We start from the raw sequence: 57,671 nt of genomic DNA, 5'->3' as shown, positions 1-57,671 counted from the left end.
TTGACTTTAGTATTAGTAGCAGCTGCTTCATTAGTAGCTTGCGACAATAGCAAAAAAGAAGAAGCTCAGAAAAACGTAGACGCATTTTCAAATTATGTAGATTCAGTAACAGTTGTTTCAACTGAGAATTTAAATGAAAATTGGGAAAATGTTGAGCAAACTTATACAGAAAAAAAATTACAAGCGCAAAGCTATGTAGAGACAGTAGGAGACAAAGGCGAAATGAAAGATAAATTAGATAAGGCAGATGCTAAGTATGCTGAATTCAAAGCGAAATTCCTAATTGATGCTGAAGGTTTAGCCGCTGCAAATAACAAAATGGTTTTTAGAAACAAATTTTTCAAAGGTCAAGAAATTGGCGATGATATGAGCTTTGCTTGGGTAAATAAAGATAATATATTGTCTGTTTATGATACGTTTATAACGACTGCTATTGATAATAAAGATAGTTATTCTCGTGAAGATTGGGATGAAATCAAAATGATGTATGAAGCTTTAGATAGCAGAAAAAACACAGTGGAAAACGAAGGTTTGTCTAGTGCAGATAATATGAAAATCGCAAGTTTAAAAGTTAAATTTGCGCCAACATATACTATCAATAGAACTGGTGCAAAATCAGAGGAAAATGCTGAAGCAAAAAAATAAAATTTAGTTAGTTAGTTAGTTAGTTAATTTTATAATTGTCAATATTCTTAGGAATGTTGACAATTATTTATTGGTGCAATAACTTAAAATATGCAAAAGCTTTTACCAATCGACTGCCATACCACGAGAACATTTCGCCATCTACAAAAATTATTTTTGATTGCAACGTAAATCTCTTTATTTCAGATCCGTGTTCTTCATTAAATGGAAAGGGTTCGGAAGATAAAAGCACAAAATCAGGATTGCCTTCTGCAATAATTTTTTCCAGATCTACTGCAGGATAACGTCCTTCTTTACATTCGTAGATGTTATGAAAATGATTTAATTTTAGAAGCTCGTTGATGAAGGTGCCATTTCCAGCAACCATATAGGGATTAGCCCAAATAAAATACGCAACTTTTTTTATCGCTTTACCTATAATAAAAGCCTCAAAATCTTGCTGAGCATTTTCAATTTTTAAAATCCATTGTTGAGCTTCAGACCGTCTATTGAATAATTCGCCAAAATCATATATCATCTTTAAATTATCTTCGACAGTAAGAATATCGGTGACCCAAACTGGACAAATAGCACTTAATTGTTCCACAATTTCCTTTGTATTTTCCTCTTTGTTACAAATAATTAAATCTGGATTCAAAGCTAGAATTACGTCAAATTTTATATTTTTTGTACCACCAACAATTGCTTTGCTAGTTCTAAGATGAACCGGATGAATGCAGAATTTGGTAATTCCTACAAGATAATCATCCAAACCCAAATGATATAATAATTCGGTTTGGGAAGGAACCAAAGAAACGATTCGTTTGGGTAACGTTGTAAACTTATGCTTGGTTCCTATTTGATCTATCATTTTTAACAACATTGTGGAGAAGATTTCGCTCTAAATCTGCTCTAAAACCCCTATGTTACCTATCTTTTTCATACTACTTTTTTAATAGTACCCCGAACTCTGTGCCATTAGTTTTATTCAGTTTTAGCGTCTTTTTATTCCAATGTAAATGTACAAAAAAGAGAATAGAAACGCTACAAACTTGTGCAATAAATAAACATTAGTCTCGAAAAACTTTAACAACATGCTCCATAATTAAACTCGTATAGGAACAAACCTCTGCTATGCTTACAAAGCTATTGCTAGACTTTCTAAACGTTTTTCTTATCTAATTTATTATTCTTTTGCTGTACCGATAACTTTTACTAGTAATGCGTTAAATTTCTTACGGATAGACACAAACTCTTTTAGTTATTTGACTCATATACTTTATCCTTTCTTTTGATTTGACTTTAAATTGGCTTTGAGTTAGTTTAAAATTACTTACTTAGAAATTGTCATTAATATCGCTTGGAATTCTTTTTGTGAGATATTTTAGGACATTTGAATTATATTATTGGCTTTTTTATCAGTAAGTGTAAGCATTGTGGCTGCTCCATACGCTTTGCCTGCTGTCGTTGTTGCAGTTGTTGGTTATGCAGCTGTTGGCAGTGCTATTTTATCCGCAGTAAGGCAAATTACCGTTGAAGATTTCGACTTAAAACAAACAGCAACAGATGAAAAATGTAAAGCAAGTTCAACTAAGTCTGTTGGACGGAGTGGATAATGTGTTATCGTTGAAAACTTAAAGAACTGGCGAAGTAGCCTTAAGTTAAGTAACCCATTTAACCTCAACTGATGTCTTAAAAACAATTGTTTTGGCCTTTATTGAAGCAGTTATCAGCTTTGGAGTACCCCTGTTATTAAAGCAATTTACTTCCAAAGAAAAATAAAGTTGGTTCTAATTGGTAACCTTTTCCGAGTGTAAAAACCTAGTATATTTTTAGACCAGACTTTTTTTGGGTATTTCGCTTATTTGTTGCTAAACCCATGCACAATGGCTCGGCGCAAATCATTAATGAGATTCAAATTCTCATAAAATTGCTTTTCTTTGGCATCCAGAAGTTTCAACGCCGCCAAGTGTTTCAGGTGCGCTTCGTGGTTTCTCCATCATCACTTTAGCTTTGGCACTAAAATACAGTTTGAAATTTTTAATTCGTAAAAACGGAACTACGAATCTCCTTGAAAATTATGGGCGTTATTAAAGGATATCAAATTTTTGTAGGACGGATGAAAAATCCAAAGAACAATACAAATGTTTTCTATCCGGATTAGAAATTTGATGCTCTTTATTGGTTTTGATTTTTGGGAATGCTTAAATTAGTAGTCAGCCGTACTTGACAGATCGCAGTAATTGTACTATGAAAATTAAAAGCATTGACAAAAAAAAAATCAGCTACTTTCTACTTAAAAAATAGGAAGTTGTAGATTTTATATATTTTGAACGTTTTGCAGATTGCGAAAGTGGCGGCTTTTCAGCGCTAAAGTTACTAAAATTAATAAACTTTCAACAAGCCTGAAAGTTGATGAAAAAGCACTAAACCTGTCATTTTTGCAAACTGCTGTTACCAATAGTTGCTTATGCTTTCAACATAATTCCATAATGCGGATCATTTTTTCTCTGCAAAAATAGTTGAGATATTTTATCTTGAAAATGAATTTCAAATAAGCCAATTATTAAAGCGTTAAAATTCTGCGTGTCGACCGCTGTTATCTCTATTAAATCACGTTTAGACTTCCACAAATAATTTTATTTTCTAGCGTTTGAATAAACCACTTCTAAAGTTTGATTGTCTTTAAATTCAAAGGATACAGCTTCAGCATAATTTGTAAATGTAACTGTAACAATACCACCATTTTTTTCGGCATATTCAAATTGCTTTAATTCCCATTTATGTATTATTTTATTTTGTGAATTTTTCGCAGTTGAAATTTGTCCAAAACAATTAGAAACTGTCAGTAGTAAAGTTATAATTAATGTTTTCATAAATTTCTAGATTAAATTGTTTTTGGTTGTTGAATTTTCCGATTTCGTGAGGTAATTACTGCTGACGTTTCGCAGCTACAAGAAGTTGCGTTCTTCATTCACAGTCAATTACAAATATAGACAAAACTTTATTTCAGTAATAAGAATTCTGATAAATCCCAAGCCTAGCAATTTCTTGTGAGAAAGCAAAGTCTGTACTTGCATCAAACCCTACTTTCAAAACTAAAGTGCAAAATTTGGGTAGCCCAACAAATCTAGCTTTATCTCATGAAAAAGCAGTTCTTACTTTTGCAAATGAAGCAAATCCCACTGAAATCCAAGGAAATGCAAATAATCCATCTGTAGGAATCCCATTAAATCCTGTTAATAAACACATTTCAATAGCACACAATCATCCCGATATTCCGCCGGGAACTTTATCCGTTTTTTCAATTGATGACTTATTTGCAGTTGCAGTTTTGTTAGATAAAAATAAAAATGATGTTTCTCAATTTGTAGCTTTTTTACCAACTAAGAAGGGAACCCGTTATGCGTTTACTATAGATGCTAAAGATAAGTTAGTAGATTTTTTCTTTTACAAAATCAAGAAGAGTTTGGCAAATGTAAATCCTAATGACTATAATAAATATTATACTTCTAAAGATAAATTTAAATTAAATAATGACAAATATTTTAATCTTGATAAACCTACTAGAAAAATAAAAGAAGCAGATACCAATAATGAAAATGTTCTGAAAGAATTTCCTTAATTTTATTGCAGAAACAGATTTAGGAATTACACTTTTAGAATCGACAGATAATTTTGAAAGTTTTAAAACAGTTATAAAAAACGGAAATAACACACCGGCAAGACAAAATTGTCCATAATTTAAAAAATAAAAACATTATGAGAATCATAAATTTTAAAAATACGCTAACAATACTACTATTTTTTACAACAGTAGTATCCTTTTCTCAAACGCAACCTTTTATAGGCACTTGGGAATATCAGACTGGAAATTCTATCTTTAGAGTAATCATTACGCCAAACACATCAGGTCATGTGGAGTCAGCTCCTTTAATGGGAAGATACTTTAAAGTAAACATCAATAACGGAGTAGAAACTATGGAATATTCTTCTGATCTTGCTCCATTAGGAAGTTTTCTTTGGGAACCAGGGTTTTATGCTAATATTCGTGAAGGACATCCTAGTTTAATATCCGGAAGTCTAATTGACCTTACCTATCCAGATCCCTCAAAATCAAAATGGGGAGGTTTTAGTATCACCATTAATACAATTTCCTGTTTAACGTGTCCTTTGACGGCAAACTGGAAAGTTGTACGTCCTTCTGGTTTGAGGTTAGATAACGAACCGCTAGATTATAATATTCCAACTAGTATTGTACTTACAAAGCAATAAAACTGTGTATAAAAACCGCTTGCAACAACGGTTTAAATCAATAGCGGCTTTCGGGTAAATCTGAAAGTCGTTTTTGTATTTGCAATGTTTGGTGCACAATCTAAAGTTTGTTTGTCTTTACCCGCTACTTCATTAAGCCGTTAAACGTTTTGTATTAACTTATCGTAAAATGATTTTTTTTTATTTTCTTCTTCTTGTCAAAAAACATCACTTTTTATTCTAATCGCAATTTGGTTATTGTATTTTTGTTGTTTGTTTTTAAACTTTCCAAAATATATTCTGGCTTCCATAATCTTATAGATTTGCGGCGCAATCAATAATTTTAATTTCAATATTGCAGAAAGCCGCTACCAAAGGAACTTCTCCGCTACTCTAATTTTTTTTTATTTTCATCAAGGGATACACCATTAAAATCGTAAAGCTACACTTGCGGTTTATAATTTCCATTTAATTATTTTCGGAAAAAATTTGTATCAGCTTTAAATGAATTAGCATTGTCAATTTGAAATTGTTTTTGTGGATCAACTAAATTATTTTCTTTTTTTTGTGGATCAACTAAATTCTTTTCTTTTTTTTGATAAAAAAAATTCATCATCTTCCTTTTCAGGCGCTAATTTAGCTATGGATTGAAGGAATTGTTTTATTTATATTTCATAGCTGTAACTATATATCTTTCAAAATTATTGAAAAAAAATGTTAATAAAATTAATGTTAAACTTTTAATTAACTTATTTATATGGCTAACAATTTACTAGAATTTAATAATTTCGATATTTAAAATTATTTCACAACAATATCGTATTTAAATCTTAATAACTAATATTCAATCCAAAACCTAATCCCATATCACTATCATAATGGGTCGTAATTTCCATATTTTTTCCAACAATATATTTTAAACCTGCCATATATTCTTTGTCTGTGTTGACCATAAAAGCCATTCGTAAACGTTTTGAAACTGGAATATCTTCTCGCATTAATTGAAATCTTACGTTTCCATCCTGGTAAACCTCAGCTTGTGCAATTACTAACAATGGTAAAGTATAGTTAAACCCCAAACTCACTTGTATACGTTTATCTTTAGTGCTTTTTTGTCCGAAAATATTTTTCTCTACTTCATTGTGACCAAATTTTCTATAACGAGCATCAAGACCAATAAATGGCATAAACCATTGATTTCTACCTATATATCTTCCAATATGAGTTTCAGATTCGTAACCATGCGCATCATTATAACCTAAACGCCATTCCGTTCCAAAACTCCATCTTGCATTTTGGAACATCGCTTGTCCGTCATTACCATTTGTAGCAAAATCATTTTCTGCCATAAAATGAACTTCGTTGCTTTCTGCTTGCAATTTTTTATACGCACGTTCTTTATTTGGTAAATATGGGTTTGGTGCCGAATTTTCATAACTAAACACACGATTCATTCCAGCCATCATGTGATATAATATATGACAATGAAAAAACCAATCGCCATCCGCATTCGCTTCAAATTCAATTATGTCCTTTTCCATTGGCATAATGTCCAAAACATTTTTTAGAGGTGCTAAATCTCCTTGTCCATTTAGTACTCTAAAATCGTGACCGTGCAAATGCATGGGATGACGCATCATCGAATTATTGTACAAGGTAATCCGAACAATTTCTCCTTTTTTGATTAAAATCTTATCGGTTTCAGCCATTACTTTGTTATCCATACTCCAAACGTAGCGGTTCATGTTTCCGGTTAATTCAAACCGCATTTCTCTAATTGGTGCTTCTTTTGGAAGTGTTGTTTTAGTTGGCGATTTTAGCATTCCATAATTTAAAGTTACAATATCAGAAGCCATCGAATGGTTTGAATGATCCATTTTGGTATCCATTTCCATTGCTTTTTTTTCAGAGCTACCACTTATTTCGGGATACATAACGGTATTCATATCCATTTTTTGGAGACTCATATCCATACCCATATCATTCATAGTTCCATCCATATTCATCATATCATTCATCATCTTCATCCCTTCAAAATATTTTAATTTTGGTAAAGGACTTGCTACTTGTTTAATTCCTTTTCCGATATAAACCGAGGTTGAATTCGTTCGATCTTCAGGAGTTACTAAAAATTCATATGAAGTATTTTCAGCCGGAATAGTGACGATAACATCATACGTTTCTGAAACTCCTATAATTAATCGGTCTACTGCAATAGGTTCTACATCATTACCATCATTGGCAACCACTGTAATTTTCCCGCCAGCATAATTTAACCAAAAATAGGAAGAAGCTCCACCGTTTGAAATTCGCAATCGCACTTTATCGCCCGATTTAAATTGCGAAAGTTGGCTTTCATTTTGACCATTGATTAAAAACTTATCATAATAGACATCACTCACATCCATAGCCAACATCCGTTTCCATTCGTTAGTTAATTTCGTTTTGAAATGACCTTTTTTTATCGCTTCGGCATAACTTTGAGTCGTTCCTTTTTTTATAGCAAACCAATCGGAAGCATTGTGCAACATCCGATGTACATTTTTGGGTTTGTAATCCGTCCATTCACTTAACATAACTGGAACTTGCGGTAAATCATCAATTCCTTTTCGAAACATTGGATCATCTGCTTTTTTCTTTAGAATTAAAGAACCATACATTCCAATTTGTTCTTGCAGACCGCTATGACTGTGATACCAATGGGTTCCCGATTGAATAATAGGAAAATTATAAACAAATTCCGCACCTGGTGCTATGGGCATTTGTGTGAGATGAGGCACTCCATCTTCTTTATTTGGAAGGTATAACCCGTGCCAATGCAAAGAAGTAGATTCCTTCAAATGATTATAAACGTGTATTTCAGCAATATCACCTTCCGTAAAAGTTAAAGTCGGCATCGGAATTTGTCCGTTTACAGCAATGGCTCTTTTCTCCTTTCCTGAAAAATTTACTAAAGTATCACGCACGTGTAAATCATAACGCACCACTTTTTGAGCATAAGTAATTGAGGTTAAGAGCACACCAACAAATAATATAATTTTATTTCTCATTTTCTTAAATTTTTAAGGATCTTAGTCGCAATGCATTTGCAATAACGGATACGGAACTAAAACTCATCGCTAACGCAGCAATCATAGGTGATAATAATATACCTAAAAATGGAAATAACACACCTGCTGCAACCGGAATACCAATTGTATTATATATGAAAGCGAAAAACAGATTTTGTTTTATATTTTTCATTACTGCGTGACTCAGATTTTTTGCTTTTACGATACCGAGTATGTCACCTTTTACTAATGTTATTTTGGCACTTTCGATGGCAACATCTGTTCCTGTTCCCATAGCAATCCCGATATTGGCTTGAGCTAAAGCAGGCGCATCGTTTATACCATCACCAGCCATAGCTACAATTTTTCCTTTCTGCTGCAACTGTTTGATGTATTCTAATTTATCTTGCGGTAAACAACTCGCTTTAAAATCGGTTAAATTTAATTTTGAAGCTACTGCTTGAGCCGTATTTTCATTATCACCAGTGACCATAATTACTTCAACACCTTGTCGTTTTAATTCTTCAATTGCTTCAAAACTGGAAGATTTAATTGCATCAGTAATTGTAAGATATCCTACTACTTTTTTATTAATGGCGATGTAAGAAACTGTTTTTCCAAGTTTTTGTTCATTTGTTACTCGTTTTATAATTTCGGAAAAGTCTGCAACTTCTTCTTGTTCCATTAGTTTTTGGTTTCCAAGACTAATTTTGTCGTTATTTATAAATCCGACAACTCCTTTTCCAGTTATGGATTCAAAGTTTTCGACTTTTTGAAGTATCGCATTTTTAGCTTTTGCAAAATTTACAATCGCAGTAGCCAAAGGATGTTCACTACTCTGATTGATGGATGCTATATTTCCTAAAACTTCTAATTCAATTCCATCTTGAACAACTATTTTTTCAACCGAAGGTTTTCCTTCTGTAATTGTCCCTGTTTTATCAGTAATTAAAACATCAATTTTATCCATTTTTTCAATGGCTTCGGCATTTTTTATTAAAACGCCATTTTGTGCACCTTTCCCCACGCCTACCATAACCGACATTGGAGTTGCCAAACCTAAAGCACAAGGACAAGCAATAATTAATACCGCAATTGCATTTACAAAACCATAAACCAATTTAGGTTCTGGGCCAAACTGCCACCAAATAATAAATGTGATAACAGAAATTACAACCACAACTGGAACAAAATATTTAGCTACTTTATCTACTACATTTTGGATTGGCGCTCGCGAACGACTTGCATCGCTTACCATTTGCACAATTTGAGCTAACAAGGTCTCTGAGCCGACTTTTTCTGCAACCATTAAAAATGATTTTGTACCGTTTATAGTACCAGAACTTACTGCATCATCTTTATTTTTATCGACTGGAATGGGCTCGCCGGTAATCATCGATTCATCTATTGTACTGCTGCCTTCGGTGATCGTTCCATCTACAGGAATTTTTTCGCCAGGTTTAACACGAACAATATCTCCTTTTTTTAAATTATGAATGGAAATTATTTTTTCTTCTCCATCAACAACTAAAGTGGCTTCTGTAGGAGCTAATTTTAATAACTCTTTAATTGCACCACTTGTTCTGCTATGTGCTTTAGCTTCTAACAATTGTCCTAGTAAAACTAATGTTAAAACAACAGCAGCAGCTTCAAAATATAAATGAACAGTTCCACTTGAGATTTTAAATTCTGGCGGAAAAATGGCTGGAAATAGCATCCCAAAAATACTAAACAGAAAAGCAACTCCTGTTCCAATTCCTATTAATGTGAACATATTCAAATTCCAAGAAATTATGGATTTAAAAGCTCGTTCGAAAAACATCCAACAAGCATAAAACACGACCGGAATGGTTAAAATGAATTGCACCCAATTCCACTTTTGTAATTCCATTACCGAATACAAAGGATTATTTGGAATCATATCCGACATAGCAATGATAAAAATAGGCAACGTAAAAACAGTAGCAATTTTCATTTTATACCACAATTTTTGATAGGTTTTATCTTCTTCGGATTCGGTGGGCTCCATTGGCACTAAATCCATTCCACAAATGGGACAACTTCCGGGTTTATCCTGAATAATTTCAGGATGCATTGGACAAGTATATTGAACCGTTTGAACTAAAGAGGGTTGTTTGACCAAATCCATTCCACAAACCGGACAATCGCCAAATTTGTCATAGACTTTATCGCCCTCGCAATGCATTGGACAATAATAAGTTCCTGCTTCGTGTTTGTTATTAACAGGTTGCTTTTTTTCGTTACTTCCAGCACAACAACTTGCTTTACTTTCTATTTTTGAACTGGAATTTGGTAGAGAAATTTGGTAAGTACTTTCTTTTCCGCCTAAGGCTTTTTGAAAAGTTTCTAATTCAACGTGTTTATCCATCGTAATAACAGCTTCATTTGTCTCTTTTGAAACAACGACTACAGTGATATTTTCTACACTTAACAAACTTTCTTTTACCTTGGCCTCACAACCAGAGCAAGTCATTCCGGTAACCATATAAGTATGTGTCATATTGTTTTTGTTTTTAGTAAATACATTAGTTTTTGATTCCGTTATTTCTTCAAATCAAAAAAAGTATAATATAAATTTACATATACGCCATTTGGAGCCGAACGCGCCATAGAACTCATCAATTCGTGTCGGTAACTCAAATCTAATCGAGCTTGACTGTTAAAAATAAATTGAATAACAGGAGCTACATCCATATAGGATCTACCATTTTCATTAATTGTTTGTCCTACAAATTCAAGCAGTAAATTAATATTTGTTTGCTTGAAACTTGTATATTTTTTTGGATACATCAATTGGCCAAATGATAACGTATAATTTGTTGCATTATCTCCAAAATTATCAGGAAATACATAATCGGATTTGTTATCAAAAGCTTTTTCAAAACTAATTGTTGAACTAATTGCTAATTTCTTAATTAATGTTGTAGCTACAATTCCCGTTTCAAAACCGGAATTATTCCCCAAAATTTCAATTTCTTCTTGCTGAATTTCGGAATTATTGAAACTATATCGTCCGAAAACAGCCAATCGGAAATGACTGTTTAAATCGTCTGACGAGTAAAATCGGTATTTCGAATACAAACTTGCTCCTTCTGTTACGACATCGTTATCTCGGTTACTTATAAAAGCTGAAGCTCTAAACATTAAATTTCGATTTAACCCATAAGTCACTTCAGGCATCATCTGATAGTTATTGCCTGTTTTAAATTTTTCTTTTGATAGGGACTGCAATACATTAACACTTAATGAATTTGCTGGAACATTACTTGCTGGGTCAGTCATCAAAAATAATTCTTGACTAATTCCTTTATTAAAAAGAAATAGTACGACTATTACTAAGACTTTCCGCATTAGTTTAAAACTTTAATATGAAAATCAGCTTCATTATTACTTGCGTAAGTTGCACTGCTTTTATACGTTTTTGCTAATTTTTTAAATTCTTTATCTACTACATATCCTTTATCTAAAACTTGAATTTTAACTTCAGCTGGAATATTATCCGTTTCCTTCACTAGAATGTATGGACTTTTTGCAACAGTTTTTGAATCAACAGTTAGAATTAAAGAACCTATAAAAAATCCTGCTTTTTCCACACTTTCTTTAAACGTAAAAGGAGTCAAAGAATTTCCTTCTTTGAGAGTCACTGTAAAAGTATTCGTATTCAAATCAGTTTCAACATTAGCAACCGCTTCAAGCGATTTTAATTGTTTGTTAATTGCATTGGAACACATGGAACAAGTTAAGCCAGTGGCTCTTATATCGGCTTTTGAAATTTGAGCGTTTACAATTGTTGAAGATAAGATTGTTAGAACTGTTACTACTATTTGGATTTTATTTAGATATTTCATTTTTGTTATTGTATTAAATTAAGTATTTCTTCGTCTGTCGGATTTTTCTTTATCAAAATTCCATTTGGGTCAAAAAGATATTTTGATGGTAATTCCTCTACACCAAATAAAAGCGCAACTTCAGCATCAAAACCATTGCCATTAGGATCAATGAATTGTGCGAAATTGATTTTATCTTTTTCAATCGCTTTTAACCATTTTGATTTATCGTTATCTATTGAAATTCCAACAATTTCAAATTTTGTTGGATCTAATTCTGCGTGAAGTTTTACCAATTTTCTATTTCCTAAACGGCAAGGTCCACACCAAGAAGCCCAAAAATCAATTAGTACATACTTTCCTTTAAACTGATTTAAATTATTAGTTACGTCTACTTTGTTTTTTAACGGAATATTAGGTAAAGCGTCTCCGACATTGATTTGTCCAATTGCGTTTAAGCTAAAAATTAATAGCATAATTGACACAATTTTTAGTCTGATATTCATAGCTTCTAAGTTTTTATTTAATAGTTTCAACCGTTTTTCCACAACTCATCATCATTGAGCCGTAATATGGATTTTTGATTTCACTATCTTTACTTAACCAATTTGCACCTTTTCCATCATTCGCCATAGGGCAAAATTGGTAGTAAACTGGTGAAGCTGTTTTTGAAACTTTCAACAGTTCATAGACATTTTTAGACAATCTATCTAAAAATATTCTTTGTTTATTGGCATCTTTATTCTTAGAAATACTTTCAGAGTCTTTCTTTAAATCTGCAAGTACTTTCATCCAAACGTTATGAACGTCGATTGGCAAAGCATCCATTTTAACCTCATTAATAGTAGTTAACAATGTTATTGCTTTTGCTGAAGCAGTAGCGCCATCAGTTTTTACTAAGGCATCTTTCACTTCAAAATAAGACTCAAAAACGGGTGCGAGTGGATTGTTTGTTTGAACTGCATCTGAATTCATAGTGTGATTTTTATGCTCACTAGTGCCATCCATTATCATTTCTGATTTCACGGCAACTTTTGCTTCTCTATCATATTGACAACATCCGTGAAGGCCATCATATACAGCGTCCGGTGCTAAAAAAGAATCACTATCATAACCTGCTAAAGCAATGCGTTTTAGTATTTCATCTTGATTTGTTTTTTTGGAATCATAAGTTAATGTTGCCATTTTAGTGTCTTGATTCCAATCTACCGAAGCGATCTTTTTTAAATTTCCGGCTTTTTCGATTGTTTTTTCACACATACCACAGTTTCCATATATTTTAGCAGTAGTTGTTTTTGAATTTTTTATTTGTGAATGCCCTACTATAAATGATAATAACATCGTAATTACCATCATATTTGTTGCAATTGATTTTTTCATTTTATACGAATATTGTATTCAAAAAATTTGCTTTTTTTGAATGATTTTTAAAAATTATTTTTGATTGTTAAACAATTAGAAAAGCATTTCTTTTGCATACAAATACAAAAGTCTTAATTCATTAATTGTTTTAGAAGTATAGCATTTTGCTATTAAATTGACATAAGTATGGATGTCAAAAGTAGTTTTAGCCTATTTTTGGAATAAGCCAAATGGAAGAATGACCTTCTGTAATAGAAGGAGCATTGTAATAAAAGTTAACTTTTGTTACAGTTGAAAATTTGAAAAAATTATCAAATTGAAAATGGACAAAAATGGATGCAGCACTCGTTGTACAAGTTGACGAACATGTACATTTTGAGTGCCCACAACTTCCTTCACATCCTGATTCTTCAGAATCTTGAGTAGTATTACAGCAACTTTTTGTTTTAGTTTTAGAAGTATTTACTTCTTTGTTGCAAGATTTTTTACTACTACCACACGCAAAAGTATTGTTCGGAATAAAAAATATTCCAAAAAACAAAAAAAATATGACGTATGATTTTTTCACTTATTTCTTTATAACACTACAAAGTTAATTAATTCAATTTAGAATATATAAAGAAAATGTTAAAAATGCCTTTGCACAAAATTATATTGTCATTTGAATTAAGCAAGGAATGAAATAGATACTATTTTGACAATTAGTGTTTAAATCCAAAATTAATGTAACTAACTTATCAATTGGAAATTTAAAAAATTCATTTATTTCGTAAAGAGAAGCAAATTGAAAACCATATTACTCTTATTTTGATTAATGGATATCCAAAGTAAAAAGTGCTATTTATAGAATTTTACTATAGCTATGTATTGTTTAACTTATTTTATTAACTACTCTTTAAAAATATTCATATCCTCGTTATAAATAGGACTTTCTATGTTTAAAAAGTTTAAGACACTATGGAAAACATGATTTTGAGTCAAATTATTATTTGTTTTCAATTTTTTTGAACTATTCTCCGATAGCCAGACTATAAAAGGAATCTCATATTGTTCTTTAGGAGCAATACTTATAGGTATTCCATGCATATACAGATTTTTTTCTCCTAAAGATTCCCCATGATCAGACACGAAAAGCATTGTGCTTTTAAACTCTTTTAATTGTTTTAAATCATCAATTATCCTTGACAAAATATAATCAGTGTAAACAATAGTATTGTCATAAGCGTTTATCAGCTCTGTTTGAGTGCAATTTCCTAATTCAACACTGTGACATACGGGTTTAAATTTTTCAAATTGCGATGGATATTTTTTGCTATATGTAGGACCATGACTAGTACTTGTATGCAATACAATCAATATTTTATTTTTTTTACTGACTAAAATTTGTTCTTTTAATCCAGTTAAAAGAACTTCGTCATAATTGCACCCTTCCCCTTTGCAATTTGGCTGAAGATAATCTCTGTTTTGGAAATTTTTTATATGTAGTGGAGGTTCTCCCCAATTAGTTGTTCTCCAAACTACTTCAACATCATTTCTGTATAAGTAATTGGGTAATATTTCATATAAATCATCTGAATTTATATGCTCTAAAATACTTTTTACTCCAGCTGTTGTATATGTTGCATCTGAAGTAGCCTCAAAATGAAATACATTAGGTATTTTAGAAAGTAGCGGATTTGTGTTTTTATTATATCCATACAAAGAAAAATTTTGACTTCTTGCAGATTCTCCAATAACTAAAACTACAACCGATTTCTCATTATCTTTAATTGTAGCATTTGGTAATAAGATTTCTTTTTCATTTTTCTTATGCTCATGAATATAAAAAAGCGAAGTATTTACAGCATAAGACCAAGGCATTGCAAGACCACCTAAAGTTTTGGAATTTTTATCAATCCAAAGCCAATTACTTGCATTTACAAATACTAAAAGTAAAACAAACAATAAAGTAAGTGAAGATATGATTGAAAACTTCTTTATTGTTACCTTAATTATTTTTAATTTAATTAAATAAATGCTTGGAATTATACCCAGTAGCACTATATAGAGTACTAATTTTATTGAAAAAAAACTACTAGATTCATCATAATTGGTATTGAATACATTAGCGATCATACTTTCATCAATTATGACTCCATAAGTATTTACAAAATAAACAGCAATGGCATTAATGATAAAGAATATGACCAGTAAAAATTTACCAACATAGCGCGATAGAAAAAAATGAGAAAAAAAACAAAAGCATTTAGGATTAGCATTAAAATAATTAAACTTATTACAATTGTTAAACCGTTTAAACTTTTATAATCCAGATTGTTAAAAACAAATTTAAAAAAAGGATAATGAAAGAATAGAAAATTAAGCAAACTCATTAATAAAACGAAATGAGTAATTTTTATATTATTTTTAAATGAATTTATAAATGAATTTATAAAGTGATGCAAATAAACAAATTAGCACATCCATATCCAAAATCTAACATCAAAAGTCAAGATATTTAAAAGTTGAACAGCCTATAAATACTGGTTGTTCGGACTTATTCGGGGTGCCTATTTTAAAAAAAATGATGTACCCCGAATTGTGCCCCTTTATCTTGTTGAAAATTGAATAAAATGCTAGTGTAGGGAAAATAAAAACCCTTTAAAATCAATGTTTTAAAGGGTTTTGGATTCATTTGAAAGCTCTATTGTGGAGAAGATGGGGCTCGAACCCACGACCTCTTGACTGCCAGTCAAGCACTCTAGCCAACTGAGCTACATCCCCAAAATTTTTACGAATATACAAGTTTAAATTGAGATTACTAAATTTATAATTTCGTTTTTTAAACGCTATTAATTCTTTATCAAAACAGAGTTTACAGGATAGAAAGATTCTTTTGATTCGACAAAAAATTGAAGTAATTTTACAAACCTAAATAAAAATTATGCATTCAGATTATATTACAGATCAAAATTTCTCAGACACTATTTATGCTGAAAACGACGTAAAGTACAAGGAATACGAAAATTGCACCTTTACAAATTGTGATTTTAGAGCTTGTTCTTTTATAGCGGTTACATTTATTGATTGTAATTTCTTCGATTGTAATTTTAAAGGTACAAAAATTAATCACGTTTCTTTACGTGATGTTTGGTTCACAAAATGTGATTTTACTGCGGTGAACTTTGCAATGACCGATCAAATTTTGTACGAATTTCATTTTAAAGATACTTTGCTTGATTATGCTCAGTTTTACAGTTTGAAACTTAAAAAAATGCAGTTTATTAATTGCAGTATGGTTGCCGTAGATTTTATGGAAAGCGATTTAACTGAAGCTTTATTAGATAATTGCAATTTAAGACACGCCGTTTTCATTGGTACAACAGCCAATAAAACCGATTTCACAACAAGTTATGATTTCACAATTGACCCCGAAAAAAACAAATTAAAAAAGGCTATTTTTTCTTCCGAAAATTTAGCAGGCTTACTACAAAAATATGATTTGGTAATTCGATAATTTTTAGTGCATAATTATTAATTCAAAGTCAATTATCCTATAGCAACTAAAGCCATAACTTTGATTTATTAATGATTTTCGTTGTGAAAATATTATTAAAATGAATTCGTTTCTTGCTTTTCATATTAGAAAATGTTTCGTAAATTGCAATGATAAGTAGCCCCAATAATGTTGCTTATCCTAACAAAATCATTATGGAACAAACTAAATATTCAAAGATTTATCGAATAATGCATTGGGCAATAGCGATAACATTCTTACTTCTGTTGATTACAATTTTTTTGCGATTAACTTGGTTGAACAAACACAATGTTGCGGCAATTATACAAGACTACATGAGCAATAACAATTTGACTTTAACGGAAGATCAAAGTATAATCTTAGCTAAAAAAATTAGAAAACCAATGTGGGATTGGCACATCTACTTGGGTTATGTATTGACAGGTTTGTTCACCATTCGTTTCTTACTTCCTGCTTTTGGTCAGATGAAAATTCAAAATCCATTAGACAAAAATGCAACTACAAAAATTAAATTCCAGAAATGGACTTACATTATTTTCTACGTTTGTGTAGTGATTTCACTTGTTACTGGATTAATTATAGTACTAGGTCCAAAGGAATATAAAAGTACAATGGAAGGAATTCACGAATTTGGAACTTATTATTTAGTAGCTTTTATTGCACTTCATATTGGAGGTGTTTTAATATCCGAATTAACTAATGATAAAGGAGTGATTTCAAGAATTATCAATGGTTCCGAACGTAAAGAACAATAATTTAAAAGAAATAAAAATGACAGAATTAGTTCAATTAGTACCTAACAATTCATTACTTACAAAAACGCCTGAAGAAGGAAGACAATTAGCGGTTAAAATGGCAAGATTAATTATCAAAGTAACACAACCAGATGCTGCAATGCGTGAAAAAATGCGTCCAACTTACGCTGAAGATCCAGCAATGCTTATCGCGATAGGACAAACTGTAGCTACGGAATTTGCAACGATTGCTGCAGCTAACAATTATTGGAAATAAGAAAAACTCTTTACAATACAGAAATAACCTTAATTGAAAATTCGATTAAGGTTAGTTTATTTAGCTTTAGGTGTTATTGATAGTCGCGTAATTTGAGGAAAATGATCACTTTGAAAAAAGGTATTGATCGACTTAAATTGCTTCACTTTTATGTTATTTTCCACAAAGATATAATCGATTCTAGCCGGATAATATTTGAAATTATAAGATTTTCCAAAACTCGTTCCAGCTTCTTCAAAAGCATCTTTCATATCGCCTTTAATCGTTCGGTAAACGTATGAAAAAGCACTATTATTCAAATCACCACAGATAATTTTGGCATAATTACAAGATTCATAATGCGCTTTAATTAATTCGGCTTGGTGTTGTTGTATCGTAAAAGCACCACTAATCCTTTTAAAAATAAACTTGGAATTTTCTTCATTAATTTGTTCGTGAATATCCGTGCTAATTTTGATGGATTGCAAGTGCATACTGTAAATTCGTAAGGTATCTTTTCCCTTTACAATATCTGCAAAAATGACGTTATTACTTGAATTTGGAAATTCAATTTCACCTTTGTCAATAATCTTATAATTAGAATAAATAGCCTGACCGTATTTATTTTTCCCACCGTATAACTTGGTATAATTGTATTTAAATTGAGCCGTTTCGACTTCATTATTTGGCGAAAATTCTTGAATACACAAAATATCCGGATTTTTGTCGGAAATCAACTTTGAAATTTGTTCGGCTACATCATCCTTTGGCAACCATTTATACAAATTAAACAAGCGAACGTTGTAACTCATCAAAGTAAAATCGGTTTCTTCTTTTGGCAAATTAGTTTCTGTAAACTTATAAAAACGATTGATGAAGGTAATTCCAACCAATAAAACAATACCTGAAAGCAACATGTAGCGTTTAAACTGCAACAACCAATAAATAAAGAAAAACAGATTTAACATCAGGAAAAAAGGCAGTATTAAAGTCAAAACGCTTAAAAAAGGAAATGCTTTTGGAGCTAAAAACGGTAAAGTGTAGGCAACAAAAGTTACTATAGTGAGTACTATATTAAAAAAGAACATTATTTTACTCAACCAAGTTTGCTTCCTCATTTATTTGCCGACTTTAAACAGAAATTCTTTTTCTTGTTTTGTTAAACTCTCATATCCCGACTTACTAATCTTATCTAATATTTCGTCTATTTGTTTTTGGGTCAAGTCTTTATTCAGTTTAGGCGAAGTTACATCTTTTTTAATAGGATTCCGATGCACTTTTTTGAAAGGCGTTTTCTCTTTCGGTTTAAATACATTTACTATTTTATCAAAAAAAGAAGACAAAGGTGTTGTTATATCCGTTCCAGACTTCAGTATTTGAATATACAAATAACCAAAAAAAGCTCCACCTAAATGAGCAATATGTCCGCCTGTATTATTCATTGGCAATTGAATTAAATCGATTGCTAAAATTACGAAGGCAACGTGCCATAACTTCACCACGCCTATTAATGGAATTCGTAACAACATATAAGGAGCGTAAACTGTTGTAGCGATTAAAATTGCCATTATTGCTCCACTTGCTCCAACTAATAACGATACATTGCCAAGTAAAAAATAGCTTAGTAAAAATATTAAACCAGAGAACATTCCACCTAATAAATAAACGCCAAACATTTGTTTATCTGTAAAATAGGTATTGAATAATCTTCCTGAAAAATGCAATACTAATAAATTAAAAATCAAATGAAAGATTCCGGAATGAAAGAAATTGAACGTAATTAAAGTCCAAGGCTTCATAATAAAAACGCTTAAATCTGAAGATAATGCTACAAAATCAAAATAGTTAAACGGTACTTTTGCTAATTTTAAAATAACATCTAAAAGCGTAAAACCCACAAAAAGTCCGATGTTCCAAAAGATTAACTTCTGAAGCATTCCGCCTGTTTTATAATGTAACTTTAAATCGTCTATTATATTCATAAAATTAAAAAAGATTTCAAAATTTCCCCCTTAAAAAAAACTGATAACTATTATCTATCCCAACGATTTTTATCGAATTGATTCTTCTTCCAATACCACATCATTAGAAATCCAAACAATGCTCCACCAACGTGAGCAAAATGAGCCACTCCGCCTCCAAAGATACTGTATCCTGTTACTCCTGAGAATAAATCAATTAATACGATTACAGGAACAAAGTACTTGGCTTTGATAGGAACAGGAATAAACATAAGCGATAATTCGGCATTTGGAAACATAAAAGCAAAAGCTACCAACAAGCCATAAATTGCTCCCGAAGCTCCGACAGCTTGCGATTGGTTTTTAACCGCAGCTTGAAAAAGAAGACTGAAATCACTTGAACTTAAGTTTAAACGTTCCAAAACATCTGCTGCATTTTCGTATAACAATCGGCCTTCGTATTGATTGCCATTTACAAAACTAGTATTTAGAATCGTATGAATGTCTGTTGAAGTAATAGCTGTATTTTGAACTTCACTCAATAAACTATGTATTTGATAATAATCTACTCCTGAATGCACTAAAGCTGCTCCAAGTCCGCAAGAAAAGTAAAAAAACAAGAATTTCTTAGCGCCCCAAAATTGCTCTAAAGCACTTCCAAAAGTTACCAAAGCAAACATATTGAAGAAGATATGCATTAAACTTCCGTGCATAAACATATGCGAAATCGGTTGCCAAAGCTTAAAACCATCACTTTCAAAATAATGAAGCGACAGCAACTCATTGGCTTGCGGCACAAAATAGCTTCCTATAAAAAATAGGATATTTATAATTAGTAACTGTTTTACAGTATCGGTCATGTTCATCATAAGGCAAATCTTTTATCTAAATCTTCTACCGTTAAGGTAATAAATGTGTTTTTTTGAAAAGGAGAAACGGTTGGTTCTTTGCAAGCAAATAGCGAATTTACTAAGTTTTCCTGTTCTTTATCGGTTAAATAAGTTCCGGTTTTAACGGCTAAACTCTTTGCCATTGATTTGGCAATACTATCATTTTGTGAAAAACTACTTTCCGGAATTTCGTTTTGTAAATTACTGATTAATTCTTCTAAAACAATGGAAACTTCGCTTTCTAACATAGCAAGCGGTAAACCTGAAATTTGTACTGAATCCGAATTAAAAGCATCAAAAACAAAACCTGTGTTTTCCAGTGAAGGTTGCAGTTGACGCAATAATTCCATTTCATCTGTAGAAAAATACAATTCCAAAGGAAATAATAATTGCTGACTCGAAGCTTTATGCATGGTAATATTCGTCAAAAACTGTTCATACAAAACACGTTGGTGCGCTCTGCCTTGATCAATTACGAGCATTCCCGATTTAATTGAACTTACAATGTATTTTTTATGAATTTGATACGTAGCGCTTGATTTCAACTCTATAGCATCATCATCAAACAATTTGCCGGTAACTTCAGCGCTTTCAAACGAAAACGACTCCATTTCTTGTGTATCTTGTTTTAAGCCAACGTATAAACTTTCCCAATTTGCAGTATTTGCTTCTTTTTTATAATTGCTAAAAGAAGCAAGTGATTTTGAAGCTGGTTTTTCAGTTGCAAACGGATTATAATTCGAATCGACTTGAATCGTTGGATAATCCGCGTTTTTATTGTTGTACTGGTAAGGTGTATCCAAGTTAGAATCACGGTCAAAATCTAAAACTGGTGCCACATTAAACTGACCTAAACTATGTTTTATAGCCGAACGCAAAATAGCATAAAGCGATTGTTCATCGTCAAACTTAATTTCAGTTTTTGTTGGATGAATGTTAATATCGATGGTATGAGGCGGCACTTTCAAATATAAAAAATAACTCGGCTGATTGCCTTCTTTCAGCAAACCTTCATAAGCATTCATAATCGCATGATGCAAATAAGCACTTTTTATAAAACGATTGTTGACAAAAAAGAACTGTTCGCCTCTACTCTTCTTTGCAAATTCAGGTTTCCCTACGAAGCCTGAAATCTGAATCATTTCAGTATCTTCTGCAACAGGGACTAATTTTTCATTGGTTTTTCCTCCAAAAATATTCACGATGCGTTGGCGGTAATTTGAACTTGGTAAATTATACATTTCACTTCCATTGTGAATCAAAGTGAAGGATATCGAAGGATGCGCCATAGCTACACGCTGAAATTCATCGATAACATGACGAAATTCAACTGTTTCCGATTTTAAAAAGTTTCTTCTCGCTGGAATATTAAAAAATAAATTTTTAACCGAAAATGAAGTTCCTTCTGGTAAAACCGCAACTTCTTGGGTAACCAATTTACTTCCTTCAATCACAATGTGGACGCCTAATTCTTCCTGATTTTGCTTAGTTTTCATTTCAACATGAGCAATTGCAGCAATCGACGCTAATGCTTCACCACGAAACCCTTTCGTATGTAAATCAAATAAATCTTCCGCCTGACGGATTTTAGAAGTAGCATGGCGTTCAAAACACAACCTTGCATCCGTTGTATTCATTCCTGAACCGTTATCAATTACTTGAACTAAGGTTTTTCCGGCTTCTTTAACAATTAACTTAATATCGGAAGCTCTGGCATCCACAGCATTTTCTAATAACTCTTTCACTACCGAAGCAGGACGTTGCACCACTTCTCCAGCAGCAATTTGATTTGCCACGTGATCTGGTAAAAGTTGAATGATACTTGCTGCCATTATTTTCTTTTAAAAATAGAAAAATCAAAATCAATGATGTAGAAAAAAACCAGCAATAGAATTAATGCAATGATAACAACACGAATATTAAACGACCTGTTTTTTCTAGTTCTACTCGCATCACGAGCATCTTTCCAATGTGCCCTAAAATCATTATCATTTATTGATTCTCTATCTCTTCGTATTGCAGAGTCAAAATCGAAAGGATTACCATTTGGTTTTCCTTCGTAATGTCTTGGTGTATAATTGAATTGTTTATTTTTTTGCAATTTGAATAAACTCTTTCTCATAGGAATCGCTTTAATTTTCAAATTTACTGAATTTTGTCCGGTAAATAGGTAATTTTTTGTTAACAAAAAATCCCGATAAAAATCGGGATTATAGTATTGATTTTTAAATAGATTCGCTCTATTTCGTATTTAAGTCGACCATTTTAATTGCAGCAATTGCAGCTTCAACACCTTTGTTTCCATGTTTTCCGCCACTTCTGTCTAAAGATTGTTGCATGTTGTTATCAGTTAGCACACAAAAAATTGTTGGCACATCGTATAAAAGATTTAAGTCTTTCATTCCTTGTGTTACACCTTCGCATACGAATTCGAAATGCATGGTTTCCCCTTTGATTACACATCCAATAACAATTACAGCGTCAAGTTCTACTTTTTCGTGCATTTGGCGAGCTCCGAAAATTAATTCGAAACTTCCTGGCACATTCCATCTTGTTATGTTTTCTGGCAAAGTACCGCAATCTGTTAATGCCGCAAAAGCGCCGTTAAACAAACCTTCAGTAACTTCGTCGTTCCATTCTGAAACAACAATCCCAAACCGAAAATCTTTCGCGTTTGGGATTGTGTTTTTATCGTAATTTGATAAATTTTTATTTTCTGTAGCCATTCTTATTCAGTCATTGCAATGAAAGCTTCAATATTCATTCCTTCTTTTGAAGTTTCATATTTTTCTTTAATTTCTACAAACAATTTATTTGCTTCTGCTTTTTTACCCGCATCTAAATTTAACATAGCCGCTTTCATTAAGAATCTTGGCGTTGTGAAATCATTTGTTGAAGCTGCAGCCGCTTTTTTATAAAAAGAAATAGCGTCGTCTACTTTATTAGTTTCAGAAAAAGCATCACCAATTGCTCCTAAAGCCAAAGGTTGTAGGATATCATCCTTAGATTTAAAATTTTCTAAATAGGTAATCGCATTTTTAAAATCTCCAATGTTTAAGTAGGAAATTCCTGCATAATAATTTGATAAATTACCAGCATCCGTCCCTGAATATTGTTCTGCAATTTGCACGAAACCTAATTTTCCTTCACCACCTTTTAACGCTAAATTGTACAAAGAATCTGATTTCTCAGTTGCATCTGTAGCTTGTTGAAAAAATTGTTGTGCTTGAAAAATTTCGTTATTTGCTTTATTCTCTTTTGGTTCAGTAACAAAACGATTGAATAATAAATATCCAACAGTTCCGATTGCAATAGCCGCAACTACTGCTAAAATTAATTTTTGATTCTTAGCAACGAAATCCTCCGTTTTTGAGGCTGTTTCATCTAACGTATTAAAAACCTCAGCTGTAGTACTATCACTTACATCTACTACTTCTTCAAATTCGTTTCCAGTTTTTTCTTCTTCTGGTTTTGGAGCTTTGTATCCTCTTTTGTTATATGTTGCCATTTAATAAAAATTTATTGAGGTGCAAAAATATAATATTTATTAAATTAAACCCTATTATTATGGGAAATTTTCATAAATTCCTTATACTTTTGCAAAAACTCTTTTGTTAGCCACCCTTTAAAGTATCTTTTACTGTGTTTTTAAAGCAATTATCCCTTCTAAACTACAAAAATTTAGCACAAATCGAATTTGATTTTGATGCTAAGATCAACTGCTTTGTAGGAAAAAATGGCGTTGGGAAAACCAATATTTTAGATGCAATTTATCATTTGGCCTACGGGAAAAGTTATTTTAATCCGCTAGCTGTTCAAAATATCAAACACGGTGAAGAATTTTTCGTAATCGATGCTTTGTTAGAAAAAAATCATAAAGAAGAAAGAATTGTTTGCAGTTTAAAAAAAGGACAAAAGAAAACCATCAAGCGGAACGGAAAAATCTACGAAAAACTTTCCGAGCATTTAGGTTTGATTCCTTTAGTAATTATTTCGCCTTCTGACGTAGATTTGATTGTGGAAGGAAGCGAAACGAGACGAAAATTCATTGACAGTGTAATTGCGACTTTAGACAAATCGTATTTACAATATCTAATTCAGTACCAAAAAACATTAGCTCAACGCAATGCTTTGTTGAAATATTTCGCCATTAATCAGGTCTTTGACGGGGACAATTTATCAATTTATAATGACCAATTGAGTACTTTAGGCCAGATTATTTTCGAAAAGCGAAAAGAGTTTTTGGCTGATTTTATTCCAATTTTTGAAAAACATCATTCGAATATTTCAGGTGGAAATGAAAAAATAGCATTGCAATACGAAAGTCAGTTGTTTGAAACCGATTTGTTGACACTTTTAGAAACATCTTTACAGAAAGACCGAATTATTCAATATACAAGCGTGGGAATTCACAAAGATGATTTAACGTTTGAAATTGAAGGATTCCCGATTAAGAAATTTGGTTCGCAAGGCCAGCAAAAATCGTTTTTGATTGCATTGAAATTAGCCCAATTCGAATTTATGAAAAAACAAAGTGGCGAATTACCTATTTTGTTGTTCGATGATATTTTCGATAAACTGGATGAAACGCGTGTTCAAAAAATTGTGACGATGGTAAATGATGCGGTTTTCGGTCAGATTTTTATTTCCGACACCCATCCCGAAAGAACTGAAATGATTATTAAGGAAACGCATCAATCCTACAAAATATTTCCAATTTTGAATTCATAATAATACTTTTGATAAAAATTCATTCCTATGCACATTCTAACTAATTTCTCTTTAAAAAATTATAATACGTTTGGAATCGAAGCCAAAGCTAAAGCATTTGTTTCGGCGGAATCTCTTGAAGATTTAAAAACAGTTTCAAAAGGAAATGACGATATATTTATTTTAGGTGGCGGAAGCAACATGTTGTTAACGCAAGACATTCAAAAATTGGTGGTTCACGTTAATTTGAAAGGAAAAGAAGTTATTGAAAAAAATGAAGATTTTGCTATTGTAAAAGCTCAAGCAGGAGAAAATTGGCACGAATTTGTACTTTATTGCATTGAACAAAATTTGGGAGGAATTGAAAATTTATCATTAATTCCAGGAAATGTCGGCACAACTCCTATCCAAAATATTGGCGCTTATGGCGTTGAAATTAAAGACACGATGCTTTCGTGCGAAGCCTTGAATTTAAAAACATTAGAACTTGAGACTTTTACAAACGAAGATTGCCAATTTGAATACCGTGAAAGCATTTTCAAAAAGGAATTAAAAAATCAATACATCATTACTTCGGTTAGTTTTAAACTAAGCACAAAAAACCATAAAATCTATACGACTTATGGTGTTATTGGTGCAGAATTAGCGAAAAATAACATTGAAAATCCAACTTTAAAAGAAGTTAGTAATGCCGTAATTGCGATTCGTAAAAGTAAATTACCGGATCCGAAAGAGCTTGGAAATAGTGGTAGTTTCTTTAAAAACCCAATTATTAGTAAAGAAGCTTACGAAAAAGCAAAAGCACTACATTCTGAAATGCCGCATTATATCGTTTCCGAAACGGAAGTAAAAGTTCCGGCAGGTTGGCTAATTGAACAAGCAGGTTTTAAAGGAAAACGTTTTGGTGATGCTGGAGTTCATAAAAATCAGGCTTTAGTTTTAGTAAATTATGGCACGGCAACTGGAGGTGAAATAGTCACACTTTCTAAAAATATTCAACAAACTGTTTTCGATAAATTCGGAATTAAGATTGACGCAGAGGTAAATATTATCTAAATTTAACGTTGTGGCCTAATTCCAAACTCTGAAGGAGATCGTAATATATGAAATTTTCTTAATCCAATTTTCGATGATGGAAATTAACAAAATCCTTCCTAAAAATCAAAATTTGTTTCGTAAATTTGCAGTTCAAAATACAGAAAAATGATAAAGCTTTTATTGATCACTATTGGATTAGTAGGTCTTGCATTCGCAGGAATCGCAATAAAAATTTGGGGAAAAAAGGATGGGAAATTTGCAGGAACTTGTGCGAGCCAAAGTCCGTTCTTGAATAAAGATGGTGAAGACTGCAGTTATTGCGGAAAAACGGCGGAACAAATGAAAGATTGTAGCGAGCCTACGCATTCTTAATTTTACCTTATGATACTAACAATACTTTTAATCGCATTTGCGGTTATCGTGTTTATTCAGTTTATATATTACATTTTTATTTTTGGAAAATTCTCGTTTGGAAAACCAATAGAAGCAACTCCAAAAAAATTACCTATTTCAATCATTGTTTGTGCTAAAAACGAAGCAGAAAATATTAAAAAATACTTTTCTCATTTAGTAACGCAAAATTATCCCGATTATGAAATTGTCTTAATCGACGATGCTTCAAGCGATGATACTTTAGAACTTTTTGAAGCGTATGCAAAAGAATATTCGAAAGTTAGGTTAGTAAAAGTTCAAAATAACGAAGCTTTTTGGAGTAATAAAAAATGGGCCTTAACTTTAGGAATAAAAGCCGCTAAAAACGAGTATTTAGTGTTTACAGATGCCGATTGTTATCCGACTTCTGAAGATTGGTTGCTGCAAATTTCATCTCAATTTTCCAAAGAAAAAACTATAGTTTTGGGTTATGGTGCTTATGAAAAAGTGAAGAATTCATTCTTAAATAAATTGATTCGTTTTGAAACAGTTTTGACCGCTACGCAGTATTTTTCTTGGGCAAAAGTAGGAAAACCTTATATGGGTGTTGGTCGGAATTTGGCTTATAAAAGAGAAGAATTTTTTAATGTTAGAGGATTTCAAGATCATATGAAAATCCGTTCAGGCGATGACGATTTATTCATTAATCAAGCTGCAACCAAAGAAAACACTGCTATTTTGTATACGCCAGACAGTTTTACAAAATCAAAACCAAAGGAAACGTTTAAAGCTTGGTTTTATCAAAAAAGAAGACACACCACAACGGCAAAATATTACAAATTATTTGACAAATTTCAATTGGGATTATTCTTCTTTTCTCAATTTTGGTTTTTGATTTTAGCTATTGTATTATTGGTTTTTCAATTTCAATGGATGATAGTTTTAGGCATTATTTTATTCCGTTATTTATTCGCTTGGATTTCACTAGGTTATGCTGCCGGAAAATTAAATGAAAAAGATGTAATTTATTGGTTTCCACTTATAGAAATTGTACTTATTTTTACGTTAGTTAATGTATATTTTAGAAACCTAATTTCAAAACCAGTCCATTGGAAGTAAATTCAGTAATCATTCAGGAAAACATTGAAAACGCAAAAAATGGCGACCAAGTGGCGTTTACTTTTTTGTTGGATTTTTTCTGGAATGAAGTGTATGGATTTATGCTGAAACGCACTGAAAATGAAACCGACACGGACGATATTGTAATTGAAACTTTTGCTAAAGCGTTCGATAAAATTGCTACTTACAATCCGGAATATGGATTTAATACTTGGTTAATTGCCATTGCAAAAAACGTTCATATTGACATGCTTCGCAAGAAGAAAACATCTTTGTTTGTAGATATTTCTGATGACGAAGATCACAAAGCTTATAGTGTTGTAGATGAAACAAATTCGGCAGAAGACGAATTGATTATTGAGCAAAACCTTGCCCAATTATTGCAATACATTAAAAAATTAAAACCTGCTTATCAGGAAGTCATTCAAATGCGTTATTTTCAAGAAATGACCTATCAGGAAATGGCCGATCACAACAGCGAACCATTGAATAACATCAAAATAAAACTGCTAAGAGCAAAGAAACTATTGGCGGCGATTATTATTGAGAAATAATTTCCTCTTTTATCCTATTTGAATTTGTGAATTGACTACAGGTTTGCGTTAGTGATGGGAGTGGCATCCTTTTTGTTTTTTCTTTAAAAACAAAAAGATAGAACGGACAGCACGACCTGAAAGGGAACGCCCAAAAACATTTTCTAAAATTATACTAAAGTTTTCATATTTCTAAATTGATACTTCTGAATTCTAAATATCATATTGTATCTTTGCTTTTCAAATTTTTTGATTATGGATATGGCTGTTGACAATGTTTTTCCACCAAGAGAACCGAAACCGAAATGGTTGCGTGTGAAGTTACCTACGGGTAAGAATTATGCAGATCTTAGAACTTTAGTTGATAAATATAAGCTGAATACAATTTGTACTTCGGGAAGTTGCCCTAATATGGGTGAATGCTGGGGCGAAGGAACGGCTACGTTTATGATTTTGGGTAATATTTGTACGCGTTCGTGTGGATTTTGTGGTGTAAAAACGGGTCGGCCTGAAGATGTGGATTGGGATGAGCCCGAAAAAGTGGCACGTTCGATCAAATTAATGAACATCAAACACGCGGTAATTACTAGTGTTGACCGTGATGATATCAAAGATATGGGTTCGATTATTTGGGCAGAAACAGTGAAAGCTATCCGCCGAATGAATCCAAACACAACTTTAGAAACATTGATTCCTGATTTTCAAGGAAATACAAGGAATTTAGACCGAATTGTAGCGGTGGCTCCAGAAGTGGTTTCACACAATATGGAAACGGTGAAACGTTTGACGCGTGAAGTGCGTATTCAGGCAAAATATGAGAAAAGTTTAGAAGTACTTCGTTATTTAAAAGAGCAAGGCATCAAAAGAACGAAATCTGGTATTATGCTAGGATTAGGTGAAACGGAAGAAGAAGTGATTCAGGTTTTACACGATTTACGTGATGCGAATGTCGATATCGTAACGATTGGTCAGTATTTACAACCGAGTAAAAAACATTTGCCGGTGAAAGAATATATTTTGCCAGAGCAATTTGAAAAATACGAAAAAATAGGGAAAGAATTAGGTTTTAGACACGTGGAAAGTGGCGCATTAGTGCGTTCTTCTTATCACGCGGAGAAGCATATTCATTAAAAAAGGTTATGAGGCAAGAAGGTTATATGTTTAAAAGGGTTTGCAAAACCTTTAAGCTATATTTCCTCTTAAACTTTTAAACCCATAAACTTTTAAACTAAAAAATGAAAACACGAATTGCTATTAATGGTTTTGGAAGAATTGGCCGTAATTTGTTCCGATTGCTATTGCACCATCCTACTATTGAAGTAATTGCTATCAATGACATTGCGGACACGAAAACAATGATGCATTTGACAAAATATGATAGCATTCACGGTGTTTTAAAAGATCCGATTTCTTGTACAGAAACGGCTTTGGTTATTAATGATAAATCGTATTTGTTTTTTCACGAAAGAGAAATTAAAAACTTAGATTGGAACGTATTAAATATTGATATAGTTATAGAAGCTACTGGGAAATATAAAACGTTTGAAGCTATTAATCAGCATATTTTATCGGGTGCGAAAAAAGTAATTCTTTCGGCTCCTTCTGAAGTTGATGAAATAAAAACAGTAGTTTTAGGTGTAAACGAACATATTTTAGATGGAAGCGAAGTAATTATTTCGAATGCTAGTTGCACTACGAATAATGCCGCTCCGATGATTAAAGTGATTCAGGAATTGTGCGAAGTTAAACAAGCTTATATCACAACTGTTCACTCCTACACTACCGACCAAAGTTTGCACGATCAACCGCATAAAGATTTACGAAGAGCTAGAGGCGCAGCACAATCGATTGTTCCGACAACCACTGGAGCAGCAAAAGCGTTAACTAAAATTTTCCCAGAATTAGAAGGTAAAATTGGTGGTTGTGGTATTCGTGTTCCGGTTCCTGATGGTTCTTTAACGGATATTACTTTTAATGTGAAGCGCAGAGTTTCTATTGAAGAAATCAATGCAGCTTTTAAAAAAGCTGCTGAAACTAATCTAAAAGGAATATTGGATTATACGGAGGATCCAATTGTTTCTGTAGATATTATTGGCAATACAAATTCTTGTGTTTTTGATGCACAATTGACTTCTGTGATTGATAAAATGATAAAAATTGTAGGTTGGTATGACAACGAAATTGGATACTCATCTCGCTTAATTGATTTAATTTCATTTGTTAATAAAAAATAAAGTTTTTTTTTCGAATGAAAAAACTTAAATTGCAGTGATAAAAGTAATTCCCTCACAAAAAATTGATAAAGCAATTTGTAATATTTCTTTATTTAGTATCTTTTGCAAGTTACTCCCAATCCGTATATAAGGAAGCTGATGTATTAACGGATAGCACTGATTATTACTTAGAAATTGGTCTTTTCAATAAAGAAGATAAAAAATCATACAAAAAAGCGGTAGAATTCACTGAGAAAGCAATTGATTATGCTAGATCAAAAAAAAACACCTCTAAATTAGCAGATTCATATTTGCAATTAGCAAATATTTATTATGACTTAGAAAAAAACAACCTCGCTATTGATTATTATATTCGTGCCGTTAACAACTTCTCTAAAGATAAGCCTACAACAAACTTAGCGCTAGCTTATTATGGCCTTGGTAAGTGTTATTTAAGAAAAGACAATATAAAAGTGGCTGAAATTTACTTCGAAAAAGCGGCCGCACTTTACAAATCGTTAGATTTTGATGAAGCTATAGAGCTAATTAATCTACAAAAAGGAATAATTAAGAAGGAAAAAAAAGCTTATCGAGAAGCGACCTATATTCTACTTTCTGTAATTAAAAACCTAGAAGATGACAATTTTATAAGTACGAAATCAGAAGCTTATTTTCAGCTAGGTGAAATAGAAATGGAGCAGCAAAAATATACGCTGGCCATTAATTATTTCGATATTGCGATGACAATAAATGAAAATGATAAAAATAATTTTGAAGCTACTAAGAAAATTTTAAAACAATTAAGCATAGCGCACGAGAAAAATAATAATCTTTTAAAATCTCAATATTATTTAAAAAAATATGTCACGTTTTCGGATTCGATTACGAAGAATTTTATTCGTTTTGACTCTGAAAATATGATTGATAAAGTACAATTTGATCAGCAATTAAAAACCATCGAACAATTAGATAAGGAAAAAAGAATTCAACAAAAGAATTTACGTTTTTCTAAATTAATCAGTATTTTAAGTATTGCATTAATTTCTATATTATCACTGCTTAGTTTGTCATTGTATAAAAATAATAAGATTAGAATTAGTACTAACAAGCTTCTCAAAGAAAAAAACAAAGAATTAGTTGCGCAAAAAGAAAGAGTTGAATTAGCTTCAAAAGCGCGCGCCGATTTTTTATCGACGGTTAGTCATGAGCTAAGAACACCATTAAATGCCATAAATGGAATCACTTATCTTTTATTGCAAGAAAAACCAAAAGCAAGTCAACTCAATTATTTGAAATCACTTGAATTTTCGGGTAATTATTTGCTTAATTTTATTAATGATATTTTAGAAATCAATCGTTTAGAATCTAACAAAGTGGATGTTGAAAAAATTGATTTTAATTTAAAATTACTTATTGATAATATTACTAATTCGTTCAAAGAGTTTATCGGAAAAAATAATATTAGATATCATTTAAATTATGGAAATAAAATTCCGCATAATCTAAAAGGAGATCCTACGAAAGTTTCACAAATTCTTATCAATTTACTGAACAACGCTATTAAATTTACAAAAAATGGTGATGTTTGGCTTGATATTACCGTAATTAATGAAAAAGATTCTAAAATTAAACTAAAATTCTCCATCAAAGATAACGGAATTGGTATTCCTAAGGATAAGCAAGTTGCTATTTTCGAAAGCTTTAGTCAGGGATCAGTAGAAATCAACAGAACCTATGGAGGAACAGGATTAGGCCTTTCTATTGTCACAAAAATTCTTGAAATTTTAGGAAGTACCATTGATTTGAAAAGTGATATAGGACAGGGAAGTACTTTTACTTTTGAATTGGAGTTTGATAAAAGTGAAAAAAGTGAAGAAATAATTCCTATAATTCCACTGATTGTAGCGACACAAGATAAAAAAATTCTTTTGGTAGAAGACAACAAAATCAATCAAATGATTACGCAAAAAATGTTAGAGAAAAAAGGAATTTCCTGTGTTATTATTGACAATGGAGAAGACGCTATTGAAGACGCAAAAGTGAATCAATATGATCTTATTTTAATGGATGTTCATTTACCTGGAATAAATGGAACGGAAGCAACTGCGGAAATTAGAAAATTTAATTCAACAACACCTATAGTTGCTTTAACTGCAATTTCTTTAAACGAAAACAAAGAAATGCTCTTATCTTATGGAATGAATGAAGTAATTACAAAACCATTTGAACCAGAGCATTTCTATGCCGTTGTAAGTCGTTATTTAACTAATAACTAACGATTAAATTCTTAATTAAATCTCTAACATGCGGCTCTGCTTTTGCAGCTGCCTGAAGTACTTCTTCGTGACTTACCTCATCAATATTTTCTTCATCGCCCATATCGGTAATAACGGAAACGCCAAAACATTCAATTTCCATATGACGTGCGACAATTACTTCGGGAACTGTTGACATTCCCACGCAATCTGCACCTACGGCTTTAACCATTTTATATTCAGCAAGTGTTTCAAACGTTGGCCCTTGTAGTCCTAAATAAATTCCTTTTTTCAAATCTATATTCAATTCTTTTCCCAATTCAAAAGCTTTTGCGATCATTGCTCTTGCATACGGTTCGCTCATATTTACAAATCTCGGACCAAAACGCTCGTCATTATGGCCTCTCAAAGGATGCTCGGGCATCATATTTATATGATCTGTAAGAACTACTATATCACCAACTTTATAAGAGAGATTTACACCACCCGAAGCATTAGAAACAATTAACTTCGTGATACCTAAATATTTCATTACCCGCACTGGAAAAGTAACTTGCTTCATATCATACCCTTCATAAAAATGAAAACGTCCTTGCATTGCTACAACTTTTTTTCCTTCAATAGTTCCAAAAACCAAAGCGCCTTTATGTCCTTGCACTGTTGAAACTGGGAAATTTGGAATTTCCGTATAAGGTATCGTATGCTCTATTGTAATATCGTCTGTGAATCCGCCTAATCCTGAACCTAAAATCACGCCATACTCAGGTGTGAAATTGGTTTTATTTTTAATGAAATTAACGGTTTCTTGTACTTTGTCCCACATAATCTTTTATCGTTTTATCAATGTTCATACTATTCAAAAATACGGATTTTATTGGCAAATAAAACAATTGCTCTTTTGGTAATAATCCGTTTAAACGCACATAATCTTTTTCTGTTGTAATGATCTGTCTTCCTTTTGCGGTTGCTAAAATTTGATCGCAATCTTGTTCCGAAAAACTATGGTGATCTGGAAAAAGCAAGGTTTCATCTTTTCCACTTTTGAGAAAATCAAAAAACAACTTTGGCTTTGCAATTCCGGCTACTAACACTTTTTCTTCGGTTTGAATAACTTCGGTCTGAATTTTTTGTTCTGCTCCGAAAACATAATCATCGTAAGAAATGGTCGTAAAAAACACCGGTTGCTTCACTTTCAGTTTTCTCTGAATCTCCGACTGTGCAAGTTCGGACAAATCTTTTGGACATTTGGTGACAATTATCAGGTTGGCTCTCTTTTTACCCATTGAAGGCTCCCTTAAATTACCAAAAGGCAAAGAATAATCGTCTGAAAACAAATCGTCGTAAGCCGTCAATAAAATATAAAATCCTGCTTTTACTTTTCTATGTTGAAAAGCATCATCTAATAAAATTAAATCGAGTTTAGTTGATGAATTTAATAATTGTTCAATTCCGTTTCTTCTATCGGCATCTACTGCAACTTGAATCCTTGGAAATTTTGAGAAAAACTGAAAAGGTTCATCTCCTATTGAAGCAGCCGTAGCATTTTTATCTGCTAAAACAAAACCTTCAGTCGCACGTTTATAGCCACGACTTAAAACAGCAACCTTATAATTATCAGCTAATAATCGGATTAAATATTCAATTTGAGGCGTTTTTCCGGTGCCGCCAACGCTTAAATTTCCAACAGCAATAATTGGAATATCAAAACTATAACTTTTAAAAATTCCCTTATCATAAAGTAAATTACGAATGTAAGTAACGAGCCAATACATTATGGCTAACGGGAAAAGTATTTTACGTAGAAAATTCATAAATTATTTATCGGAATAATGACCCATTGCAGAAATTACAAAAACTGATACAACGTCTTGATTAACTTTGTAAATAATCCTATCTTTCTTATTTATTTCTCTTGACCAAAAACCTGTAAGTTGGTGTTTTAATGCTTCAGGCTTACCAATTCCTTCATATGGTGTTTCCGATAGTTCTATTAAAATTCGCTCAAGCTTTTTTACACTCGCTCTATCCCCAGATTTTAAATGTTTCTGAATATGCGATTTTGCTAAATCTTCTATTTCAACTCTAAACTTCCCCATATATCAGTAGGATCTAAAGTTGTATAATTACCTCTTTTATCAGCTTCCAAAACCATTTTCACAAATTCAGGATTATAAGGAGTTTCTTCAACCTCAACCTTTTCATCTTTAGATTCTGTAACAATTACATCCTTCTCATTAGTAAAAAAAGTGCGAGCGAATGCTAAGAATGCTTTACCTTTCTTTGATTTTTCGTTAATTTTTATTGTTATTGTTGTCATAATGAAACTTATTAGTTTTACAAATATACAAAAATCGTACAACTTAATTTTGCCCGAAATGACAATTTAAATGGGTTCTTTTTTTATCTTTGAAATGAAATCGTTAAAAAATGAAATTACAAGAAATACTAGTCGTTTTAGAAGAAATGGCACCTTTGGGTTATGCTGAAGATTTTGACAATGTTGGGCTTTTAGTTGGCAATTCTAATCAGGATATTTCCGGCGTTTTAGTTTGTCACGACGCGTTAGAAAATGTAATTGATGAAGCTGTGGCCAAAAATTGCAACTTGATAGTTTGCTTCCATCCTATTTTATTTGCTGGAATAAAAAAAATAACAGGAAAAAATTATGTCGAAAGAGCCATTTTAAAAGCCATCAAAAACGAGGTAGCGATTTACGCAGTTCATACGGCTTTGGACAATCATCAAAAAGGTGTAAATAAAATTTTTTGTGATGCTTTGGGTTTAATCAATTCAAAAGTATTGATTCCGAAAGACAATTACATTCAGAAATTGGTCACTTTTACCATTCCTGAAAATGTAGAAAAACTTAGAAATGCTTTGTTTGAAGCTGGAGCTGGAACCATTGGAAATTATGAAGATTGCAGTTTTAATTCGAAAGGAATTGGCACTTATATGGGCAATGAAAATAGCAATCCAGCAATAGGTTCGCGTTTTGAATTTGTGGAAGCCGAAGAAATTAAAATTGAAGTGACTTTTGAGAAGCATTTACAAAGTAAAATACTAAAGGCTTTACTCAATAATCACGTTTATGAAGAAGTGGCTTATGAACTTTATAAGCTGGAAAACAAGCATCAAAATATTGGTTTAGGAAGAATTGGTGAATTCGAAAATCCGTTGTCTGAAAATGAATTTTTACAATTAGTGCAAGAAAAACTGCAATGTGGCGGCATTCGACACTCCGTTTTCACAGGGAAACCAATAAAAAAAGTAGCGGTTTTAGGCGGTAGTGGAAGTTTTGCAATTAAAAACGCAATAAACTCAGGAGCAGATGCTTATCTAACGGCAGATTTAAAATATCATCAATTTTATGAGGCTGAAAATCAGTTACTTTTGGCTGATATTGGTCATTTTGAAAGCGAAAGATTTACAAAAAACTATATAGTTGATTATCTTAAAGAAAAAATCACTAATTTTGCAATCATTTTATCAGAAGAAAATACAAATCCAGTTAAGTACTTTTAAATATGGCAACAATCAAAGAGGTAAACGTAGAAGACAAGTTAAGAGCCCTTTTCACATTACAGTTAGTAGATTCTAAAATCGACGAAATCAGAAATGTAAGAGGAGAATTACCGTTAGAAGTAGATGATTTAGAAGATGAAGTAGCGGGACTATCTACACGTTTAGAAAAATTAAAAGGCGATTTAGACTCGATTGATGACCAAGTCAAAGAGAAGAAAAATGCTATTGATGTGCACAAAGCTGCCATTAAAAAATATTTAGAACAACAAAAAAATGTTCGTAACAACAGAGAATTCAACTCATTAACTAAAGAGGTAGAATTTCAAGAATTAGAAATTCAATTGGCTGAAAAGCAAATTAAAGAGTTGAAAGCTTCTATTGATCACAAAAAAGAAGTTGTTAGCGGAACGAAAGAACGTTTAGATGGTAAACAAACTCACTTAAAACATAAGAAAGCTGAACTAAGCGATATTATGGCTGAGACTGAAAAGGAAGAAAAATTCTTATCTAATAAATCCGCAGAATTAAGAGGACAAATTGAAGAACGTTTATTAGCAGCATACGACAGAATTAGAAACAGCGTTAGAAATGGTTTAGCGGTAGTTTCAATTGAGCGTGGTGCTTCTGCAGGTTCATTCTTTACAATTCCTCCGCAAACACAAATGGAAATTGCTGCACGTAAAAAAATTATTACGGATGAGCACAGTGGAAGAATTTTAGTTGACGGCGTTTTAGCTGACGAAGAAAGAGAAAAAATGGATAACTTATTTGCTAGCATATAATCAATCCTCTCAAAATATAAAATACCGTCTCATTAAGTTGTGACGGTATTTTTTTTTCAATTAACTAACCATTTCAACTAATCACAAAATAAACTATCTTTGCATTATGGAAGAAAACACTACACGAATTAACAAATACTTATCGGAAACCGGTTTTTGTTCTCGTAGAGAAGCTGATAGACTTATTGACCAAGGAAGAGTAACAATTAATGGAACTGTTCCTGAAATGGGCACGAAAGTTGGTCCGAATGATGAAGTTCGAGTGAATGGTGTTCTGGTTAACGAAAGAAATGAAAAACCTATTTATTTAGCTTTTCACAAACCAGTAGGAATTGAATGCACTACTAATCCACTTATTCGTGAAAACATTGTGGATTATATTAATTATCCAGAGCGAATATTCCCGATTGGGCGCTTAGATAAAGACAGTGAAGGTTTAATCTTTATGACAAATGATGGCGATATCGTCAACAAAATTCTTCGTGCTCGAAACAATAATGAAAAAGAATATATTGTCACGGTAAACCGACCAATTACCGATCGTTTTATTCAAAGAATGGGAAATGGAATTCCAATTTTAGAAACGATTACCAAAAACTGTAAGGTAGAACAAGTCAGTAAAAATGTGTTTCGCATTATCCTAACGCAAGGACTTAATCGTCAGATTCGTAGGATGTGTGAATTTCTAGATTATGAAGTTGTAGCGCTAAAACGAACCCGAATCATCAACGTTCCTTTAGATGTGCAAGAAGGGAAATACCGCCATTTAACTGAAGAAGAACTAACGGAATTAAACCGATTAATTGAACCGTCGAGTAGCACGGAAGAAGCGAGTTTACCAAGTAATAAAGCTAAATTTACAGGGAAGAGGAATTATAGCGAGCGTAACAGATAATAAAAGACAAAAACCTCATTTAAAATGAGGTTTTTTTTTTATGCTTAACTTTTAAAGATTCACTTCCATCACGTAATCATCCATAATATAATTATTTCCGATGTCAATAACTTCCTCTTTAATAATTTTAAATCCTAATTTGGTATAGAAGTGCTGAGCGTTGTTGTATTTATTTACATTTAAAAAAATCGCTGTTTGTTGAACTTGTAGTGCTTTAGTTTTTACAAATTCAAACAACTGCTTTCCTACTCCACTTCCCTGCGTTTCGGGCAGTACGTAAATTTTATGAATTTTCGTTTTATTAGGTTCGGAATTGATTTCATAGGCTATAAAACCTACATATTCTTGTTGAACATTTTGTGCTAAATAAAACTGCTGTCCGTTTTCGGCTTGCAATTGTAAAGCCTCTAAATTATAAAAACGTTCTAACATATAAGTTAGTTGTTCTTTTGAAAGGATTTCGGCATAAGCGGAAGGCCAAATTGCATAGGCTAATTTTTTTACCATTTCGAGTAGATTTCCGTCACATTTTACTATTTCCATACCAATAAATTCTTACGGCTAAATTAAAAACAAAAAGGGCCAATCCGTAAAGATTGACCCTTTTTTATTGATAATAAATGAATTTATTATTTCTTAATTACCTTGAATTCACCTGAAGTATTATCTGCTGCAACTTTTACAATGTAAACAGAAGCTGCCAAATCTGACATGTCTGTAAATCGTCAGCAAAAAGTGGACTGATTTAGACAAAAACTAAGAGAGTGTTTTCAAAAATTATTAACTAAATACTCTCTTAGCAAAAGTCCAATTTAGTTTGAAGACGTACATTAAAAAGATATTTCTTTCTTTTTAATATAATTATTTAAGTCCGAAGTCATCTATTTTTATTATAATTTCTCTTTCTGTCATTCGTGTTGTAAATTCGAAATCTATAAAAAAATTAGCCACTAAAAGAAAATTTAGTGGAAACATCCATTAATAATCATTGGTATTACTTTTTCTCGATGGACATTGATATATACTTCTATAATTTAATTGTTTAAATTGTATAAATTGTTCTCTTCAAGATTCCAACTTGTTGAATTTTGATAAGAAGTAGTTGCTTGAATTTTCAAATAAACAAATAACTGTTGTAAAATAATTGTTACTATTACTAGCGATCAATTTGTAGCTTTATGACTTACATTATAGGAATTATAAATTTTTAATGAGCCTTTTTTTTACAGAATTAAATGAGATTATTTTATAAAATAATGAAAGTACTGTTTTATTTATTTGCGATTACAATTTGAGAAAAAATCCTAAATGGTTTACTCTTGTATTTAATTTACTCCTGTGAATTTCATTGCGACACCAATACACCTTTGTTTATACTTCCCTTTTTCAACAACCCAGACTACGGCATAAGAACCCGAGCCATCACTATTATCAGCTCTAACGTAAAGTGTTTGCGACTTTTCGTTAAAAAAGGCAGTTGTATATTCAATTGTTGGTTCAAATAAATTTTGTATCGCTGCTTTAGGTAATAAAATTTTAACCCCATTAACTTTAATTTCTATAGCCTTGTATTCTCTTTCAGGTAAATTACCGTTGGTACCATAAATTTTTTTCTCGTCTATTAGTTCTATAAATTCTTTATAATTACTGTAATTTTTTATCGAGTGATCACTAGCATTGAAACTTTGATCTGTTACTTTTATTTCTATATTTTTATTGAAAATTTTAAATTCTTGCGCAGGTTGATTTCGGCCTTGCACTTCGGGAAAATCATAAAATTCTTTTAATCTATCTCTAAAAATGAAACCAGAAAATTGAACTTCATTTTTTTCATAACCGATAGCAATCCAGAAACCTTCCCTTTCAAAATAGTTAACAACAAATCCGTTTTCTAATTTATCAATTATATTAACATCATTTACTTCTTTACTGTTGCGCACAGTTGCAAATCCATCTTTGTCGGAAATTATTGCAAAATCTAAACTTTGTCCGTAGGTGTTTACAAGACCTGTAATAAGAGTCAGAAAAACTATTAATTTACGCATGGGGCTTTGTAGATTAGTTATAGTTAAAAAGAAATAAATGTAGAAATCATATTTTAAATTAACTAATGAAAGTTAACTTAATTTAACAATAATGTTAAAAATACGTTTATAAATCAAAAAAGTCTCGTTTGGATACGAGACTTAATAATTTATGCTTGTCCTGCTGGACCAAAATTTAAAGGAATTGCGGGTTGCTCACCTTCTTCAATTTTACCGTGAGCTGCTTCAAAACGTTGGATATTTTCAGCTAACGCTTTTAATAGTCGTTTAGCGTGTTGTGGTGTTAAGACAATTCTAGATTTGACTTTTGCCTTTGGCACGCCTGGCATAATTGCTACAAAATCGATAACAAATTCCGAATTGGAATGATTGATTATAGCTAAATTAGAGTAGGTTCCTTCGGCTGTTTTTTCGTCTAATTCAATATTAATTTGTCCTTGTTGGTTGTTGTTTTCCATTTTTATTTGTTTTTCATTAAATATAAGGAGGTTTTATTACTCTCTTATACTATCGTTAATTTAATCTCAAAAATCTTACACAAGAATACGTGATTTTTTTATTTAAAAAAAACCTAACAGAAAAATCTGTTAGGTTTTAGTTATTGGAATACTAGTTGCTAATTAATAATTAAATTCTTCTTTAGCTGCTACTAATTCGTTGTATTCATCTTTAGAACCTACAATCATATTGTCATAATCTCTCATACCTGTTCCGGCTGGGATTCTATGTCCTACGATAACATTTTCTTTCAATCCTTCTAATGTATCGATTTTACCTGCAACTGCAGCTTCGTTTAATACTTTAGTAGTTTCCTGGAACGATGCCGCAGAAATGAATGATTTCGTTTGTAACGATGCTCTCGTAATACCTTGAAGTACTGGAGTAGCTGTAGCTGTAACCACATCACGTGCTTCTACTAAGTTTTTATCATTACGTTTTAATAACGAATTTTCGTCTCTTAACTGACGTGGTGAAATAATTTGACCTGATTTTAAATTCTCAGAGTCGCCTGATTCTTCTACCACTTTCATTCCATATAATTTATCGTTTTCTCTAAGGAAATCACTAGTATGAGCTAATTGATCTTCCAAGAATAAAGTATCTCCTGGATCAACAATTCTTACTTTACGCATCATTTGACGAATTACTACCTCAAAATGTTTGTCGTTGATTTTTACCCCTTGTAAACGGTAAACTTCTTGAATTTCATTAACTAAATACTGTTGAACAGCAGATGGTCCTTGAATTCTTAAAATATCTTCTGGAGTAATTGCACCATCAGAAAGAGGCACACCCGCTTTCACGTAGTCATTCTCTTGTACTAAGATTTGGTTAGAAAGTTTTACTAAGTATTTCTTCACTTCACCAAATTTAGACTCAATAGCAATTTCTCTATTTCCTCTTTTAATTTTTCCGAATGTTACTACACCGTCAATTTCAGAAACTACCGCTGGATTAGATGGATTACGAGCTTCTAACAACTCAGTAATTCTAGGTAAACCTCCTGTAATATCACTCGATTTAGACGAACGACGTGGGATTTTTACTAAAATTTTACCGGCTTTAATTTTCTCGCCATCATCTACCATAAGGTGAGCTCCAACAGGTAAGTTGTATGAACGATTAAGTTCACCATCTTTACCATAGATCATTAATGTAGGAACTAACTTTTTATTTCTTCCCTCAGAAATTACTTTCTCTTGGAAACCAGTTTGCTCATCGACTTCCACTAAGAACGATTGTCCTTGTTCTAAATCTTCGTAAGCAACTTTACCTGTGAATTCAGAAATAATTACCCCATTATATGGGTCCCATTTACAAATTGTAGTACCTTTTTCAACGATGTCTCCATCTTTTACGAAAATACTAGATCCGTAAGGAATATAATGTGTATTTAAAATAATACCTGTTTTAGGCTCTACTAATTTTAATTCTGTAGAACGAGAGATTACAATATCAACAGAGTTTCCTTCTAAATCTTCACCTTTAACTGTTTTTAAATCTTCTAATTCAAGACGACCTGCAAAACGAGTAACGATACTAGATTCTTCAGAAATTCCTCCAGCTACCCCTCCAACGTGGAACGTACGAAGTGTTAACTGTGTTCCAGGCTCACCAATTGATTGTGCTGCAATAACACCAACTGCTTCCCCTTTTTGAGTCATATTTCCTGTTGCTAAGTTTCTTCCGTAACATTTAGCACAGATTCCTTTTTTAGCTTCGCAAGTTAAAGGCGAACGCACTTCCACTTTTTCAATTGGAGACGCTTGAATTTTCTTAACGATAGCTTCTGTGATTTGCTCTCCAGCCTCAATTAATACTTCATTGTTTAAAGGATTAATTACATTTTGTAAAGCTACACGCCCAAGGATTCTTTCTCCTAAAGATTCAACAATCTCTTCGTTTTTCTTTAAAGCTCCAACTTCAATACCTCTTAAAGTTCCACAATCTACAGAGTTTACAATTACATCTTGCGATACATCATGTAAACGACGCGTTAAGTAACCTGCATCGGCAGTTTTAAGAGCAGTATCTGCAAGACCTTTACGAGCACCGTGAGTAGAAATAAAGTACTCAAGAATTGAAAGACCTTCCTTAAAGTTAGAAAGAATAGGGTTTTCAATAATTTCACCACCACCAGCTGTAGATTTTTTAGGCTTAGCCATCAAACCACGCATACCAGTTAACTGACGAATTTGTTCTTTAGAACCCCTTGCACCAGAGTCAAGCATCATGTATACCGAGTTGAAACCTTGTTGGTCTTCACGGATATTTTTCATTGCTAATTCCGTTAATTGAGCATTCGCAGAGGTCCAGATATCAATAACTTGGTTGTAACGTTCGTTATTAGTAATAAGACCCATGTTGTAGTTTACAGAAATAGCTTCAACTTGTTCTCTAGCATCTGCTATTAATTGTCCTTTTTGCTCCGGAATTCTAATATCTCCTAAAGAGAATGATAGACCTCCACGAAATGCAAATTTGTACCCCATATCTTTCATGTTATCCAAGAAAGCTGCAGTTGTAGGTACATCAGTAACCGATAAAATATTACCAATAATATCACGTAATGATTTCTTAGTTAATACTTCATTGATATATCCAGCCGCTTCAGGTACTACTTCATTAAATAATACTCTACCAGCAGTTGTTTGGATAATTTTATAAACTAATTCTCCTTCTTCATTGAAATCTTTTGCTCTAATTCTTACTCTTGCATTCAATTCAACTTTTCCTTCGTTTAAAGCAATGTTAGCTTCTTCTGCAGAGTAAAAAGTTAAACCTTCTCCTAAGATTTTATGTTCAGGAGTAGACAAACGCTCTTTGGTCATATAATAAAGACCAAGCACCATGTCTTGAGAAGGAACCGTAATAGGTGCCCCATTTGCAGGATTCAAAATATTATGAGAAGCCAACATTAATAGTTGTGCTTCTAAAATAGCTTCTGGTCCTAAAGGTAAGTGAACTGCCATCTGGTCACCATCGAAATCGGCGTTAAATGCCGTACATACTAATGGGTGTAACTGTATTGCTTTTCCTTCAATTAACTTAGGTTGGAAAGCTTGAATACCTAAACGGTGTAATGTAGGAGCACGGTTAAGTAATACCGGATGTCCTTTGATAACATTCTCAAGGATATCCCAAACTACAGGCTCTTTTTTATCTATAATTTTCTTAGCAGACTTAACTGTTTTAACGATTCCTCTTTCGATTAATTTACGAATAACGAATGGTTTGTATAGTTCAGCAGCCATATCTTTTGGCAAACCACACTCAGATAATTTCATTTCTGGTCCAACAACAATTACTGAACGAGCAGAATAATCTACACGTTTACCAAGTAAGTTTTGACGGAAACGACCTTGTTTACCTTTTAATGAATCTGATAAAGATTTTAATGGTCTGTTTGATTCTGTTTTAACAGCAGATGCTTTACGCGTGTTATCAAATAATGAATCTACAGATTCTTGTAACATACGTTTTTCGTTTCTTAAGATTACTTCTGGAGCTTTAATCTCCACTAATCTTTTTAGACGGTTATTACGGATGATTACTCTTCTGTATAAATCATTTAAATCTGAAGTTGCAAAACGACCTCCATCAAGCGGCACTAAAGGGCGCAATTCTGGTGGAATAACCGGAATAACTTTAAGGATCATCCACTCTGGGCGGTTCTCTCTATTTTTGTTAGACTCACGGAACGATTCTACAACATTTAAACGTTTTAATGCTTCTGTTTTACGTTGCTTAGATGTTTCGTTATTAGCAGCGTGACGAAGACTATAAGACAATTCGTCTAAATCTGTACGTGCTAATAAGTCCATAATACATTCAGCACCCATTTTAGCGATGAATTTATTAGGATCATTATCATCTAAATATTGGTTTTCCATTGGAAGTGTATCTAAAATATTTAAATACTCTTCTTCTGTTAAGAAATCTAATCTTTTTAAAGATTCTCCTTCTGGATTTTGGGCGATACCTGCTTGAATTACTACGTATCTCTCGTAGTAAATAATCATGTCTAATTTTTTAGATGGTAACCCTAAAATGTATCCAATTTTGTTTGGTAACGAACGGAAATACCAGATATGAGCAATTGGCACCACTAAATTAATGTGACCCACTCTATCTCTACGTACTTTTTTCTCAGTTACTTCAACACCACAACGGTCACAAACGATTCCTTTGTAGCGAATTCTTTTATATTTACCACAAGCACATTCATAATCTTTAACTGGACCGAAGATTCGTTCACAGAAAAGACCATCTCTTTCTGGTTTATGCGTACGGTAGTTGATTGTCTCAGGCTTTAGAACTTCACCTCTAGACTCACCCAAAATAGATTCTGGAGAAGCTAAACCAATAGTGATTTTATTAAATCGCTTGATTTGCTGTTTATCTTTACTATTTCTATTATTCATCATCGTTTTTACTTTGATTTATTTGCAATTAAAAATTGATTATTATTTATAGTCCAAAGGTTTAAGTTTAAAGTAAAAAAGCCTTAGTGCGACTTAAAAACTTATAAAAAAAACTTATAAACTATTTTCATCATCTCGGATTACTTCTCTAAACTTCAAACTAAATTTGAAGTGCTAGTTATAAAACGTATTACGTTATTATAAAAAATCGGAACGGTTTACGAGTATAAATCTTAAAAACTTCTATAAATGAGTAATCAGTCCTAATGAATTAATAGGACTGATTACATAATTTTTTGTTATTCTTCTAATCTTATGTCAAGTCCAAGACCTTTCAATTCATGCATTAATACATTGAATGATTCAGGTAATCCTGGTTCTGGCATAGTTTCTCCTTTAACGATTGCTTCGTAAGTTTTAGCTCTACCGATAACATCATCAGATTTCACAGTTAAGATTTCTCTAAGTGTACTTGATGCACCATATGCTTCAAGTGCCCAAACTTCCATCTCTCCAAAACGTTGTCCTCCAAATTGCGCTTTACCTCCTAAAGGTTGTTGCGTAATTAATGAGTATGGACCGATTGAACGTGCGTGCATTTTGTCATCAACCATATGTCCTAATTTCAACATATAAATGATACCGACAGTTGCGCGTTGGTGGAAACGTTCTCCAGTTCCTCCATCATACAAATACGTATGACCAAATCTTGGAATTCCTGCTTCATCTGTAAATTCATTAATTTGATCTAAAGAAGCACCATCAAAAATTGGAGTAGCAAATTTTCTATCTAATTTCTGTCCAGCCCATCCTAATACCGTTTCATAAATTTGACCAATGTTCATACGAGAAGGTACTCCAAGTGGATTCAATACAATATCTACTGGTGTTCCATCTTCAAGGAATGGCATATCTTCTTGACGTACTATTTTTGCAACAATACCTTTGTTACCGTGACGTCCTGCCATTTTGTCCCCTACTTTCAATTTACGTTTCTTAGCGATATAAACTTTAGCAAGTTTTAAAATACCAGAAGGCAATTCATCTCCTACAGTGATTGTAAATTTCTCTCTTCTTAACCAACCTTGTAAATCATTTAATTTGATTTTATAGTTGTGAATTAAGTCATTTACCATAGAATTTGTATGCTCATCGATTGTCCATTGACCTTTAGTTAAGTGAGCGAAATCTTCTACACCTTGTAACATTTTTTTAGTGAATTTCTTACCTTTTGGCATTACTTCTTCCCCTAAATCGTTCATTACACCTTGAGAAGTTTTTCCATCAATGATAACAAATAATTTCTCAATTAATTTGTCTTTTAATTCATTGTATCTAACTTCGAATTCAATTTCTAATTTATCAACGTCTTCCTTATCTTTAGAACGTTTTCTCTTATCTTTTACTGCTTTCGCAAATAACTTTTTATCTAAAACTACACCATGTAGAGATGGAGAAGCTTTTAATGAAGCATCTTTTACATCACCTGCTTTGTCCCCAAAGATAGCTCTTAAAAGTTTTTCTTCTGGAGTAGGATCTGATTCCCCTTTAGGCGTAATTTTTCCAATTAGAATATCGCCAGGTTTAACATCTGCACCAATTCTAATCATTCCGTTTTCATCTAAATCTTTAGTAGCTTCTTCAGAAACGTTTGGAATATCATTAGTTAATTCTTCGTTACCTAATTTAGTATCACGAACTTCTAATGTATAATCATCAATATGTAATGAAGTAAATACATCGTCACGTACTACTTTTTCAGAGATTACAATCGCATCCTCGAAGTTATACCCTTTCCACGGCATAAACGCAACTTTTAAGTTTCTTCCGATTGCTAATTCTCCGTTTTCAGTAGCATATCCTTCACAAAGTACTTGCCCTTTCACAACTCTATCTCCTTTTCTTACGATTGGTTTTAGGTTGATACATGTACTTTGATTGGTTTTTCTATATTTGATTAATTGGTATGATTTCTCATCTGAATCAAAACTAACCATACGCTCTTCTTCTGTTCTATCGTATTTGATGGTAATCATATTAGCATCAACATATTCAATAACTCCGTTTCCTTCGGCATTGATTAAAACTCTTGAATCAGAAGCAACTTGTCTTTCTAAACCAGTACCTACGATTGGCGCTTCAGGACGTAATAATGGAACAGCCTGACGCATCATGTTAGATCCCATCAAGGCTCTATTCGCATCATCATGTTCCAAGAATGGAATTAATGAAGCGGAAATCGAAGCAATTTGATTAGGAGCAACGTCTGTATAATCTAATTGAGATGGCGTAACCACAGGAAAATCGGCATCTTCTTTAGCAATAACATTCTCCGCAAGGATTTTACCATTACTATCAATTTCGATATTCGCTTGTGCAATTAACTTACCTTCTTCTTCTTCAGCACTTAAATAAACTGGATCAGAAATAATATCGATCACACCGTTATTAACCTTGCGATAAGGCGTTTCGATGAATCCCATTCCGTTTACTTTCGCATACACACCTAAAGACGAAATAAGTCCAATGTTTGGTCCCTCAGGAGTTTCAATAGGACAAAGTCTTCCGTAATGTGTATAGTGAACGTCACGGACCTCGAAACCAGCTCTTTCTCTAGATAAACCTCCAGGTCCTAGGGCTGATAAACGACGCTTGTGTGTAATCTCTGCTAATGGATTTGTTTGGTCCATGAACTGAGACAACTGGTTTGTTCCAAAGAATGAGTTAATAACCGATGATAATGTTTTAGCATTGATCAAATCGATTGGTGTGAAAACTTCGTTATCACGAACGTTCATTCTTTCACGGATTGTTCTAGCCATACGCGCTAAACCTACTCCGAATTGTTGAGACAATTGTTCACCAACTGTTCTTACACGACGATTAGATAAGTGATCAATATCATCAATCTCTGCTTTAGAGTTAATTAATTCAATCAAATATTTAACGATAGTTATAATATCCTCTTTGGTTAAGACTTGCTTTTCCATTGGGATATCTAAATTTAATTTTTTATTCATTCTATAACGACCTACTTCACCTAAGTTGTAGCGTTGGTCAGAGAAGAATAATTTATCTATGATACCACGAGCCGTTTCCTCATCAGGCGGTTCCGCGTTACGTAATTGTCTATAAATATGTTCAACAGCTTCTTTTTCAGAGTTTGTTGGGTCTTTTTGTAACGTATTGTGAATAATTGTGTAGTCAATCGCATTGCTATCCTCTTTATGTAAAAGAATAGTTTTTACGTCTGCTTCGATTATTTCTTCGATATTATCTTTATCTAGAATCGTATCACGATCTAAAATAATTTCATTACGTTCAATAGAAACCACTTCACCTGTGTCTTCATCTACGAAGTCTTCATGCCAAGTATTTAAAACTCGTGCAGCAAGTCTTCTTCCTGCATATTTTTTAATACCCGTTTTAGAAACTTTAATTTCTTCCGCTAAATCGAAAATTTCTAAGATATCTTTATCTCTTTCAAATCCGATGGCTCTGAACAAAGTAGTAACAGGTAATTTTTTCTTTCTATCAATATAAGCATACATAACGTTGTTTATATCGGTAGCAAATTCTATCCAAGAACCTTTAAAAGGAATTACTCTTGCAGAATACAGTTTCGTACCATTTGCATGGAAAGATTGTCCAAAAAATACACCTGGCGATCTATGTAATTGTGAAACAACCACGCGTTCAGCACCATTAATAACAAATGTACCGCTAGGAGTCATGTATGGTATTGTTCCTAAATACACATCTTGAACAATAGTTTCAAAATCTTCGTGTTCAGGATCAGTACAATATAGTTTCAATCTAGCCTTTAGAGGAACGCTATACGTTAAACCTCTATCAATACATTCTTCTATGGTATATCTTGGAGGATCTATAAAATAGTCAAGAAATTCTAATACGAATTGATTTCTAGTATCCGTAATTGGAAAATTTTCCATGAAGGTATTATACAGCCCTTCGTTGCCTCTTTCATCAGATTTAGTTTCCAATTGGAAAAAATCTTTAAACGATTTCACTTGAATATCTAGAAAATCTGGATATTGTGGAATGTTTTTAGTAGAAGCAAAATTTAATCTTTCTGTCTGATTTGCAATCATCAATGGATAAAATTTTGATTTAAAAAAAGTAATTTTTGTGTAAATACACTATTCAATAATACTTCCTTTATAATAACCACTACATCTTTAAAATAAACCAGGAAAGTTAGTCTAATTTTTTTCTTCGTAGTGATTAAGATATTCTTGTGTATGAAAACCATTAAATATTGATTTTCTTATACGAAAAAGGGTTTAGGTCTTTGAGACAAAATCTCAAGACCTAAACCTAGTTTTTAAACCTAAGTATCTGCTTATTTAAGCTCAACTACAGCTCCAGCTTCTTCTAAAGCTTTCTTAAGACCTTCAGCCTCATCTTTAGAAACTCCTTCTTTTACAGCAGCAGGTGCAGAATCCACTAAATCTTTAGCTTCTTTAAGACCTAAACCTGTTAATTCTTTAACCGCTTTTACAACTGCTAATTTAGAAGCACCAGCTTCTTTTAACATAACTGTAAATTCTGATTGTTCAGCAGCTTCTTCAGCGCCACCACCAGCAGATACTACAACAGCTGCAGCAGCCGGTTCGATACCATACTCATCTTTTAATATTGTTGCTAATTCGTTAACTTCTTTAACTGTTAAGTTAACCAATTGTTCTGCGAATTGTTTCAAATCTGCCATTTTTTCTATCGTTTAAAATGTTTTGTAAAAATATAATCTATTAAGTGCGTATTTATTATTCTGCTGAATCTTCCTTGTTCGGTTGATTTTGAAGAGCTGCAATAACTCTTTGCGCAGGAGATTGTAATAATCCAATAATTTCACCGATAACTTCTTCTCTAGACTTGATAGCAACTAAGCTGTCTAATAATTCGTCACCAATATAAATTTCCTGGTTGATGTAAGCTCCTTTAAATAATGGTTTTAAACCTTTCTTACGAAATTCTTTAATGATTTTTGCTGGTGCATTAGCACTTTCAGCAATAAACATAGAAGTATTTCCTTTAAGAACTGTTGGTAAATCACCAAAATCACTATCCGAAGCCTCCATTGCTTTTTCCAACAATGTGTTCTTAACAACTTCTAATTTAACACCAGCTTTATAACAAGCTCTTCTTAAATTTGAAGTAGTATCTGCATCAAGTCCTGATGTATCTGCTAAATAGATAACATTAACACCTGCTAACTGTGCAGTTAAATCTTTAATCGCGATTGATTTTTCTTCTCTAGTCATACTAAAAATTTTTAACTACCAATTATATTGCCTTAGGATCTAGAGCAATAGCAGGACTTTGAGTACTAGATAAGTGAATAGACTTAATGTAAGTACCTTTAGCTGCAGTTGGTTTTATTTTGATTAATGTTTGTACAATTTCGTATGCGTTTTCATAGATTTTATCAGCATCAAAAGACACTCTACCTATTCCTGCATGAACGATACCAGTTTTATCAACTTTAAAGTCAATTTTACCAGCTTTTACTTCCTGCACAGCTTTAGCAACATCCATAGTTACAGTTCCTGTTTTAGGGTTTGGCATTAAACCTCTAGGTCCTAAAATACGACCTAATGGACCTAATTTACCCATAACAGCTGGCATCGTGATGATAACATCAACATCAGTCCAACCATCTTTAATTTTTTGAAGATATTCATCTAAACCTACGTAGTCTGCACCAGCAGCTTTAGCTTCAGCTTCCTTATCTGGAGTTACAAGAGCTAAAACTCTTACATCTTTACCAGTTCCATGAGGTAATGTTACAACCCCTCTAACCATTTGATTCGCTTTTCTAGGATCTACACCTAACTTAACTGCGATATCAACAGACTCATCAAATTTTGCAGAAGCAACTAATTTAATTAATGCAGAAGCATCTTTTAAACTATATAGTTTGTTCTTTTCAATTTTTGAAACAGCCTCTTTTTGCTTTTTTGTCAATTTTGCCATGTCTAATTCTTTTTACGATTAAAAAGGAGCATCCCCTGTTACTGTTATACCCATAGATCTAGCCGTTCCAGCAATCATGCCCATAGATTTCTCTAATGTAAAAGCATTCAAATCTGGCATTTTGTCTTCAGCGATAGATTTAATTTGATCCCAAGTAACACTTGCTACTTTTTTACGGTTAGGTTCACCTGAACCAGACTTTAATTTTGCTGCATCTAATAATTGGATTGCAGCCGGTGGCGTTTTAACAACAAAGTCAAAAGACTTGTCTTTATACACAGTAATTTGTACTGGTAAAATCTTGCCGGGTTTATCTTGTGTTCTAGCATTAAATTGCTTACAGAACTCCATGATGTTAACTCCAGCAGCCCCCAAAGCAGGTCCAACCGGTGGCGATGGATTCGCTGCACCTCCCTTAACTTGTAGTTTAACTACTTTACTAACTTCTTTTGCCATTTTTAAAAAAATTTAGCACATCTATCAATTGGAAGCGATTGATGTGGTTTATATATATAACCTTATTATACTTTTTCAACTTGCATAAAACTCAATTCTAAAGGCGTTTTTCTTCCGAAAATTTTCACCATTACTTCAAGTTTACGCTTTTCTTCATTAATCTTTTCAATAGTTCCATTGAAACCGTTAAAAGGACCATCAACAACTTTAATTGTTTCTCCAATAGAAAATGGAATATTAACACTGTCTTCTTTTATAGATAATTCATCTACTTTACCTAACATTCTATTCACTTCCGATTGTCTTAAAGGAACAGGATCTCCACCCTTAACTTCTCCTAAAAATCCAATTACACCAGGAATTGATTTAATAATATGCGGAATTTCACCAGTTAAATTTGCCTCAACCATTATGTAGCCAGGAAAGTAAACTTTTTCCTTTGCTATTTTCTTTCCGTCTTTAATTTGAATAACTTTTTCAGTAGGAACTAAGACTTGAGAAATATAATCCGCCATACCTAATCTAGCAGTTTCTGTTTCAATGTATGCTTTAACTTTATTCTCCTGACCACTTACGGCTCTAACCACATACCATTTATTCACATTATTGTCAGCCATCTTATAGGATTATTTTATAACATTAAAGAAACCAGCAATTGCTTTACCAAAAACAGTATCTACACCCCAAGTCAATAGAGCGAAAACAATGGAAAATATAGCAACAATAATAGTCAAACGCTGTACTTCAGGCCATTCTGGCCAAGTAACATTTGATTTTAATTCGTGAAATGCCTCAGATATGTAATTAACTACTTTCATCTTAATCTTTATTTGCACGGGCGGAGGGATTCGAACCCCCATCAATGGTTTTGGAGACCACTATACTAGCCCTTGTACTACGCCCGTATGTTAAAAACCAGCAGCGAACTGCTGGTTTAAATTATTATTGACTATTAATTAGTCTAAAATTTCAGTAACCTGACCAGCACCTACTGTTCTACCACCTTCACGGATAGCAAAACGTAAACCGATAGATAATGCGATAGGACTTAACAACGTTACATCGATAGTTAAGTTATCTCCAGGCATAACCATCTCTACACCATCAGGTAAAGAAATAGTACCCGTTACGTCAGTTGTACGTACATAAAACTGAGGACGGTAGTTATTATGGAATGGAGTATGACGTCCACCTTCTTCTTTTTTCAAGATATATACCTCAGCTTTGAAATGAGCGTGTGGTTTAACAGATCCTGGCTTAACAATTACCATTCCTCTTTTGATATCTTCTTTAGCAATACCTCTTAATAAGATACCTGCATTATCTCCAGCCTCACCTCTATCAAGGATTTGACGGAACATTTCGATACCTGTAATAGTAGAAGTTAACTTTTCAGCACCCATACCAATGATTTCAACAGCATCACCTGTATTAGCAATACCAGTTTCGATACGACCTGTAGCTACAGTTCCACGACCAGTAATTGTAAATACATCTTCAATTGGCATTAAGAAAGGTTTCTCAACATCACGTGGAGGTAATTCAATCCAGTTATCAACAGCTTCCATTAATTCTAAGATTGTAGCTACCCATTTCGGGTCACCATTCAATCCACCTAAAGCAGAACCTTGGATAACTGGTCCATTATCACCATCATATTGATAGAAAGATAATAAATCTCTAATTTCCATTTCTACTAATTCTAATAATTCCTCATCATCAACCATATCCACTTTATTCATGAATACAACGATTCTAGGAATACCTACCTGACGTCCTAAAAGGATATGCTCTCTAGTTTGAGGCATTGGTCCATCAGTAGAAGCTACTACCAAGATAGCACCATCCATTTGAGCAGCTCCAGTAACCATATTCTTTACATAATCCGCGTGACCTGGACAGTCAACGTGAGCGTAATGACGGTTAGCAGTAGAATACTCTACGTGAGATGTATTAATAGTAATACCTCTTTCTTTTTCTTCTGGAGCGTTATCAATTTGATCAAATGATTTTGCTTCAGAAAAACCTGCATCTGCCAATACCTTAGTAATTGCAGCTGTTAAAGTAGTTTTACCGTGGTCAACGTGTCCGATAGTTCCAATATTTAAATGGGGCTTCGAACGATCAAAGGTTTCTTTTGCCATGATTTAATAATTTTAATCTTAGTGTTATATATTAGTGTTCAAAAAATAATTTTTTTTAAGAGCCAATGACGGGAATTGAACCCGTGACCTCTTCCTTACCAAGGAAGCACTCTACCCCTGAGCTACACCGGCTTTTATGTGTTCAGACGTTGAACTCAGAAAACCAAACCGAGTGTTCTAAACTCATAATCCGTGGGGAGAGCAGGATTCGAACCTGCGAAGATGTAATCAGCGGATTTACAGTCCGCCCTCGTTGGCCGCTTGAGTATCTCCCCAAAACCTTTTATAATTAGTTATTTAAAACTCAGAGCCAGTGGAGGGACTCGAACCCACGACCTGCTGATTACAAATCAGCTGCTCTAGCCAGCTGAGCTACACCGGCAACTTAAATATAAAAAGTCCGCTATTTCTAACGGACTGCAAATGTATATAATTTATTTTTGAATCAAAACATTTTTGTTGTTTTTTTTTTATAATATCAATTCGATCTTAATTTTTCTTTTCTTCTCACAATTGCTCTTTCTAATGAATCTACCGATAAGTCAACTCCCTCTTCAAAAGATTTAGCTGTTTTCTTTACAATAAAATCATCTCCCGGAACATTGATTTTTATCTCGACTGTTTTGTTTTCCTTGTCGCTGGTGTTCTCTAATTTTAAAAAAACTTCAGCAGAAACAATCTTGTCGTAATACTTTTCTAATTTATCTAGCTTTTCTTGAACAAAATCGACTAATTTTCTGTCAACATTAAAATTTACCGCTTGCAAATTAACTTTCATATCTTTTCAATTAAATAGGTTATACTTTGAGTTATTACTTATTTCTAGGATGTGCTTCTTGATATACTTTTTTAAGTTCAGCTAAACTGCTGTGTGTATAAATTTGCGTCGAAGACAAACTAGCATGACCTAACAACTCTTTAACAGAATTCAAATCTGCGCCATTGTTTAATAAATGAGTCGCAAATGAATGCCTAAGAACGTGTGGACTCTTTTTTGTTTTTTGTGAGACAGTACTAAAGTACTCCTTTATTAATCGATAAACAAACGATTCACTTACTTTATTTCCGGCAGTAGACAAAATTAACACATCATTTTCCTTAATTACTTCTAAATCATTTCGTTCTTCATTATAGGTTTTAATTAATTGCAAGGTACAATCAAGCAGCGGTATAATGCGCTCTTTATTTCTCTTACCAATAACCTTTATGCTTTTTTGCGAAAAATCTATTTGCCGGGTTTTGATGTTAATCAATTCAGCTCTGCGGATTCCAGTAGTATAGAATAGTTCAATGATTAATTGATTTCGAATTCCCTCAAAAGAATTTTCATAATTATTAAATTCAAAAACATCTTGCAACTCTTTTTCTGAAAAAGGAATCTGAATTTTTTTTGCCGTTTTGAGTGATTTATGCTTTAATAATGGATTTATTGTGATCTGTTGTATTTTTAGTAGGAATTTATAAAAGGATTTTAAAGAGGCAATTTTTCGGTTAATAGAAGTGTTCGAAATATTATTATCGACCAAATCTACAATCCAACTTCTGATTTGGGAGTAATTGACCTCCTCTAAAGGAATAGCCTCTTTAACTGCAATCAAATAGGTTTGAAAAGAGCGAATATCAGCTAGATAAGCCTGAACAGTTAAAGGAGAATAATTCTTTTCCTTGTCTAAATAATCTTGATATGCTTGTAAATTAGTTATCATAAAAAAACCGCTAGAAACAAAGTTACACTTTATTATCTAGCGGTTGATATAGATTATTTAAAAAAAATTAATTTTCTAAATTGTCCTTCATGTTTTGAATATAAGCTGCTTTCTGAATTTTAGCTCTGTTTGCAACTGAAGGTTTCATGAAAGCTTGACGCGCACGTAACTGACGAACAGTTCCTGTTTTATCAAATTTTCTCTTATAGCGCTTTAATGCTCTATCGATATTTTCTCCGTCTTTAATTGGTATAATTAACATAATATTGACACCTCCTCTCGTTAAGGGTGCAAACTTACAAATTATTTTTGAGCTTTAGCTAGAATTTTTAAATTCTTTTATAAGGAAAATTAGATTTGAAAATTGCTGCCCTAGCCCAGATAGGAACGACATCCTTTTTTAAATTGCCTTGGGCTAAAACCCAAGGCAATTTAAAAAAGATATAGTGGATAGCGGGAAAAAGCTTCAAATTGAGATGCTGAAACTTGCTCACAATTCTAAAATTACTTTTTATTTTACAGCTGGTTTGTAGTTTTGATTGTCGATGATCATTTTTGATAAAATCTCTTTCAAAATTTCAGAAGTTCCACCTCCGATTGGTCCTAAACGACTATCTCTTAATAAGCGTGCTAATGGATATTCTTCCATATAGCCATAACCGCCAAGCATTTGCAAGCAATCATAAATTGCTAAATCGGCTACTTTTGTAGATTTTAGTTTGGCCATCGTTGCTTCTTTTACAACATATTCACCTTTATCTAATCTTGCAGTTGCTGCATAATTGAACACTTTACAATGTTCTACTTCGGTTGCGTGTTCTACCATTGTGTGTCTCAGCGCTTGGAATTTATTAATTGTAGTTCCAAAAGCTTCTCGTTGCGACATGTATTCAATTGTATATTCAATTGCATATTCTGCTCTTGCATGGGCATTAATTGCCATAATTAAACGTTCAAAAGCAAAATGCTGCATAATATAAGGAAAACCTTTTCCTTCTTCACCCATTAAATTCTCTACCGGAACCTCTACATTATCAAATGCTATTTCTGCAGTATCTGAAGCTCTCCAACCTAATTTATCTAGTTTAGTCGCTGAAATACCTGGTAAATTACTATCTAATAAAAAGATGCTAATTCCTTTATTTCCTAATTCTGGACTTGTTTTAGCAGCAACTACATAATAGTCTGCATAAACACCATTGGTAATAAAAGTTTTAGAGCCTGTAATGATATACTTATCTCCTTTTTTAACTGCTGTTGTACGCATTCCTGCGACATCACTTCCACCAAAAGGTTCAGTTACACATAATGCTCCTATTTTTTCACCAGCGATACTTGGCGCTAAATAGTCTTGTTTTATGCGTTCGCTACCTTCTGCATTTAAATGCGTCATTGCTAAATATGCGTGCGCCCACATTGCTGCAGCAAAACCAGAAGATTTTACTTTTTGAAGTTCTTCTAAGAAAACAACGGAATAGAACAAATCTAAATTCATTCCGCCATAAGCTTCAGGATAGTTTATTCCGAAGAAACCCATTTCGCCAAATTTTTTCCAAATAAAGCGTTCGATAGTTCCTGTTTTTTCCCATTTTTCAATGTGAGGTACTACTTCCTTTTGCAAAAAGTCGCGGAAACTTTTCCTGAATAATTCGTGTTCTTCTGTGAAGTATGTTGAATTCATATTCTTATAAATGTTATGTAAATTTTTGTTATTTTTTTAGAATTCCAAATATAAGGCGATTATTTTTATTTTATCGTTAGGCATTCCTTTAATTTTTGTTAAATCATCAATATGCTTAATTCCGTTATTCATCGTTCTAAAAATGACAATTTCTTTAGCAAGCGCATAATTAAAGTACGGGAAAGTCGCCAATTCTTTTATTGATAGTTCATTAATTGCAATCTTCTTTTGTGCCGAAGTATTTTTAACGAAGAATCGTTTTTGCAAATCGGAAATTGCTTCGGGGCTAATTCCCCAAATAAACTGAAATTGATCCATACTTACAAATTCACCAAATTTTTCTTTTTCGAGTAAAATTTTATCGGCTAACTTCTCACCTATTCCATAAACTGCGATTAGTTCGTCTCGTGAAGCTATATTTATATCTTTTTGAACGATAGCAATCTTTTCTTTAGGAAGGAATTTATGGTATTTTCCCCCAGAAGAATAGGTTTTATTGGTAACCCAATCTGGGAATTTGAAATGAGGGGAAAGTTTATTGAGCAATTCATTCGAAACCTGTGTTACTTTTTGAAATTCTTTAGCCGAATTAACGTATTTATTTTGACTACGGAAAGAATGCAACCGATCTATTTCTGCAACTGACAAGCCTAATTTATAGCCTTTATAATCGGTTATAAAATTAGGATTAAAAGGATAAACCGTATCCTTCTTAATAGCTACAATCTGTTTTAAGCTATCAATTTCTCCTTGCATCGCTAGCCAAGCTTTATCTACTTTTG

54 protein-coding genes, 5 tRNA genes and 2 pseudogenes (2 of these 61 cut by a window edge) are annotated in these 57,671 nt (G+C 32.6%); 18 read left to right on the top strand and 43 right to left on the bottom strand.

The genetic code is table 11. The features are described 5' to 3' along the window. Positions 1–645 carry the 3' portion of a hypothetical protein gene (locus T1L09_RS03850; RefSeq protein WP_322549627.1) on the top strand. The gene continues 18 nt to the left of window position 1, outside the view, so the window shows 645 of its 663 coding nt (coding positions 19–663); its start codon lies off the left edge, out of view; its stop codon occupies positions 643–645. 67 nt (positions 646–712) lie between these two features. Here the strand turns inward: T1L09_RS03850 and T1L09_RS03845 are convergent, their stop codons facing one another. Continuing rightward, positions 713–1,504, bottom strand: coding sequence for an ABC transporter substrate-binding protein (locus T1L09_RS03845; RefSeq protein ID WP_322549677.1), 792 nt, complete (start codon positions 1,502–1,504; stop codon positions 713–715). Between the two features lie 526 nt (positions 1,505–2,030). On the opposite strand from T1L09_RS03845, the gene T1L09_RS03840 reads away from it, so the two are divergent. Continuing rightward, positions 2,031–2,240, top strand: a complete 210-nt coding sequence (locus T1L09_RS03840) for a hypothetical protein (RefSeq protein WP_322549626.1) — start codon at positions 2,031–2,033, stop codon at positions 2,238–2,240. A 245-nt stretch (positions 2,241–2,485) separates the two neighbouring features. On the opposite strand, the pseudogene T1L09_RS13805 reads toward T1L09_RS03840, so the two are convergent. Both T1L09_RS13805 and T1L09_RS03835 read right to left on the bottom strand, forming a co-directional pair. Beyond that, positions 2,486–2,605, bottom strand: a pseudogene (locus T1L09_RS13805) (DUF6943 family protein); the annotation flags it as partial. A 658-nt stretch (positions 2,606–3,263) separates the two neighbouring features. Further along, positions 3,264–3,500: a hypothetical protein gene (locus T1L09_RS03835; RefSeq protein WP_322549625.1), complete on the bottom strand. Its 237-nt coding sequence runs from the start codon at positions 3,498–3,500 to the stop codon at positions 3,264–3,266. Between the two features lie 227 nt (positions 3,501–3,727). Between T1L09_RS03835 and T1L09_RS03830 the strand changes: the two genes are divergently transcribed. After that, positions 3,728–4,249 carry a hypothetical protein gene (locus tag T1L09_RS03830; protein WP_322549624.1) on the top strand — a complete coding sequence of 174 codons (522 nt, stop codon included), beginning with the start codon at positions 3,728–3,730 and terminating at the stop codon, positions 4,247–4,249. Positions 4,250–4,386: 137 nt separating this feature from the next. Beyond that, the gene (locus tag T1L09_RS03825) at positions 4,387–4,899 is read left to right on the top strand and encodes a DUF6705 family protein (protein WP_322549623.1); all 513 of its coding nucleotides are present in this window, start codon (positions 4,387–4,389) and stop codon (positions 4,897–4,899) included. A gap of 809 nt (positions 4,900–5,708) precedes the next feature. Here the strand turns inward: T1L09_RS03825 and T1L09_RS03820 are convergent. From T1L09_RS03820 to T1L09_RS03785, 8 genes and pseudogenes are all read right to left on the bottom strand, one after another. Further along, entirely contained in the window at positions 5,709–7,928 is a 2,220-nt protein-coding gene (locus T1L09_RS03820; protein ID WP_322549622.1) for a multicopper oxidase family protein, read from the bottom strand. 4 nt (positions 7,929–7,932) lie between these two features. Next, positions 7,933–10,449, bottom strand: a complete 2,517-nt coding sequence (locus tag T1L09_RS03815) for a heavy metal translocating P-type ATPase (RefSeq protein ID WP_322549621.1) — start codon at positions 10,447–10,449, stop codon at positions 7,933–7,935. Between the two features lie 41 nt (positions 10,450–10,490). Then, a complete protein-coding gene (locus tag T1L09_RS03810) occupies positions 10,491–11,300 on the bottom strand; it encodes a hypothetical protein (protein ID WP_322549620.1) in 810 nt (269 codons plus the stop codon). Continuing rightward, on the bottom strand, positions 11,300–11,797 hold the full coding sequence (locus T1L09_RS03805) for a heavy-metal-associated domain-containing protein (protein WP_322549619.1): 498 nt from the start codon (positions 11,795–11,797) through the stop codon (positions 11,300–11,302). Before T1L09_RS03805 ends, T1L09_RS03810 begins: the two co-directional genes overlap by 1 nt. A 5-nt stretch (positions 11,798–11,802) precedes the next feature. Beyond that, positions 11,803–12,282, bottom strand: coding sequence for a TlpA family protein disulfide reductase (locus T1L09_RS03800; RefSeq protein WP_322549618.1), 480 nt, complete (start codon positions 12,280–12,282; stop codon positions 11,803–11,805). Between the two features lie 13 nt (positions 12,283–12,295). Continuing rightward, positions 12,296–13,156: a DUF3347 domain-containing protein gene (locus T1L09_RS03795; protein WP_322549617.1), complete on the bottom strand. Its 861-nt coding sequence runs from the start codon at positions 13,154–13,156 to the stop codon at positions 12,296–12,298. 870 nt (positions 13,157–14,026) lie between these two features. Beyond that, positions 14,027–15,510 (bottom strand): annotated as a pseudogene (gene eptA, locus T1L09_RS03790) (phosphoethanolamine--lipid A transferase EptA). A 317-nt stretch (positions 15,511–15,827) separates the two neighbouring features. Beyond that, positions 15,828–15,901, bottom strand: a tRNA-Ala gene (locus T1L09_RS03785). Between the two features lie 160 nt (positions 15,902–16,061). Between T1L09_RS03785 and T1L09_RS03780 the strand changes: the two genes are divergently transcribed. From T1L09_RS03780 to T1L09_RS03770, 3 genes are all read left to right on the top strand, one after another. After that, a complete protein-coding gene (locus T1L09_RS03780; protein WP_322549616.1) occupies positions 16,062–16,634 on the top strand; it encodes a pentapeptide repeat-containing protein in 573 nt (190 codons plus the stop codon). Positions 16,635–16,828: 194 nt separating this feature from the next. Beyond that, positions 16,829–17,410 (top strand): cytochrome b/b6 domain-containing protein, encoded by a 582-nt coding sequence (locus T1L09_RS03775; protein ID WP_322549615.1) that lies wholly within the window; start codon positions 16,829–16,831, stop codon positions 17,408–17,410. Between the two features lie 16 nt (positions 17,411–17,426). Then, positions 17,427–17,666, top strand: coding sequence for a hexameric tyrosine-coordinated heme protein (locus T1L09_RS03770; RefSeq protein ID WP_322549614.1), 240 nt, complete (start codon positions 17,427–17,429; stop codon positions 17,664–17,666). Between the two features lie 56 nt (positions 17,667–17,722). Here the strand turns inward: T1L09_RS03770 and T1L09_RS03765 are convergent, their stop codons facing one another. From T1L09_RS03765 to T1L09_RS03735, 7 genes are all read right to left on the bottom strand, one after another. Next, complete coding sequence (locus T1L09_RS03765) at positions 17,723–18,763, bottom strand: endonuclease/exonuclease/phosphatase family protein (protein ID WP_322549613.1); 1,041 nt, start codon at positions 18,761–18,763, stop codon at positions 17,723–17,725. Beyond that, positions 18,764–19,627, bottom strand: coding sequence for a rhomboid family intramembrane serine protease (locus T1L09_RS03760; protein WP_322549612.1), 864 nt, complete (start codon positions 19,625–19,627; stop codon positions 18,764–18,766). It abuts the gene before it with no gap. A 50-nt stretch (positions 19,628–19,677) separates the two neighbouring features. Beyond that, a complete protein-coding gene (locus T1L09_RS03755) occupies positions 19,678–20,475 on the bottom strand; it encodes a rhomboid family intramembrane serine protease (RefSeq protein WP_322549611.1) in 798 nt (265 codons plus the stop codon). Continuing rightward, entirely contained in the window at positions 20,472–22,328 is a 1,857-nt protein-coding gene (gene mutL, locus T1L09_RS03750; protein ID WP_322549610.1) for a DNA mismatch repair endonuclease MutL, read from the bottom strand. Before mutL ends, T1L09_RS03755 begins: the two co-directional genes overlap by 4 nt. Beyond that, a complete protein-coding gene (locus T1L09_RS03745) occupies positions 22,328–22,618 on the bottom strand; it encodes a hypothetical protein (RefSeq protein WP_322549609.1) in 291 nt (96 codons plus the stop codon). Before T1L09_RS03745 ends, mutL begins: the two co-directional genes overlap by 1 nt. Positions 22,619–22,736: 118 nt before the next feature. Further along, positions 22,737–23,222, bottom strand: a complete 486-nt coding sequence (gene ribH / locus T1L09_RS03740; protein ID WP_322549608.1) for a 6,7-dimethyl-8-ribityllumazine synthase — start codon at positions 23,220–23,222, stop codon at positions 22,737–22,739. 2 nt (positions 23,223–23,224) lie between these two features. After that, a complete protein-coding gene (locus T1L09_RS03735) occupies positions 23,225–24,004 on the bottom strand; it encodes a tetratricopeptide repeat protein (protein WP_322549607.1) in 780 nt (259 codons plus the stop codon). 134 nt (positions 24,005–24,138) lie between these two features. Here T1L09_RS03735 and recF point away from each other — a divergent pair, with 134 nt between their 5' ends. The 8 genes from recF (at position 24,139) to T1L09_RS03695 (ending at position 32,757) form a co-directional block, all read left to right on the top strand. Beyond that, positions 24,139–25,227 carry a DNA replication/repair protein RecF gene (gene recF / locus T1L09_RS03730; protein ID WP_322549606.1) on the top strand — a complete coding sequence of 363 codons (1,089 nt, stop codon included), beginning with the start codon at positions 24,139–24,141 and terminating at the stop codon, positions 25,225–25,227. Positions 25,228–25,254: 27 nt separating this feature from the next. Continuing rightward, entirely contained in the window at positions 25,255–26,262 is a 1,008-nt protein-coding gene (gene murB, locus T1L09_RS03725) for a UDP-N-acetylmuramate dehydrogenase (RefSeq protein ID WP_322549605.1), read from the top strand. A 150-nt stretch (positions 26,263–26,412) separates the two neighbouring features. Next, positions 26,413–26,616 carry a membrane or secreted protein gene (locus T1L09_RS03720; protein WP_322549676.1) on the top strand — a complete coding sequence of 68 codons (204 nt, stop codon included), beginning with the start codon at positions 26,413–26,415 and terminating at the stop codon, positions 26,614–26,616. A 9-nt stretch (positions 26,617–26,625) separates the two neighbouring features. Beyond that, positions 26,626–27,735 (top strand): glycosyltransferase, encoded by a 1,110-nt coding sequence (locus T1L09_RS03715; protein WP_322549604.1) that lies wholly within the window; start codon positions 26,626–26,628, stop codon positions 27,733–27,735. Next, a complete protein-coding gene (locus T1L09_RS03710; RefSeq protein ID WP_322549603.1) occupies positions 27,726–28,289 on the top strand; it encodes an RNA polymerase sigma factor in 564 nt (187 codons plus the stop codon). Before T1L09_RS03715 ends, T1L09_RS03710 begins: the two co-directional genes overlap by 10 nt. Before the next feature lie 234 nt (positions 28,290–28,523). Further along, entirely contained in the window at positions 28,524–29,399 is an 876-nt protein-coding gene (gene lipA / locus T1L09_RS03705; protein WP_422718415.1) for a lipoyl synthase, read from the top strand. A 104-nt stretch (positions 29,400–29,503) separates the two neighbouring features. Continuing rightward, positions 29,504–30,502: a type I glyceraldehyde-3-phosphate dehydrogenase gene (gene gap, locus T1L09_RS03700; protein ID WP_322549602.1), complete on the top strand. Its 999-nt coding sequence runs from the start codon at positions 29,504–29,506 to the stop codon at positions 30,500–30,502. A gap of 62 nt (positions 30,503–30,564) precedes the next feature. Continuing rightward, positions 30,565–32,757 carry a tetratricopeptide repeat-containing hybrid sensor histidine kinase/response regulator gene (locus T1L09_RS03695; protein WP_322549601.1) on the top strand — a complete coding sequence of 731 codons (2,193 nt, stop codon included), beginning with the start codon at positions 30,565–30,567 and terminating at the stop codon, positions 32,755–32,757. Here T1L09_RS03695 and T1L09_RS03690 read toward each other — a convergent pair. Genes T1L09_RS03690 through T1L09_RS03675 form a run of 4 tightly spaced genes read right to left on the bottom strand, consistent with a single transcriptional unit; the run spans position 32,747 to position 35,053 of the window. Beyond that, positions 32,747–33,559, bottom strand: a complete 813-nt coding sequence (locus T1L09_RS03690; RefSeq protein ID WP_322549600.1) for a purine-nucleoside phosphorylase — start codon at positions 33,557–33,559, stop codon at positions 32,747–32,749. The two genes, T1L09_RS03695 and T1L09_RS03690, sit on opposite strands and share 11 nt — an antisense overlap. Then, the gene (gene lpxK / locus T1L09_RS03685) at positions 33,531–34,547 is read right to left on the bottom strand and encodes a tetraacyldisaccharide 4'-kinase (RefSeq protein WP_322549599.1); all 1,017 of its coding nucleotides are present in this window, start codon (positions 34,545–34,547) and stop codon (positions 33,531–33,533) included. The genes T1L09_RS03690 and lpxK overlap by 29 nt, the downstream gene beginning before the upstream one ends. Positions 34,548–34,550: 3 nt before the next feature. Next, positions 34,551–34,832 (bottom strand): Txe/YoeB family addiction module toxin, encoded by a 282-nt coding sequence (locus tag T1L09_RS03680; protein ID WP_322549598.1) that lies wholly within the window; start codon positions 34,830–34,832, stop codon positions 34,551–34,553. Beyond that, positions 34,808–35,053 carry a DUF2683 family protein gene (locus tag T1L09_RS03675; protein WP_322549597.1) on the bottom strand — a complete coding sequence of 82 codons (246 nt, stop codon included), beginning with the start codon at positions 35,051–35,053 and terminating at the stop codon, positions 34,808–34,810. Before T1L09_RS03675 ends, T1L09_RS03680 begins: the two co-directional genes overlap by 25 nt. Positions 35,054–35,163: 110 nt before the next feature. Between T1L09_RS03675 and T1L09_RS03670 the strand changes: the two genes are divergently transcribed. The 3 genes from T1L09_RS03670 to rluF all read left to right on the top strand — a co-directional run bounded on the left by T1L09_RS03670 (position 35,164) and on the right by rluF (position 37,935). Continuing rightward, positions 35,164–36,258 carry a Nif3-like dinuclear metal center hexameric protein gene (locus T1L09_RS03670; RefSeq protein WP_322549596.1) on the top strand — a complete coding sequence of 365 codons (1,095 nt, stop codon included), beginning with the start codon at positions 35,164–35,166 and terminating at the stop codon, positions 36,256–36,258. A 2-nt stretch (positions 36,259–36,260) separates the two neighbouring features. Next, positions 36,261–37,040 carry a zinc ribbon domain-containing protein gene (locus T1L09_RS03665; RefSeq protein ID WP_322549595.1) on the top strand — a complete coding sequence of 260 codons (780 nt, stop codon included), beginning with the start codon at positions 36,261–36,263 and terminating at the stop codon, positions 37,038–37,040. Positions 37,041–37,146: 106 nt separating this feature from the next. Continuing rightward, positions 37,147–37,935, top strand: coding sequence for a 23S rRNA pseudouridine(2604) synthase RluF (rluF, locus tag T1L09_RS03660; RefSeq protein ID WP_322549594.1), 789 nt, complete (start codon positions 37,147–37,149; stop codon positions 37,933–37,935). Between the two features lie 51 nt (positions 37,936–37,986). Here the strand turns inward: rluF and T1L09_RS03655 are convergent, their stop codons facing one another. The 21 genes from T1L09_RS03655 to T1L09_RS03555 all read right to left on the bottom strand — a co-directional run. Next, the gene (locus tag T1L09_RS03655) at positions 37,987–38,478 is read right to left on the bottom strand and encodes a GNAT family N-acetyltransferase (RefSeq protein WP_322549593.1); all 492 of its coding nucleotides are present in this window, start codon (positions 38,476–38,478) and stop codon (positions 37,987–37,989) included. A 782-nt stretch (positions 38,479–39,260) separates the two neighbouring features. Then, positions 39,261–39,980: a hypothetical protein gene (locus T1L09_RS03650; protein WP_322549592.1), complete on the bottom strand. Its 720-nt coding sequence runs from the start codon at positions 39,978–39,980 to the stop codon at positions 39,261–39,263. Positions 39,981–40,129: 149 nt separating this feature from the next. After that, positions 40,130–40,438: a DUF3467 domain-containing protein gene (locus T1L09_RS03645; RefSeq protein WP_322549591.1), complete on the bottom strand. Its 309-nt coding sequence runs from the start codon at positions 40,436–40,438 to the stop codon at positions 40,130–40,132. Positions 40,439–40,600: 162 nt separating this feature from the next. Then, entirely contained in the window at positions 40,601–44,908 is a 4,308-nt protein-coding gene (gene rpoC, locus T1L09_RS03640; RefSeq protein WP_322549590.1) for a DNA-directed RNA polymerase subunit beta', read from the bottom strand. 296 nt (positions 44,909–45,204) lie between these two features. Further along, positions 45,205–49,017: a DNA-directed RNA polymerase subunit beta gene (gene rpoB / locus T1L09_RS03635; protein WP_322549589.1), complete on the bottom strand. Its 3,813-nt coding sequence runs from the start codon at positions 49,015–49,017 to the stop codon at positions 45,205–45,207. Positions 49,018–49,268: 251 nt separating this feature from the next. After that, a complete protein-coding gene (gene rplL, locus T1L09_RS03630; protein ID WP_322549588.1) occupies positions 49,269–49,637 on the bottom strand; it encodes a 50S ribosomal protein L7/L12 in 369 nt (122 codons plus the stop codon). Positions 49,638–49,692: 55 nt separating this feature from the next. Continuing rightward, positions 49,693–50,190: a 50S ribosomal protein L10 gene (gene rplJ, locus T1L09_RS03625; protein ID WP_322549587.1), complete on the bottom strand. Its 498-nt coding sequence runs from the start codon at positions 50,188–50,190 to the stop codon at positions 49,693–49,695. 22 nt (positions 50,191–50,212) lie between these two features. Next, complete coding sequence (rplA, locus tag T1L09_RS03620; RefSeq protein ID WP_322549586.1) at positions 50,213–50,902, bottom strand: 50S ribosomal protein L1; 690 nt, start codon at positions 50,900–50,902, stop codon at positions 50,213–50,215. Positions 50,903–50,920: 18 nt separating this feature from the next. Next, positions 50,921–51,358: a 50S ribosomal protein L11 gene (gene rplK / locus T1L09_RS03615; protein WP_322549585.1), complete on the bottom strand. Its 438-nt coding sequence runs from the start codon at positions 51,356–51,358 to the stop codon at positions 50,921–50,923. Positions 51,359–51,423: 65 nt separating this feature from the next. Further along, entirely contained in the window at positions 51,424–51,975 is a 552-nt protein-coding gene (gene nusG, locus T1L09_RS03610) for a transcription termination/antitermination protein NusG (protein WP_322549584.1), read from the bottom strand. Positions 51,976–51,984: 9 nt separating this feature from the next. After that, on the bottom strand, positions 51,985–52,176 hold the full coding sequence (secE, locus tag T1L09_RS03605) for a preprotein translocase subunit SecE (RefSeq protein ID WP_322549583.1): 192 nt from the start codon (positions 52,174–52,176) through the stop codon (positions 51,985–51,987). A 15-nt stretch (positions 52,177–52,191) separates the two neighbouring features. Further along, positions 52,192–52,263: transfer RNA gene (locus T1L09_RS03600), tRNA-Trp, on the bottom strand. 51 nt (positions 52,264–52,314) lie between these two features. Further along, positions 52,315–53,502, bottom strand: coding sequence for an elongation factor Tu (tuf, locus tag T1L09_RS03595; RefSeq protein ID WP_322549582.1), 1,188 nt, complete (start codon positions 53,500–53,502; stop codon positions 52,315–52,317). A gap of 60 nt (positions 53,503–53,562) precedes the next feature. After that, positions 53,563–53,634 (bottom strand) — tRNA-Thr (locus tag T1L09_RS03590). Between the two features lie 61 nt (positions 53,635–53,695). Further along, positions 53,696–53,777, bottom strand: a tRNA-Tyr gene (locus T1L09_RS03585). A gap of 33 nt (positions 53,778–53,810) precedes the next feature. Beyond that, positions 53,811–53,884 (bottom strand) — tRNA-Thr (locus T1L09_RS03580). A 96-nt stretch (positions 53,885–53,980) separates the two neighbouring features. Further along, entirely contained in the window at positions 53,981–54,280 is a 300-nt protein-coding gene (hpf, locus tag T1L09_RS03575) for a ribosome hibernation-promoting factor, HPF/YfiA family (protein WP_322549581.1), read from the bottom strand. A gap of 34 nt (positions 54,281–54,314) precedes the next feature. Then, positions 54,315–55,208 carry a tyrosine-type recombinase/integrase gene (locus T1L09_RS03570; RefSeq protein WP_322549580.1) on the bottom strand — a complete coding sequence of 298 codons (894 nt, stop codon included), beginning with the start codon at positions 55,206–55,208 and terminating at the stop codon, positions 54,315–54,317. Between the two features lie 67 nt (positions 55,209–55,275). Beyond that, on the bottom strand, positions 55,276–55,470 hold the full coding sequence (gene rpsU / locus T1L09_RS03565) for a 30S ribosomal protein S21 (protein ID WP_322549579.1): 195 nt from the start codon (positions 55,468–55,470) through the stop codon (positions 55,276–55,278). Between the two features lie 249 nt (positions 55,471–55,719). Continuing rightward, a complete protein-coding gene (locus tag T1L09_RS03560; RefSeq protein WP_322549578.1) occupies positions 55,720–56,889 on the bottom strand; it encodes an acyl-CoA dehydrogenase family protein in 1,170 nt (389 codons plus the stop codon). A gap of 36 nt (positions 56,890–56,925) precedes the next feature. Beyond that, positions 56,926–57,671 carry the 3' portion of a ComEA family DNA-binding protein gene (locus T1L09_RS03555; protein WP_322549577.1) on the bottom strand. It continues 133 nt past the right edge of the window, so only the last 746 of its 879 coding nucleotides appear in the window; the start codon falls outside the window, past its right edge; its stop codon occupies positions 56,926–56,928.

It is taken from the genome of Flavobacterium psychraquaticum (assembly GCF_034497725.1).
Lineage (GTDB): Bacteria > Bacteroidota > Bacteroidia > Flavobacteriales > Flavobacteriaceae > Flavobacterium > Flavobacterium psychraquaticum.
Note: the sequence above shows the minus strand (reverse complement) of the source record. Positions and strands in the feature narration are given on the sequence as shown.

Excerpts from the sequence above, each read along its gene's own strand:
- T1L09_RS03835 (WP_322549625.1), bottom strand. The coding sequence starts at position 3,500 with ATGAAAACATTAATTATAACTTTACTACTGACAGTTTCTAATTGTTTT.
- T1L09_RS03825 (WP_322549623.1), top strand. The coding sequence starts at position 4,387 with ATGAGAATCATAAATTTTAAAAATACGCTAACAATACTACTATTTTTT.
- T1L09_RS03820 (WP_322549622.1), bottom strand. The coding sequence starts at position 7,928 with ATGAGAAATAAAATTATATTATTTGTTGGTGTGCTCTTAACCTCAATT.
- T1L09_RS03815 (WP_322549621.1), bottom strand. The coding sequence starts at position 10,449 with ATGACACATACTTATATGGTTACCGGAATGACTTGCTCTGGTTGTGAG.
- T1L09_RS03810 (WP_322549620.1), bottom strand. The coding sequence starts at position 11,300 with ATGCGGAAAGTCTTAGTAATAGTCGTACTATTTCTTTTTAATAAAGGA.
- T1L09_RS03805 (WP_322549619.1), bottom strand. The coding sequence starts at position 11,797 with ATGAAATATCTAAATAAAATCCAAATAGTAGTAACAGTTCTAACAATC.
- T1L09_RS03800 (WP_322549618.1), bottom strand. The coding sequence starts at position 12,282 with ATGAATATCAGACTAAAAATTGTGTCAATTATGCTATTAATTTTTAGC.
- T1L09_RS03795 (WP_322549617.1), bottom strand. The coding sequence starts at position 13,156 with ATGAAAAAATCAATTGCAACAAATATGATGGTAATTACGATGTTATTA.
- T1L09_RS03780 (WP_322549616.1), top strand. The coding sequence starts at position 16,062 with ATGCATTCAGATTATATTACAGATCAAAATTTCTCAGACACTATTTAT.
- T1L09_RS03775 (WP_322549615.1), top strand. The coding sequence starts at position 16,829 with ATGGAACAAACTAAATATTCAAAGATTTATCGAATAATGCATTGGGCA.
- T1L09_RS03770 (WP_322549614.1), top strand. The coding sequence starts at position 17,427 with ATGACAGAATTAGTTCAATTAGTACCTAACAATTCATTACTTACAAAA.
- T1L09_RS03765 (WP_322549613.1), bottom strand. The coding sequence starts at position 18,763 with ATGAGGAAGCAAACTTGGTTGAGTAAAATAATGTTCTTTTTTAATATA.
- T1L09_RS03760 (WP_322549612.1), bottom strand. The coding sequence starts at position 19,627 with ATGAATATAATAGACGATTTAAAGTTACATTATAAAACAGGCGGAATG.
- T1L09_RS03755 (WP_322549611.1), bottom strand. The coding sequence starts at position 20,475 with ATGATGAACATGACCGATACTGTAAAACAGTTACTAATTATAAATATC.
- mutL (WP_322549610.1), bottom strand. The coding sequence starts at position 22,328 with ATGGCAGCAAGTATCATTCAACTTTTACCAGATCACGTGGCAAATCAA.
- T1L09_RS03745 (WP_322549609.1), bottom strand. The coding sequence starts at position 22,618 with ATGAGAAAGAGTTTATTCAAATTGCAAAAAAATAAACAATTCAATTAT.
- ribH (WP_322549608.1), bottom strand. The coding sequence starts at position 23,222 with ATGGCTACAGAAAATAAAAATTTATCAAATTACGATAAAAACACAATC.
- T1L09_RS03735 (WP_322549607.1), bottom strand. The coding sequence starts at position 24,004 with ATGGCAACATATAACAAAAGAGGATACAAAGCTCCAAAACCAGAAGAA.
- murB (WP_322549605.1), top strand. The coding sequence starts at position 25,255 with ATGCACATTCTAACTAATTTCTCTTTAAAAAATTATAATACGTTTGGA.
- T1L09_RS03715 (WP_322549604.1), top strand. The coding sequence starts at position 26,626 with ATGATACTAACAATACTTTTAATCGCATTTGCGGTTATCGTGTTTATT.
- lipA (WP_422718415.1), top strand. The coding sequence starts at position 28,524 with ATGGATATGGCTGTTGACAATGTTTTTCCACCAAGAGAACCGAAACCG.
- gap (WP_322549602.1), top strand. The coding sequence starts at position 29,504 with ATGAAAACACGAATTGCTATTAATGGTTTTGGAAGAATTGGCCGTAAT.
- T1L09_RS03690 (WP_322549600.1), bottom strand. The coding sequence starts at position 33,559 with ATGTGGGACAAAGTACAAGAAACCGTTAATTTCATTAAAAATAAAACC.
- lpxK (WP_322549599.1), bottom strand. The coding sequence starts at position 34,547 with ATGAATTTTCTACGTAAAATACTTTTCCCGTTAGCCATAATGTATTGG.
- T1L09_RS03680 (WP_322549598.1), bottom strand. The coding sequence starts at position 34,832 with ATGGGGAAGTTTAGAGTTGAAATAGAAGATTTAGCAAAATCGCATATT.
- T1L09_RS03675 (WP_322549597.1), bottom strand. The coding sequence starts at position 35,053 with ATGACAACAATAACAATAAAAATTAACGAAAAATCAAAGAAAGGTAAA.
- T1L09_RS03670 (WP_322549596.1), top strand. The coding sequence starts at position 35,164 with ATGAAATTACAAGAAATACTAGTCGTTTTAGAAGAAATGGCACCTTTG.
- T1L09_RS03665 (WP_322549595.1), top strand. The coding sequence starts at position 36,261 with ATGGCAACAATCAAAGAGGTAAACGTAGAAGACAAGTTAAGAGCCCTT.
- rluF (WP_322549594.1), top strand. The coding sequence starts at position 37,147 with ATGGAAGAAAACACTACACGAATTAACAAATACTTATCGGAAACCGGT.
- T1L09_RS03655 (WP_322549593.1), bottom strand. The coding sequence starts at position 38,478 with ATGGAAATAGTAAAATGTGACGGAAATCTACTCGAAATGGTAAAAAAA.
- T1L09_RS03650 (WP_322549592.1), bottom strand. The coding sequence starts at position 39,980 with ATGCGTAAATTAATAGTTTTTCTGACTCTTATTACAGGTCTTGTAAAC.
- T1L09_RS03645 (WP_322549591.1), bottom strand. The coding sequence starts at position 40,438 with ATGGAAAACAACAACCAACAAGGACAAATTAATATTGAATTAGACGAA.
- rpoC (WP_322549590.1), bottom strand. The coding sequence starts at position 44,908 with ATGATGAATAATAGAAATAGTAAAGATAAACAGCAAATCAAGCGATTT.
- rpoB (WP_322549589.1), bottom strand. The coding sequence starts at position 49,017 with ATGATTGCAAATCAGACAGAAAGATTAAATTTTGCTTCTACTAAAAAC.
- rplL (WP_322549588.1), bottom strand. The coding sequence starts at position 49,637 with ATGGCAGATTTGAAACAATTCGCAGAACAATTGGTTAACTTAACAGTT.
- rplJ (WP_322549587.1), bottom strand. The coding sequence starts at position 50,190 with ATGACTAGAGAAGAAAAATCAATCGCGATTAAAGATTTAACTGCACAG.
- rplA (WP_322549586.1), bottom strand. The coding sequence starts at position 50,902 with ATGGCAAAATTGACAAAAAAGCAAAAAGAGGCTGTTTCAAAAATTGAA.
- rplK (WP_322549585.1), bottom strand. The coding sequence starts at position 51,358 with ATGGCAAAAGAAGTTAGTAAAGTAGTTAAACTACAAGTTAAGGGAGGT.
- nusG (WP_322549584.1), bottom strand. The coding sequence starts at position 51,975 with ATGGCTGACAATAATGTGAATAAATGGTATGTGGTTAGAGCCGTAAGT.
- secE (WP_322549583.1), bottom strand. The coding sequence starts at position 52,176 with ATGAAAGTAGTTAATTACATATCTGAGGCATTTCACGAATTAAAATCA.
- tuf (WP_322549582.1), bottom strand. The coding sequence starts at position 53,502 with ATGGCAAAAGAAACCTTTGATCGTTCGAAGCCCCATTTAAATATTGGA.
- hpf (WP_322549581.1), bottom strand. The coding sequence starts at position 54,280 with ATGAAAGTTAATTTGCAAGCGGTAAATTTTAATGTTGACAGAAAATTA.
- T1L09_RS03570 (WP_322549580.1), bottom strand. The coding sequence starts at position 55,208 with ATGATAACTAATTTACAAGCATATCAAGATTATTTAGACAAGGAAAAG.
- rpsU (WP_322549579.1), bottom strand. The coding sequence starts at position 55,470 with ATGTTAATTATACCAATTAAAGACGGAGAAAATATCGATAGAGCATTA.
- T1L09_RS03560 (WP_322549578.1), bottom strand. The coding sequence starts at position 56,889 with ATGAATTCAACATACTTCACAGAAGAACACGAATTATTCAGGAAAAGT.